Raw genomic sequence first — 54017 nt, 5'->3', positions numbered from 1 at the left:
CGCAGAGGCGGCCTCGCGGTATGGGGCGCGGCATCTGGGGATTGGCACCGACCTTTGTCAGGACCAGCCCGACAGCGTCGTCGAGTGGATGCGCGTCGGCCGGTGGAGCAAAGAGATAGATTATGGCGAAGGCTCTGCCGATAATGCCGGGTTCCCGCCGATGCCTGATTGGTTCAAAGATAATCGCGATTTCGGCAATATCCGCGACGGTCTGCACCGCGTGGGCTTCTCAGAGCCGGAGGCAGACGGTATCATGGGGGGGAACTGGCTTCGCTTCTATGAGGAAAGTTTTGGCCCCGCATGAGAGATTTGCCCGATATCCCACAGCTTGATCTGCGCCCGCCCGCGCAGGTGATGCGCTTGGCGCGGATGGGGGCGAGCTTTCCCACGCGGCTCTCCTTTCTGCGCACGCTTTTGCGCCGTCTGGGGGCGGAAGGCGCGCGGGTAACGCGACCGGTTTGGCAGATATCCGACGATGGCTTCGGCCATGCGGTCTATTCGGTCTCGCTGGGCGGGCATGTCTATTCGCTGGTTGCGGTGTCCACCGATCTGCCCGCCGATCAACGCTCGGACCGGGTGATTGCCGAGGCTTGGGATACCGCTTACGTGCTTTATGACGGCGTGCCGGACGCGGCGGAGATTGCCCGTATTGTCGCCAATGCGCCCCTGCAAGAGGCCGGGCGCTTCACCGAACGCGATCTGGTGTTGAGCCGCGCCAATAAATCTGTGCGGCTTTTTAATCATGTGGTCGAACGGCTGCGCGGTGGGCGACAGCCCGACCCGGATATGATCCGTAAGATCGGCTATCTGATGCGCACGACGGCTGTTTATGGCAATGGCAAATTCGGCATTGCAGACCGCGCCTTGATCGAGGATCGTCCAGGTCTTTCTGGCCCTTTCATGGCTGAAATGCTGACCGTCTGGCTGATCCGCGGCTTCACCCATGACCTGGCCGAACATGTGGGCGGTGCAAAGATTGATCGCGACCTCAAGCGTCATCTTGGGATCGGCAATGCGACCGGTCTTGGCATGGCCCCGTTCCTGGTCAGCCACCCGGTTTTGCTGAACAACTGGATGCTGGTGCGCGAGACGGCGCTTGCCCGCGTCCGCGCTGTGGAGGCGTTGGACGAGGCGCAGATCATGGCGCTTTATACGCTGCTTGAACGTGTCGCGTCCCATCTGGCGGAATGGCAAGTGCCGGACCCTGAGCATCAGGCGCGAATCGAGGTCATGCGCGGCGAATGGTTAACAGTTGCGGGCCATCTGACGCCGGAGCTGTTAACCTCGGCACGCCCGATAGACGCGGTGATCCGTTGGTCAGAGGCGCTGTCGATTGACACGCAAGAGCTTCTGGTCGCAATGGTGCTTGAGCCGTTCGGCGATCTGATTGATGGCTTGACCGAGTGTATGACCGACCCGTTTGGCACTCAGCTTGATCCGTTGATGTCTGCCGCTGACTTGCGTGCGCTGCTCGATGCAGAAGCCGCGTGGATGCTGGACTATGACTTTGACGCGCTTTCTGAGACCGCCCAATTCTGGTATGTCTCGGAAGAGAAACTTGAGCCGCGTCTGGGTGATCGTCACAGCGAAGACGGGGCCGATCTTGAAAGCCCGTTGGATATTGCGCGACAGGTGCAGGCGATGGCACACGACCTTGCAGACGCCGATGGTAATGTGGGCCAGTTCTTGCGTGCGCATCCCGAACATCGCTGCGCGTTGCGCCGGGTCCAAACGCTCAAGACTCACCCATATGCCGAGATTCGCGAGAACCTGATTTCAAAGACAACACATCCGATTGATATGCTCCGCTGCAAACTTGCTTTCTTTGGGGCCACGAAATTCGATCCGAAATCAACGCTTTGGACGCGAATTGCCCTTGTGCAGGGCGCCCCGCTTGCGGATGAGTTGGATGCTCCGGATGATTGGTGGCTGGCGAGTTTGCCCTCATGATCCCGTCTGTGGCCGAGCTTCAGGCAAGTCTTCTCAAAGCAGGGCGCGGGCTGGGGTTGCCCTTGGGCGTTGCCGAGGACATCGCCGCCGCGGCACCTTTCATTCTTGCATCCGACGAGCTGAACGAGACATTGGCCCAGCTGCTCCGCGAGATGGAAAGCGGGCATGTCACAGCGGTGATTGAAGCCATCGATACCGCGCTTTGCGAGGGGCAATCCGAGATTGCCGACAGTCGCGCCGCCCGCGCGCTTGTCGCCTCAGCGGGGTTTCGTGTGCAGCGGATTGTAATCCTCAAAGGGGCGCAGGTCGTGGCGAAAGACGCCGCACAAATCGCTAAGCCAATCCCGCGTCGCAAAATGGTGGATGGTGCGCTTTGGGGTCAGCTCCAAACATTCGCCGCGCGCACTTACGTCCCCGCAACCGAGGCCTCTCGCGAGAAGGGTGCAGGCGCTGGCCTGACCGACAACGATTAACCTTTGTAAAGACCTTCGTAGATCGGTCCCAGCGTATTGGTCTCGAAAAGCGACGACACGCTGGTGCCGTTCCAGATGTTTAGGATCGCTTGCGCGAACATCGGCGCGGTCGGCACGATGCGGATGTTCTTGCAGCCTTTGACTGCCTCGGTCGGCTGAATCGAATCCGTGATCACCAGAGATTTCATGACCGATTTGCTCACCCGCTCGACGGCCGGGCCGGACATCACACCGTGCGTGATATAGCTGTGCACTTCGGTGGCCCCGGCACCGACCAGAACTTCGGCCGCTTTGCATAGCGTGCCAGCCGTGTCGCACATGTCGTCCACGATGATGCAGCGCTTGCCGGTCACGTCGCCGATCACAGTCATCTCCGCCACTTCGCCTGCTTTCTCGCGACGTTTATCAACAATGGCCAGCGGCGCGCCGATGCGTTGCGCCAATTCGCGCGCGCGCGCCACACCGCCCACATCGGGCGAGATCACCATGACATCCTCCATCGACCCGAAGGCCGATTTGATATCCAGCGCAAAGATCGGCGCGGCATAGAGGTTATCCACCGGAATATCGAAAAAGCCCTGGATTTGCGCGGCGTGCAGATCCATCGTCAGCACGCGTTCAATGCCTGCCTCGACAATCATGTTGGCCACCAGCTTGGCCGAAATCGGCGTGCGGGCCTTGGTGCGGCGGTCCTGACGGGCATAGCCGAAATAGGGGATCACGGCCGTGATCCGCGCGGCAGATGAGCGCTTAAGCGCATCCGACATAATCAACAATTCCATAAGGTTATCGTTTGCCGGGTTCGACGTTGGCTGGATAATGAACATATCCTCGCCGCGCACATTCTCGAACACTTCGACAAAGATTTCCTGATCGTTGAACCGCTCGACCCGCGCCTCGACCAGCTCGACATTCACACCCCGATGCATCGACATTCGGCGGGCCACAGCCTCTGACAGGGGACGGTTGGCGTTGCCGGAAATCAGTTTCGGCTCAACGATACTAGGCATATGGAAGGGTCCCCCGGGGCTTTCGGTCTGTGACAGAATCGTGACGTTGACACCCCCTACCATGGGTCTAGGCTGCCGCAAAGATTTGCCACGCGCGGGAGGCACAAATGGCCCATATCGACTACTATTTCGCAACAATTTCGCCCTACACCTACCTCGCAGGCACCCGGTTGGAGGAGGTTGCGGCCAAACATGGCGCGACGATCACCTATAAGCCGCTCGATATCATGGGGCTTTTCGCGCGAACGGGCGGAACACCTCCAAAAGATCGCCACCCCAATCGTCAGGAATGGCGTCTGCAAGAGATGACGCGGCAGGCCAAGAAACTGGGCCTCGCGCTGAACATCAAGCCCGCCCATTGGCCCACGAACATGGCCCCCTCGGCCTATGCGATTATTGCCGCGCAAGACGCCGGTGGCGGTGATCTTGGCCAACTGGTGCATGGTCTGACGTCGGCGTGCTGGGCGGGTGAAAAAGACATCGCGCAGGACGATGTCATCAAAGATTGCCTGAGTGCGGCGGGCTTTGATCCGTCTCTTGCCGATAGCGGTTTGCTACAAGGTGCTGAAACCTACGCCCGCAATCTGGAAGACGCGGTCGCCGCCGGTGCCTTTGGTGCGCCGTTCTATATCACCGACGCCGATCAGAGGTTCTGGGGGCAAGACCGGATTGACGATCTGGACGCGCATCTGGCTGGCAAGCTCTAGATTTGCCGGTTCATAGCCGTGCGGGGCTGTCGGTCTATTCAAAGACCTTTGGTGCGGATCCCGATACGCTTTTCATCCACTGCTCGCTTGCGCATCAAGGAGCGTGGGCTCCGCTGATTGCTGTAAGTGGTTTGCAGGGCATTGCCTTCGACATGCCAGGCCATGGCCGCAGCGCTGATTGGGACGGGCAGAGCGATTATCAAAGTCAAACGGCTGAAATAGCGCGCAGTTTCTGCGACACACCGCTCCATGTGGTTGCGCATTCCTTCGGGGCAACGGTTGCGTTGCGGCTGGCGCTTGATCATCCCGACCGCGTCCGGTCGTTGACCTTGATTGAGCCCGTCTTTTTCGCGGCTGCCCGTGGCACGCCGGCATACGAGGCCCATCACGCGGCGTTCGCCCCTTTCATCAAAGCGATAGAGGCAGGCGACCCGGAAAACGCAGCACGCCTTTTCACCGATATCTGGGGAACGGGTGCGCCATGGGAGAGCCTTCCAGACGCGCAACGCCGCTATATCACCGACCGCATTCACCTGATCCCTGCAGGCGCCCCTGCGATCGAAGATGACAACGCAGGCCAATTGGCACCTGGCCGCCTTGAAGCTCTTGATATCCCGACGCTTTTGATCGCGGCGGATCAATCCGCGCCAGTGACGGCTACGATCAACGATGCGCTATCCCGGCGCCTGCCCAACGCCCAAAGCGTTCTGGTTAATGGCACTGGCCATATGGGCCCCATCAGTCACCCCCGGCTTTATGCACCGCTCATCAAAGCCTTCCGCGAAACGCTCTGATCTTCACCTTTGCGCAACGTCCATATTCCAGACGGTTTAGCCCTTTGGCTCGTCGATGATATGGTCTTCCCAGTCCTCTTCGGGCACCTCGAATTCCGGCACGGTCCAGCCCTGAACCGAAACACCGGCGTCATGCACACTTTGCGGATCGCCTGAAATCAGCGGGTGCCAATCGTAAAGCGCTTTGCCCTCGTGCAGCAGCCTGTAGGCGCAGGTTTCAGGCATCCAATAGGCGATGTTGGGCAGGGTCTTGGGGGAAAGCTGCACGCATTCCGGCACGAATTGCAGGCGGATGTCATATTGGGCGCAGCGGCAGGTTTGATCATCCAGCAGACGGCAGGCAACGCGGGTCAGAGCGACCTCTTGCGTGTCCTCGTCTTCCAGTTTGTTCAGGCAACACTTGCCGCAGCCATCGCATAGCGCTTCCCACTCCTTTGGGGTCAGGTTTTTCAGCGGGACCCGCTCCCAGAAACGCGCGCGCAGGCCGTCGCGCTGAATGGGGTCTTTGAAGCTCATGCAAGGATCGCGCGGGCGCGGTCGCAATCAGCCCCCATTTGCGTCACAAGCGCATCAACACCGTCGAATTTCATCTCTGGGCGCAAGAAGTCGACCAGAGCGACCGACAAATGTTCGCCATAGAGATCGCCTTTGAAATCAAAGAGAAACGTCTCGCAATTGGGCACGTTCTCGCCAAACATGGGCCGCACGCCGATAGAGCTGGCACCGTCATAGCTGCCCTGATGTGGGCCGCTTAAAACATCGACGCGCACGGCGTAGACGCCGAATTTCGGCGGGTGCAGGCCTGTGATCGACATGTTCGCGGTGGGATAGCCCAGATGCCTGCCGCGTTGGTCGCCGCGGATCACTTCGCCTTCGATGCGGTGGTAGTGGCCCAGCATCTTGGCGGCATCTTCGGGGCGTCCATCCGACAGCGCATCGCGGATATTGGTGGACGAGATATGCCCGTGATCGCCCCGAACCAGATCGGCAATGGTCACGCCAAAGCCCATCTCGGCCCCGAAGCTCTCCAGCATCGCAGAGGTCCCGGTGCGGCCTTTGCCGAAACAGAAATCGCGGCCCACCACGACATGCTTCAGCCCAAGCGCATCGGCTATGATGTCTTGCGCGAACGCACGCGCGGTTAGGCTGGAAAGGCGCGCGTTGAAACTGATCTCGTAAAGCCGCTGGACCCCCAGCTTTTCGAGGCGGTTGGCCTTCGCTTCGGCGTTCATCAGACGGAAGGGTGGGGCATCCTTGGCAAAAAACTCGCGGGGATGCGGCTCGAACGTCATCACGCCAAGTGGGGCGTTGATCGCTGTTCCGGCTTTGCGGGCAATGTCGATTACGGCCTGATGGCCCAGATGCACCCCGTCAAAATTGCCAATCGCGGCGCTGGCGCCGCGATCCTGAGGGTCTACAAACTGGATGTCCCGGATAATCCGCATAAAGTTGGGTTAGCCTCGCCAACCGCGCGGTGCAAGCGCTCAGTCGAACTTGCGCGAGGGGGCCAGAACCGTGGCTTCGCCTTTCAGCACAACCGTGTCGCCGACGGCGCAATGGGTCTCAAGCTGGACGCGGCGGCGAGAGTGGTCGATGTCGATCACCTTGACCTCGGCATAGACCATGTCGCCGGGGCGCACGGGCGCCATGAATTTCAAAGACTGGCCCAGATAGACCGTGCCGTGACCGGGCAGCTGTTCACCGATTACCGCAGAAATCAGGCCAGCGGTCAGCATCCCGTGGGCGATGCGACCCTCGAAGATGGTGTCCATCGCATAGGCGTCGTCCAGATGCACCGGATTGCGGTCGGTCGAGACCTCGGCAAAGAGTTCAATGTCGCGGTCTGTCACTTCCTTGCGGAGATAGCGGACCATGCCGATCTCAAGATCTTCGATGCAAATCGTGCCGCGGGGCTGGTTATCCAACATGCCTGTCTCCTGCATTCGCTAGGTAACAAATATAATCGTTACCCTAAGATTTGGTAACTTTATTACTTTGCAAATGCAGAAAATCAAGCAAATAGAGGGTCAGCGAAGGTGACCTATCGTGAAGGTTGGATTGGACATTTCCTTTTGAAGGTAAGCGGTTAGCGCATCTTCTTCAGGGTCATGCGACGTTTTGGTTTCTACGGCGGCCAGACCACCAGAAATGAAGAGAGAATCGATATCCTCTCCCATGGCGCCCTTGATGTCGGTCAGAATCCCGTCGCCGATGGCCAGAATACTGGCATCCGGCACATCTTTACCCATCGCGACCAGACGGCGGCGGGCCAGATCGTAGATCGGCGGATGGGGTTTGCCGAAATAGAGGCTCTCTCCGCCCATATCGGTGTAGAGCTTGGCCAAAGCGCCAGCGCACCATTCGCGTTTGTCGCCGCGATCCACGACGATATCGGGGTTCGCGCAGAGCAGTTTCAGGCCCTTTTGCGTGGCATAAAGAAAGTCGGGTCGGTTTACATCCGGATCGGCATAGGGGTCTTCGGGACCAAGGCAAACGATGCCATCGGCTTGATCGAGCGGGGTTTTGATGATCTCGACCGGGTCTTCAACAACCGAAATTTCGTCGAAAAACGGTGCGTCATGTTCCTGCCCCATGACATAGACCTTTTGGCCGACAACACCGCGGAACATTGCGGCGCGCGCACTGTCGCCTGAGGTGGCGACGACGTCCCAAGCGTCGCGGGCGACGCCGATCTCGCCCAGCTGCGCCTCAACGGCGAGGCGCGGGCGGGGGGAGTTCGTGACCAGCACGACTGTACCGCCTTGGGCGCGGTAGGCCTGCAGCGCTTTGACTGCAGAAGGGAAGGGTTTGAGCCCGTCATGCACGCAGCCCCACAGATCGACGAAAAGCGCGTCGTAGCGGGCAGAGATATCGGACAGGGACTGGATGATCTGGGTCATGGGCGCCTCATAGTTCGAGCTTAACGCTTCATGCGCGGCTTTGATCCAAATGAAAAGAGCGCCCCGCCGGGACGCTCTTTATTCTTTTGATTTATTTGGTGCTCAAAGCTTGAGGTTCGGGATGATCTGCTTCTTGCGGGACATGACCCCGGGCAGCACGACCGTGTCGCCAGAGACGGATGCATCAAAGGATTTCTCGGCGACGGATTTGGTCAGATCGTTCGGGACCAGCATCGTGGCTTCCTCGTTCAGGATATCCACGACGAAGAGCAGAACCTGATCGACGCCGTCCTCAGACGCGACGGTGCTCATCGTGTCCATGATGGAGGCTTTGCGGTCCAGAATGATCGCGGGCTTTGTGGTTTCCAGCACGGAAACACGGAATTTGGTGCCGTCCACGGCATATTCCTTGCTGTCCATGCGCAGCAATTCTGCGTCCGAGAAGGCAGAGACGTCGGATTTCGCAGCGAAAAGCTCGTCTGCGTATTCATGCGGGTCGAGATCGAGGTCTTTGGCCAGACCCCAGGCAAGCGCCTCATCCGCTTGGGTCGTGGTGGGAGAACGGAAAGCCAGCGTGTCGGACAGGATGCAGGACAGCATCGCGCCTTTGATCTCGTTGGGCATCTGGGCGACGTCCTTGCCGATCAGTTCATACATGATCGTGGCCGTGCAGGCGACAGGGCGCACGGTGATGTCGATGGGGCCTTTGGTCTCCAGCCCGCCGACCAGCTTGTGGTGGTCGATGATAGCCTGCACATCGGCATTGTTGATGTTGGCGGGCAGTTCGGCGGGGTTGTTCGTATCGACGATGATTGCCGCCTGATCATCCTCGACATCGTCGATGATGCGCGGCTTGGGCAGGTTCCAACGCTCCAGCATGAAAGCGGCTTCGGTGTTGGGCTCACCCAGCAGAACCGGCTCGGCGTGCTGATCCTTGATATGGTTGAGATACCACGCCCAGATCAGGGGCGACCCGGTGCTGTCGGTGTCGGGGGCTTTGTGGCCGAAGATGAGTGTGCTCATGTCAGGATCCTGCGAATAGCGGCGAATTTGCGCGTGGTTTAAACCGCGGTGGCGGGCTTGTCACGGCCCTGTCAGAGGGGTGCGACCTTGCGCACCGCAGGATGCCTCCGGCGGGGATATTTGGAAAAAGCGAAAGCTCAGAGGGGCAGGCGCGTGAGCGTGTAGCCGTCTTGGGCGAGCAGGTTCAGCACGCCGTCCCGGCCACCCAGATGGGCGGCACCCATGGCGATCATCAGCGTGTCATGTTGGCGGGTGGCCTCTGCGATGACGGGCATCCAGTTGCGGTTGCGGCGGATCAGCAGCACGTCTTCCATCTCGGTGAACATTGCATCAATGGCGTCCGGTGAGACACCGGGCATGTCATAGGCTGCGAGCCGGGAGATGTGCCAGGCTTTCACGTGTTGCTCGGCGAAATAGGTCGCGAGCAAGGTCGCAAAAAGCGCGTCTGCGTCGCGGTTCATCGCGATCGTGGCTTGCAGCATCTCGATCTGTTCGGCCATCGGTTCCTGGCCGAAGAGGGTGAAGAGCGTGTCGTAGGGCTCAAGCGCCTGGGTGGGCACACCCGCGATCTCTGCCTGGTCCATAATCATGTGGTCGAGGCCGCGTTGCCCGCTGACCATCGCCTCCATCGCGCAAGGGGGCACGGCGAGCATCAGCGACAGATACCAGGGCTGAAACTTGGCGGCCATGAACGCGGGGATCTGGCGTGCGCGGGCCTGATTGGCAAGGGTCTGCCAGATCGGTTCGGGCAGCAGATCGGGCAGGGTGGGGCCCTCTGTTATGAACAGCAGCTCGGGGCGGCTGGCCATATCGGACTGCATCTGCGCCTCGGCGGATTTGGTGGTTTCCAGCAGGATCAGATCGGCTGCGGGGATCAGCGGCTGGATGCGGGCGAGGATGGGATCAAGGCGCGGGTCATAGATATGCATCGTGCCGATCAGATGCAGGACAGTATCGCCTTTTTCGGCGCGCCAAAGCAGACCTTTGGGGAAGGGTGTCTGTGCGACGGTCTGTTCAAGCTCGGCCTGTTGCGGCGCGGAAAGACTGTCGAGCACTGATGCCCCCTCGCAGCGCGCAAAAGCAGGCGTGCCAAAGCAGATCAGACAGCAAAGCAGCAGGATATGTCGCATCGGTTTCCTCGCATTGGTCGCCGCAAGGCTACGAAGGCCAGCCAGGCTGCGCAACGGGCCTTCGCAAAATGGATCGCATTTTCGCGATCAGATCGGTTGACAGCCAAACGCGGCTTGCTTATGTCCGCTGCGTTATCACTCGGAGTAGCTGAGTGCTAACATTGGGAGAAACTTTGAGCCAAGGAGCTGCAAAGATGGCATTGAAACCGCTTCATGACCGCGTGCTGGTACGCCGCACGGAAAGCGACGAGAAAACTGCTGGCGGACTTATCATCCCCGAAAGCGCGAAAGAGAAGCCCGCCGAGGGCGAAGTGATCGCATGTGGTGACGGCGCCCGCAAGGACAGCGGCGAGCTGATTGAGATGGCTGTCAAAGAGGGTGACAAGATCCTGTTTGGCAAGTGGTCCGGCACCGAAGTCACAGTCGACGGCGAAGAGCTGTTGATGATGAAGGAAAGCGACATTCTGGGCATCATCGCCTGATCTCGCCCTTTTCAAACGAAACAATCTGACATTCAGGAGCGCTAAACATGGCTGCTAAAGACGTCAAATTCGACACGGATGCCCGCAATAAGATGCTGAAAGGCGTCAACATTCTGGCTGACGCTGTCAAAGTCACGCTGGGCCCCAAAGGCCGCAACGTGGTTCTCGACAAATCCTTCGGTGCCCCGCGCATCACAAAAGACGGTGTATCTGTCGCCAAAGAGATCGAGCTTGAGGACAAGTTCGAGAACATGGGCGCGCAGATGGTCAAAGAAGTGGCCAGCCGCACCAATGACGAAGCCGGCGACGGCACGACCACTGCGACGGTTCTGGCGCAGTCCATCGTCAAAGAAGGCATGAAATCGGTTGCCGCTGGCATGAACCCGATGGACCTCAAGCGCGGTATTGATCTGGCGACGACCAAAGTGGTCGAGGCCATCAAAGGTGCCGCACGCGAAGTCAAGGACTCTGACGAGGTTGCACAGGTCGGCACGATTTCTGCCAATGGTGAAGTTGAAATCGGTCGTCAGATCGCAGATGCGATGCAGAAGGTCGGCAACGAGGGTGTCATCACTGTCGAGGAAAACAAAGGCCTCGAGACTGAGACCGACGTTGTCGAAGGGATGCAGTTCGACCGCGGTTACCTGTCGCCTTACTTCGTGACGAACCCCGACAAGATGATCGCAGACCTTGAGGACTGCATGATCCTGCTGCACGAGAAGAAACTGTCTTCGCTGCAGCCGATGGTTCCGCTGCTCGAGTCGGTGATCCAGTCTCAAAAGCCGCTGTTGATCATCGCAGAAGACGTCGAAGGCGAGGCTCTGGCCACGCTGGTCGTCAACAAGCTGCGCGGCGGTCTGAAAATCGCGGCTGTCAAAGCACCGGGCTTCGGCGATCGCCGCAAAGCCATGCTGCAGGATATCGCGATCCTGACCGGTGGTCAGGTCATCTCGGAAGATCTGGGCATGAAGCTTGAGTCCGTCACGATGGACATGCTGGGCAACGCCAAGAAAGTCTCGATCACCAAGGACGAAACCACGATCGTGGACGGCTCCGGTGAGAAGGCCGAGATCGAAGCCCGCGTTGGCCAGATCCGTCAGCAGATCGAGGAAACAACCTCGGACTACGACCGCGAGAAGCTGCAAGAGCGTGTGGCCAAACTGGCTGGCGGTGTTGCTGTCATCCGCGTTGGCGGCATGACCGAAGTGGAAGTCAAAGAGCGTAAAGACCGCGTTGACGATGCGCTGAACGCAACCCGTGCTGCTGTGCAGGAAGGTGTTGTTGTCGGCGGCGGTGTTGCTCTGGTTCAGGGCGGCAAAGCGCTGGAAGGTCTGAGCGCCGACAATTCCGATCAGGAAGCTGGCATCGCCATCGTGCGCCGCGCGCTGGAAGCGCCGCTGCGTCAGATTGCTGAGAATGCCGGTGTCGACGGTGCCGTTGTTGCGGGCAAAATCCGCGAGAGCGACGACCTGACCTTCGGCTTCAACGCACAGACCGAAGAATATGGCGACATGTTCAAGTTCGGCGTGATCGACCCTGCAAAGGTCGTGCGCACGGCACTTGAGGATGCAGCCTCCATCGCCGGTCTGCTGATCACGACGGAAGCCATGGTTGCCGACAAGCCCGCCAAAGAAGGCGCGCCTGCTGGTGGCGGCATGCCCGACATGGGCGGCATGGGCGGCATGATGTAAGCAAGTCGATCCGTCAGGATCGACGTCGCCCGATAGGTTTTTGCCACAGGCAAAATACCGAAAGGGAAAGTCGCTTTAAATTAGTAAGGGGCCGCATTCACTGTGGCCCCTTCGCTTTTTGGCCCCCCGCCTGACATGCCTTCGGCGAGAATATTTCGACAAAGGTGAAGCAAGCCGATATGCGCAGATGATGCGCTTGTTCTTACTCGTCTGTCTGGTGATGATCGCCTTTGCGTCCAACTCGGTCCTGAACCGTCTGGCCTTGGTCGACGCAGGGATGGGACCGGCCAGCTTTGCCGCGATCCGGATGCTTTCAGGCGCGCTTGCATTGGCCGCTTTGGTGGCGATGCGAACCCGGCCTGCCAACTGGTCTTTGCGTCCCGCAGGGGCTGCGAGCCTTCTGATCTACATAATCGGCTTTTCCTTCGCTTATGTGACGCTGGATGCAGGCGTGGGCGCGCTGATCCTCTTTGGGGGCGTGCAGGTCACCATGTTCGCCGGAGCGCTGATCGCGCGGGAACAGATTTCGCCCCAGCGCTGGGCCGGAGCGGCCATCGCCTTTGCTGGGTTGATCTACCTGATGTGGCCCGGCGGAACGGCGGCCCCGGCGCTTTCGGGCGTCGCATTAATGACGCTGGGGGCACTCGGCTGGGGGCTTTATTCGCTGGTGGGGCGCGGTGCGTCGGACCCGCTGCAAGACACCGCGATGAACTTTATATATGCCACGCCCCCCGTGCTGGCCATCGCGCTGGTGTTGCAAGACACGATCAACTGGCCGGGAACCGTGCTGGCCATCGTGGCAGGCGCGCTGACCTCGGGGTTGGGTTATGCGCTGTGGTATCTGGTGCTGCCGCGTATCGCATCCACAACCGCGGCGCTGGCCCAACTGACGGTGCCAATCATCGCGCTATCCGGCGGCATCCTCTTCCTGTCAGAGGAGCTGACGCTTCGCTTTGCCCTCGCCACAGCGCTGGTTTTGGGCGGTATCGGGTTGTCCCTGATCCGCCGCTGAGCAGCGCCCAATCTTGCGTCATCCCCAATTTCGTCCACAACTTATTGCGGGTGTCACCAAAATATAGCTTTACAGGTCACCCTCTTTGCTCGCACGATATATGGTATGGAAGGCAGGCAAAGCACCCTTCCATAGAGCAGGCACCAAGCCGTTGGGCCGCTGCCAGGCCCAGCAGCTAAAGCAAAAAGCGAGGCGCGCCATGGCATTGACCGAGCAGTATCTGGAAACAGAAGACCTTCACCCCATCGACATCGTCGAGCATATCGCAGAGCACCACGATTGGGATTTCGACCGCGTGGCCGATGATCAGATCGCAATGGCCGTCGAAGGCCAGTGGCGCACCTATTCGATCACGCTGGCCTGGTCCGGCTATGACGAAACGCTGCGGCTGATCTGCACCTTCGAGATGGAGCCGCCCGAGGACAAGCTGCCTCAGCTATACGAAATCCTCAACAAAACCAATGATATGTGCTGGGCAGGTGCCTTCACCTACTGGAATGAACAAAAGCTGATGGTCTATCGCTACGGCCTCGTTCTGACCGGTGGGCAAGACGCCTCGGCCGAGCAGATCGACACGCTGATCAACGCCGCCGTGCTTTCGGCAGAGCGATTCTACCCGGCGTTCCAGCTGGTCAGCTGGGCTGATCAAACGCCTGAGCAGGCATTGCAGGTTGCCATTGCCGAGGCTTACGGACGAGCCTAAGTTTCCTCCCGACGCCAGTGCGTCCCTTTCAAGCGATTGATGGGGCGCATTGGTGCGTGTGACCGCAGGAGGACCATCCATGACACTCGATGATTTGGCCACCCGGGGGCTGGTGCTTCTGGGCTGTGGAAAGATGGGCTCTGCCATGTTGGAGGGCTGGCTGAAAGGCGGTCTGCCGCCCGCGTCGGTTTGGGTCACGGACCCGCAACCATCCGAGTGGGTGCGTGCACAAGGCGTTCATATCAATGAAGATTTACCTTCCGACCCGGCGATCGTGCTGGTCGCGGTGAAGCCGCAGATGATGGGGGATGCGCTGCCGTCGATCCAGGCCTTGGGCAATGGCACGACGTTGTTCGTGTCGGTCGCCGCAGGCACAACGATTGCTCATTTTGAAAGCGTCTTGGGTGCGCAAACCCCTATCGTGCGCGCAATGCCCAATACACCCGCAGCGGTGGGCAAAGGCATCACTGCGCTGATCGGCAACGCCCATGCGAGCGACGCGCAATTGGCGCTGGCCGAAGAGTTGTTGCAAGCCGTGGGGCAAACCGTCCGGCTGGAGAGCGAGGCGCAGATGGATGCGGTGACCGGCGTCTCCGGCTCTGGCCCGGCCTATGTTTTTCACCTGATTGAAACGCTCGCGAAGGCGGGCGAAGCGCAAGGGTTGGCCCCCGAGTTGGCCATGACGCTGGCCAAAGCCACAGTGGCGGGGGCCGGGGCCTTGGCCGAAACAGCTGTCGAAGATCCCACGCAGTTGCGCGTCAACGTCACCAGCCCCAATGGCACCACGCAAGCAGCGTTGGAGGTTTTGATGAACGAAACCAATGGCTTCCCGCCCTTGTTGAAAGAGGCAGTCGCCGCGGCAACGCACCGCTCGAAGGAGCTCTCCAATGGCTGAGATCAGTTTCGATGATTTCCTGAAAGTTGATATTCGCGTTGGCCAGATCACCCGCGCCGAACCTTATCCCGAAGCACGCAAACCGGCGATCAAACTTTGGGTCGATCTGGGGCCGGACATGGGCGAGAAGAAAAGCTCGGCCCAGATCACGGCACACTACACGCCAGACGAACTGCTGGGCAAACGCGTGCTTGCGGTGGTGAATTTTCCACCTCGCCAGATCGGCAAATTCATGAGCGAAGTTCTGGTCTTAGGTGTGCCCGACGCCGACGGTGAAGTGGTCTTGCTGACCCCTGATAAAGACGTGCCTATCGGCGGAAGGATGTATTGATGACCCGTGTTCTGATCACAAGAAAGCTGCCCGATACAGTGCAGGATGCTGCGCGCGAAACCATGGAGGTGACGGTGCGCGATGACACGTTGCCGATGTCGCCCGATGAGGTGACCAACGCCTTGCAGAACTACGATGCCGTGCTGCCGACGCTAGGCGATGCGTTTTCGGCTGCGGCGTTTGATCTGGTGCCGGAGCCACGCTGCAAGCTGCTCGCCAATTTCGGGGTCGGCTATAACCATATCGACGCAGAGGCCGCGCGCGCGGCGGGTGTTGCGGTGACAAACACACCCGGCGCGGTCACGGATGCGACAGCCGATATCGCCATGACGTTGATGCTGATGGTCACTCGACGCGCCAGTGAGGGTGAGCGGATGGTGCGGGCCGGAAAATGGGAGGGCTGGCACCCGACGCAGATGCTGGGGCTGCACATGACGGGTAAAACCGTGGGCATCGTCGGTATGGGCCGGATCGGACAGGCTATCGCCAAGCGCTGCCATTACGGCTTTGATATGAAAGTGGTTTTCTTTAACCGCTCCCCTAAAAAAGTGGGTGAGCATGCAACGCAGCTTGCAGATCTGCGCGCTGTGATGGAGGCGTCGGATGTCGTCGTTGTGGCCGTGCCGGGCGGTGCGGAAACGCGTCACATGATCGACAGTGCGGCCTTGTCCGCGATGAAGCCAACCGCCTTTCTGGTCAATATCGCACGCGGGGATGTGGTGGATGAAGCGGCTTTGATCGCATCATTGCAAACGGGCGTCATCGCAGGGGCGGGTCTGGATGTTTACGAGAACGAACCAGACGTGCCGGACGCGCTGAAAGCGTTGGAAAATACGGTCTTATTGCCGCATCTTGGCACCGCTGCTTTGGAAGTTCGTGAGGCGATGGGGCTGATGGCGGTGGACAATTTGCGTGCATTTTTCGCAGGAGAATCCCTGCCGAATGCCGTCTAGAAATCGCCCATGGCCTCGCGCCAATGGCGTCTACACAGGCTGACATAACGCTCGTTTCCGCCGATCTGAACTTGCGCACCGTCGGTCAAAACGCGGCCCTGATCGTCCTGCCGGACGACCATCGTGGCTTTCTTTCCGCAATGGCAAATCGTGCGGACTTCGCGCATCTCATCTGCCAGTGCCAGCAGCGCAGCAGAGCCTGGAAAGAGCTTGCCTTGGAAGTCGACGCGCAGGCCGTAGCACATTACGGGCACGCCCAGATCATCGACTGCGCGGGCCAGTTGCCAGACCTGATCGGCGCTTAGAAACTGGGATTCGTCGATGAAGACACAGGCGCAAGGCCCACCCACAAGTCGTTGATCTATCTTGGAAAAAAGATCGTCAGACGGGCCAAACGTATCGGCTTCAATCCCGATCCCGATGCGCGATGCAATCCGCCCGTCGCCTGCGCGATTGTCAAACTGCGCTGTCAGCAAATAGGTCTGCATCCCGCGCTCGATATAGTTGTGGGAGGCTTGGAGCAGAACGGTGGATTTACCCGCATTCATGGTGGAGTAGTTGAAGTAAAGTTTGGCCATGACCTTGAGTAGCCAAGCGTCTGGATGGCTGCAAGGCGGGTTCGGCGGTGGGCTCCTCTAACACTGTAAGACGCTGGATCAACGAGCGGTTACCCACTGGGGAATTGATCCGGCTGCACCATCAAACAAGAGGAGCCCACCGCTGTTCCGGCTTACACCGGTCCTTGGATCCCACGTCCTAGGTGCGGTGGACCCAAACCAAGCCGATGCTGGGGACATCGGAACTGGTAATCGCCCCATTTGGAGACGCTTTATAAATGACAAACCCTTACCAACCTATTAATGGGAAAGGCAGCAAGAGTTTCCCCATAACGAAAGGTTATTCAGGAACTGGGATGGGTATTGGTAATTATCTGAAAAAGCACACCGAGGCTTTGGTTAAAGATGTCGGCATCGAACCGGCTTGCACGCTGACGGGCAAGTCGAAGGCGACGCTGGGTCGGTATTATTCCGACAATCCAGAGCATGCCGACAGGTTCATGCCGATCGACGCGGTCGCCGCCTTGGAAGAAGCGGCACGGTTTCCCCATGTGACCAGCGCGCTTGCGGATCTTAAAGGGATCACGTTGAGCTATGACCAAGATCGCAAGAATTCGGACGGGGGTGGCGTGAACTCGGACGTGGTGGCCTTGTCACAACGGTTTGCGATGTTGATGGCCGAATATAACCAATCCATCGAGGATGGTGTGATCACGGTGAACGAGGCAAAGCGGCTGTTGCGCGAAACCTCTGCCTTGCAGCATGTCTTGCTTGAGATGAAGCTACACCTTGAAGAAGAAGCGGGTTAGGGCTGTTTAGCAGCCAAACCTTAATTTTCGGTTAGCCAACCCTCTGTAAAATCACTGATCCTACGGAATAACCTGCCCCAAACGAGCAGATCAGCCCGGTATCGCCGTCCTCCATGTCGTTGGAATATTTGGCAAAAGCGATGATCGAGCCCGCCGATGAGGTGTTGGCATAGTCCTGCAGGATATTGGGCTGTTCATGTGGCTCGGGCGTGCGGCCAAGGACTTTCTTTCCGATGAAATCGTTCATCGTCTTGTTGGCCTGATGCAGCCAAAGCCTTTTAAGATCAGAGGCCTGGACATTTTCATCGACCATGTGATCGGCGATATGTTTGCTGACCATGGGCAGCACTTCCTTGAAGACCTTGCGCCCGTTTTGCATGAATTGCATATCGCGGCGATCCTCCATCTGCGCGTGAGAGCGGCGCAGGAAACCGTTATTGTTGCGGATGTTATTGGAGAACGCGGTGGCGCAACGGGTTGATTTAATGGCGAAATACGGGCCCGCGGCCTGATCAGCCCGCTCAAGCAGGACGGCTGTTGCGACATCGCCGAAGATAAAATGGCAGTCGCGATCCCGCCATTCCAGATGGGCGGAACAAATCTCGGGATTGACGACCAAAGCGCTGTTGATGCTGCCGGATTTGATCATGTCGGCGGCGGCCTGAATGCCGAAGGTGGCAGACGAACAGGCGACGTTCATATCAAAGCCAAACCCCTGAATTCCAAGGAGTTCCTGGATCTCGATCGCGATGGCGGGGTAGGCGCGTTCGTGGTTGGAAGCCGCACACAGAACGGTATCCACGTCAGCTGCGGTTTTTCCCGCCATATCAAGGGCTTGCTGGCAGGCTTTGACGCCCATCTCGGCCATGAGCGAAGGCGCATCGTCAGGCCGCGGCGTAAAGAGCGGGTGCATCGTGCCAGGGTCAAGAATGCCGTCCTTGTCGATCACATGGCGCTGTTCGATACCGGAGGCTGACGTGATGAAGTCGGAAGAGGAATGGGCCTTGGCCTCAACCTCTCCAGCCTCGATTTGTACAGCGTTTTCAGTGTTGTACCGGTCAACATAGGCGTTGAAGGCAACGACAAGCTCGTCATTTGTGATGATGTTCTCAGGGGTGAAAACGCCGCTTCCGGTGATCGCTGGCTGGTGCATGTCGGCCTCGTGCATAGGGTTGCAAGAGAGGACCGTATGGGGGCCAAAAGGTCAAGCGGGACGCGGCGTATGGTTTCGGTATGGTTCGGGTATGGCTTGCGTATGGCATCTGTACGTACGCAGCGGCAGGCTGATCTTAACCTTTTCTTACGAATCTTCGGGCAAACTTGCAGGAGACTGACCATGGCCCGTGACCCCAAGGAGATGACCAAGGCTGAGCGCGTGAAAGCAAGCCTGATGAGTGATGCATTTGCGATGATCGAACGCGACGTGCTGGCAGCCGTTGTGCTTGAGAACGGATTGCCGGATGCATGGCATGAGGTTGCGACGCAGCCCTGTCATGAGAAATCCAAGGTGACGATCCGGCTGGACAGCGACGTCGTGAAATTTTTCAGAGCGATGGGGCCGGGCTACCAGACGAAAATGAACCGGCTGCTGCGCGCGTGGATGGATGGGCGGCTGGCTAAAGTGATTAAAGGGCCGGATGCCACCGATATCGTGTTGCGCCCGGATATCGTGGCGCAGGAGGCACGCCGCGGCATTCCGTGGGGCCAGATGGCGGATCAGGTTGAGCGGATGCGGCTTGAGGCAGAGCAGGCAGCGTATCAAGAGCTGACGGATGAAGATGTTGCCGAGGATGAAGCCTATGCTCCGGAGCTGCGCGCGGCGGCGAAGAGGCGGATCAAGGCGCGTAAGAAGGCTGCGGGCCTCTGAATGCGCTTGCCTTTGCGGGCATGGGTGCCGGCGGCGCCGGCATCTTGGGAAAGATCGAGGAGCCGCCATGCCGAGGGTCAAGCATTGGTGCGGCGATACGATATTGACGGCTGTGCAGCCCGCTAGGGAGGGACGCAAAAAGGAAGCGAGCGGAGCCGCCTTTTAGCGTCTTCGTGTATGTCTGCAGGCAGGGTGTTCGGTTGGCGCTGGCACGGAACCGTGTGCTTAAGAACTATGCTTCCTGCAATGCCACGACCCCGACCTCGCCTTCGACCCGCGCTTTCATTGCGAGTGCGGCGGCGTGGCTGGCAGCAGCCGTCGTGAAATAAGGGATCTTGTCCATCAAGGCGACGTTGCGGATGTCGCGGCTGTCGGCGATGGCCATGGCACCCTCGGTCGTGTTCATCACGAGGCTGACTTTACCGTCTTTGAGCTGGTCAACGACGTTGGGTTTGCCCTCATAGACCTTCTTGACCACTTCAACCTCAAGCCCTTGATCGGTAAGCCATTTCGCGGTGCCGGAGGTGGCGATAAGGGTGTGGCCGAGCGCTGTGAGCGTTTGGGCGGCTTCCAGCATGTCGGGCGTCTTGTCGTCATCGCGGATGGACAGGAAGACTTTGCCTTTGCCGTCCTTGGGCAAATCGGTGCCCGCGCCCATTTGCGCCTTGAGGAAGGCGCGGTGGAAGTTGGCGTCTGAGCCCATAACTTCGCCGGTGGAGCGCATTTCGGGGCCCAAAATCGTATCGACACCGGGGAAGCGGGCGAAGGGGAGGACGGCTTCTTTGACGGCGTAGGTGTCGATCTCGGGGTCGACGAGGTCGAAGTTGCTGAGTGGCTCGCCTGCCATGACGCGGGCAGCGATGGTGGCGATCGGGCTGTTCACGGCTTTGGCCACGAAGGGGACCGTGCGGGAGGCGCGGGGGTTAACCTCGATTAAGAAGATTTCACCATCTTTGACGGCGTATTGGACGTTCATCAGGCCGACTACATTTAGGGCCAGGGCTAGGGCCTCGGTCTGGCGACGCAGTTCGGTGATGATGTCGGCGGGCAGCGAATAGGGCGGCAGGGAGCAGGCGCTGTCACCGGAGTGGACGCCCGCCTCTTCGATGTGCTGCATGATGCCTGCGACATGGACCTGAGTGCCGTCTGAGATCGCATCGACGTCGATTTCAACAGCGCCGGAGAGGTAGCTGTCGAGCAGGACGGGGCTGTCGCCGGAGACGACAACGGCCTCGTTGATATAGCGTTCCAGCTGGGCGTCGTCGCGGACGATTTCCATGGCGCGGCCGCCAAGTACGTAGGAGGGGCGGATGACCAGCGGGTAGCCCACTTCGGTGGCGATCTTCATGGCTTCCATGCCGGAGGAGGCGATGCCGTTTTTCGGCTGTTTCAGGTCAAGGCGTTCGACAAGCGCTTGGAAACGCTCACGATCTTCGGCCAGATCAATCGCGTCGGGCGTGGTGCCAAGGATCGGTATGCCTTCGGCTTCGAGCGCGTTGGCGAGCTTCAGGGGCGTCTGACCGCCGAACTGGACGATGACGCCGTGGAGCGTGCCATTTTCCTGCTCGACCCGCAGGATTTCCATGACGTGCTCGAAGGTGAGCGGCTCGAAATAGAGGCGGTCTGAGGTGTCGTAATCGGTGGAAACCGTCTCGGGGTTGCAGTTGACCATGATGGTTTCATAGCCCGCGTCAGTGAGTGCGTAGCAGGCGTGGCAGCAGCAGTAATCGAACTCGATCCCTTGGCCAATGCGGTTGGGGCCACCGCCGAGGATAACGACTTTTTTGCGGTCGCTGGGGCGGGCTTCGCATTCCACGTCGCCCATCACCGGGGTCTCGTAGGTGGAGTACATATAGGGGGTCTGCGCTTCGAATTCGGCGGCGCAGGTGTCGATGCGTTTGAAGACGGCGGTGACACCAAGGTTAACGCGGGCGCGGCGGACATTGTCTTCGTCGCGGCCTGTGAGCGTGGCGAGGCGGGCGTCGGTGAAGCCCATCATTTTGAGCGCGCGCAGGTCGCTGGCGTTGGTGGGCAGGCCGTTTTTGCGGATGGTGGCTTCGGTGTCGATAATCTCGCGGATGCGGGCGAGGAACCACGGGTCGAACATGGTGACGGCGTGGATTTCGTCGTCGGTCAGGCCATGGCGCATGGCTTGGGCGATGGTCCGCAGGCGGTCGGGGGTCTGCTGGCTGATCGCTTTGATGACGGCGGCTTTGGCGGTGGGGTCGAGTTCTTTGCCCCGCGTCCCGGCCGCCGAGCCGGGGCCTTTGGCGTCGAGGTCCCGGGTCGTGCCCGGGACGGGGAGATCGGGGATGGCGATTTCGTCAAAACCGGTGAGGTCGGTTTCCATCGAGGCGAGCGCTTTTTGCAAGCTCTCGTGGATTGTGCGGCCGATGGACATGGCCTCGCCCACGGATTTCATCGCGGTGGTCAGGTATGGCTGCGAGCCCGGGAATTTCTCGAACGCGAAGCGGGGGATTTTGGTGACGACGTAGTCGATTGTGGGCTCAAATGAGGCAGGCGTGACGCCGGTGATGTCGTTGTCCAGCTCGTCGAGCGTGTAGCCCACGGCCAGCTTCGCCGCGATTTTCGCGATGGGGAAACCGGTGGCCTTGGAGGCCAGCGCGGAGGAGCGGGAGACGCGCGGGTTCATCTCGATCACAACCATGCGCCCGTCGGCGGGATTGATCGCCCATTGCACGTTGGAGCCGCCGGTTTCGACGCCAATCTCGCGCAGCACGGCAATCGAGCCGTTGCGCATGATCTGGTATTCCTTGTCGGTCAGCGTCAGGGCGGGGGCGACGGTGATGCTGTCGCCGGTGTGCACGCCCATTGGGTCCACGTTTTCGATGGCGCAGACGATGATGGCGTTGTCGGCGCGGTCGCGGACGACCTCCATCTCGAACTCTTTCCAGCCGAGCAGGGATTCATCAATCAGGATCTGATTGACGGGGGAGGCATCGAGGCCGGTTTTGCAGAAATGCTCGTATTCGTCGCGGTTATAGGCGACGCCGCCGCCGGTGCCGCCTAGGGTGAAGGCGGGGCGAATGATGGCGGGCAGGCCGATATCTTCGAGGGCGGCCATGCATTCGTCCATCGTGTTGGCGATGGTGGCGCGGGGGTTCTCGAGGCCGAGGCGATCCATCGCTTCGCGGAAGAGCTTGCGGTCCTCGGCCATTTCAATGGCGTCGCGTTTGGCGCCGATCATTTCGACCCCGAATTTGTCGAGCACGCCCATTTCCTCAAGCGCGAGGGAGGTGTTCAAGCCGGTCTGGCCGCCCATCGTGGGCAGGAGCGCGTCGGGGCGCTCTTTCTCGATGATTTTGGCGACAATTTCGGGGGTGATGGGTTCGATATACGTGGCATCCGCCAGCCCGGGATCGGTCATGATCGTGGCGGGGTTGGAGTTGACGAGGATGACGCGGTAGCCTTCTTCGCGAAGCGCCTTGCAGGCTTGCGCGCCGGAATAGTCAAACTCGCAGGCTTGGCCGATCACGATGGGGCCGGCTCCGATAATCATAATGGATTTGATGTCGGTGCGTTTTGGCATGGTGGCCCCCAAATTTCCCGGCGCACTGGCAGGTGCGCGCAAATTGTCGTGGGTTATAGGGATTGCGCCGCCACACGCAAGGGCATGCGACCGCTAAAGATGTGAAAAGTCAGGTCTGGGGTGGGCCACGTCGAATGGCCAGCGCAAAGGCCGCCGCCATGATCAGCATTAAGATGAGTAGGACCACGCGGTAAGGTTCCAAAAGGCCGTCTTGGTCTTGAACAAACCCCGCAACGACTGAGAGTTGAGGGAGTGTGACTGTCGCTGTGCATATTGCGCCCCATTTTGGGCCCAAGCGGCTGATCAGGCAGGGTAGAAACGCAAAGCTGGCGAGGTAGTGATAATTCCAAGCCAAGGGACTGCTGACGCTGAGCAATATCAAAACGAGCGGCCAGACAAGCGGATCATCTGGATTGCGGCGCATAACCATGGCACAGGCCGCGAATGCGCATAGCGCCAAGCCAGTGCTTAGAGCGGCCATTGCAGGTGGTTTTGGCGCGGCAAGAGCGACCTTTAAGGGATATTCTCCAACGACAGCCAGATATGAAGGGATCGTGGTATGGGAGAAGAAAAGGTTACCGATCATACCGTCGAACGTGATGTTGAGCCACAAGATCAGATAGGTCTGACGTATATCTCCTAGAAGGGACAGGAAGGTTTCATGAAGCGGCCAACCCATTGTCACAACCGAGATGGCAGCAAGGAGGCTTCCGACGAAGGCAAAAGCGATGACGGCGCGCCATTGGCCTTGGAAAAGCCAAAGCACGGCATAGAGCAGCGGTAGCCCTTTTATCGAGGCTGCGAGCGCCATTAAGGCTCCGCCAACGAAAGCACGCCTAGCGATTGTCCGCTCTATCGCAATAAGCACGAGGAGGGAGAGCAGGATTTGGGGTTGATTGTTACCTATCGCCTGTCGCCCGGCAGAGGTGAAGGCGAAGATGGCGAGAACAATTGCAAGATGGAGCCAGAGAGGGATCGTGCGATCGCCTATGCGCCATGCGAGCCACGCGATCCCAACGAGTGCCAGAGTGTTCACCACCAAGAAAACCGAAACTGCGGTCTGCAAATTGGTCGTTTTTGGCAGCACTTGTGCGATCCACGCCCAGAGAGGGGGGTAGATGAATGGGTAAATTGCGCCATCGGCGCCCTCTTCAAGCAACTGTGCGTTCCAGCTTTCCGGGCTTTGCAGAGCGAAAAGACCGTTGGTTTGAGGGTAGATTTGGTCAAATTGCCCGCTGGCGACAGATCGACCGGCCATCCAGATGGCGTTGAAGTCCAGCGAAGGAACAGACAGGCCGCCACTTAGCACGTAAGCCGCGAAAATGGCGCAGATAATCAGCGCTCTGCTGGTGTCAGAGGACATGGTCATGCTCGATCTTGTTTTGGTAAGCCTAGGACGTCCTTGAAGCCGCTCCAAGGACTATACGCGCTCCGCGGAAAAAGCGTGGCGCGCCGTGTCCTCCCAGCCATGTGTCAACTTGTCATTACTTGATCTGTGTCAACTTTAATTGACAAAAAATATGTCACGCTCTCGCAAAAGGCTGCAGGGAGTCGACCTATGCGTATTCTGTTTGTTCATCCGAATTATCGCTCTGGCGGGGCGGAGATTGCGGGGAGTTGGCCTCCGGCTTGGGTGGCGTATCTGTCTGGCTCGCTGCGGGATGCAGGATTTGACGACATCCAATTCATTGATGCCATGACGAACGACATCTCGGACGAGGATTTGTCCGACATGATTGCCGAGGCCGCGCCGGATGTGGTGGGTGTGACCGCGATCACGCCGTCGATCTACAAGGCCGAGCGTATTCTGGAGATCGCCCAAGAGCGCGTGCCGAACGCAGTGCGTGTGATGGGCGGGGTGCATCCCACCTTCATGTATAAACAAGTGCTGTCGGAAGCCCCGTGGGTCGATGTGATCGTGCGCGGTGAGGGCGAAGAGATCGTCACCGAACTGATGCTGGCCATTGAGGACGGGCGCTGGCCTGCGGATCGGCGCAAGATCAAGGGCTTGGCGTTTGCCGAGGGTGACGAGATTGTTGCGACGCAGGCGGCCTCGACTGTGAAGGACTTGGACAGCATTAACCCCGATTGGTCCATTCTGGAGTGGGACAAATACATCTATATTCCGTTGAACACCAAAGTCGCGATCCCGAATATGGCGCGGGGCTGTCCGTTTACGTGTTCGTTCTGTTCGCAGTGGAAGTTCTGGCGCGATTACCGGGTGCGCAATCCTGTGAAGGTCGTCGATGAGATCGAAAAGCTGGTGAATGAGGAAGGTGTGGGCTTTTTCATCCTCGCCGACGAGGAACCCACGATTAACAAGAAGAAATTCGTGCAGTTTTGCGAGGAACTGATCGCGCGGGGCCTGCCGGACAAGGTGAAATGGGGCATCAACACGCGGGTGACGGATATCTACCGCGACCGCGATATGCTGAAGTTTTATCGCAAGGCGGGGCTGGTGCATGTGAGCCTTGGCACCGAGGCCGCAGCGCAGATGAAGCTGGATCAATTCAACAAGGAAACCAAGGTCGAAGAGAATAAGGAGGCGATCCGCCTGCTGCGCGAGGCCGATATTCTGGTGGAAGCGCAATTTATCGTGGGGCTGGACAACGAGACCCCCGAGACGCTGAACGAGACCTACAAGATGGCGTGGGATTGGCAGCCCGATCTGGCCAACTGGGCGATGTATACGCCGTGGCCGTTCACGCCTCTGTTCCAGGAACTCAGCGACAAGGTCGAGGTGTTCGACTTCAGCAAATACAACTTCGTGACGCCGATCATGAAGCCCAAAGCGATGGAGCGGGGTGAGTTGCTGGACGGTGTGATGAACAATTACCGGCGCTTTTATATGAAAAAGGCGCTGTTTCACTATCCGTGGAGGGGAACCGGCTTCAGGCGGCGCTATCTTTTGGGCTGCCTGAAGGCGTTTGCCAAAGCGGGCTTTGCGCGGACCTTCTATGATCTGGGCAAGGCGGGTTATTGGGGGCCTCAGTCCAAGGACAAGGTGGATTTCCACTTTGACGAGACGCGCACGATTGCCGAGGCGCAGATGGATGATTGGGACGCCTCTGCCGACAAGGCACGCCGCGCAGCAGAGCGGCGCGAGGTCATTCGCAAGCAAGGCAAAGAGCGCGCGTTGGAGCGTAACGCCGCCTTCAAGATGCCCAACGGCGCCGAGGTCAAAGCCTGTGGCGGCGGAACGGAGCAGTTGGAGGACGTCTGACATGGCCGATACGGCACAGCGTGCAGGGGGGATCGGGCTGATTGGCCCGAATGCAATTCTGCAGCTGGTTCCGGTCATTGAATTGGCGGGCGGTCGCGAGTTGCGCGATCAGATTTTTGCCGCAGCGGGTGTTTTTGAGATGCCTTCAGGCGATCACATGATCTCGGAAGCGCCAGCGGCGCGGGTGCATCAGGCGTTGCGCGCGCAGGTGCCGGATTTGGCGGCGGCTTTGGCGTGGGAAGCAGGCAAGCGCACGGCGGATTACATTCTGGCAAACCGTATTCCGTCCTTTGTGCAGACGCTGTTGAAAGCCCTTCCTTGGCGCGTGTCAGCACCGCTTTTGGCGCGTGCCATCGCCAAGAATGCCTGGACCTTTGCGGGATCGGGACAGTTCCGCGTGGTGACGCCTTACCGCTTTGAATTGGCCGATAACCCCATCGTCGCTGGCGAGCACTCGGACACGCCGCTTTGCCACTGGCATGCCGCGGTGTTCGAGCGGTTGTTTCAGGTGTTGGTGCATCCACATATGATCTGCCGCGAGACGCATTGCACGGCGCAAGGGGCCGAGGCGTGCGTGTTCGAGCTTTGTGTCGGTTAGGCGATCTGACGAGCCTGCGAGACCGGATCTTCGCTATATAGATAGTCGCGCGTCATGGGGACCGCGTCGATCTTTTTGGCCAGTTGAAATTGGTAAACGGCTTGTTGGCTCTCGCGAAATGACATCTCGCAGGCGGTCAGATAGTAGCGCCACATCCGGATAAAGGTCTGGTCATACATCTTAACAAGCTCATCTGCATTTGCCTCAAATCGCTCGCGCCAGGCTTTCAGCGTTTCGGCGTAATGCAGGCGCCAGATCTCGATATCGCTCTGCCAGAGACTGGAGGCTTCGAGCGGGCCAGCGATCTCGGATAAGGCCGGGACATGACCCCCTGGGAAGATGTATTTCATCATCCAGGGAGATTGGGTTTTGGGCGGTTGGCTGTAGCCGATGGTGTGGATCAGCGCGATGCCGTCATCGCTGAGCAGGCGGTCGATCTGGCCGAAGTACTCGGCATAGTGGGACGGGCCCACATGTTCAAACATGCCGACAGAGACGATACGATCATAAGGCCCATCAAGCGTGCGGTAGTCGCGCAATTCAAATTGGACACGATCTGCGAGACCTGCTTCCTGCGCGCGCTTTTGGGCTGTTCTGAGCTGGTTCTGCGACAGCGTCACGCCGGTCACCCGGGCACCATATTCCTGCGCGAGTGTCAGGGCCATGCCGCCCCATCCACAGCCGATATCAAGGACATGCACATCAGGCGTAAGGCGTAACTTATTGGCAATATGATGCTTTTTAGCCAGCTGCGCGTCCTCCAAAGACATGTCCGGGCGGGCGAAGTAGGCGCAGCTATACTGCATGTCTTCGTCGAGAAAGAGCCGGTAGAGGTCATCGGAGAGGTCGTAGTGATGCGCAACATTCTCGCGCGCTTTCATCGGCGTGTTGCGCAAGAGCCAGCGGCGGCAGGCGTGGCGGGTCCGTTCAAAGGCACGCACCCAGACAGGGAAGGCGCCATGGGGTTTGTTGCGCACAAGCAAGGTCAGAAAGTCGTAAAGGCGGTCATCTTTGATTGTGATCCGACCGTCCATATAGCCCTCGCCCAGAGACAGTTCAGGGCTTCTGCAGAGGGCCTTTACGATGCCGTCGTCACAGAACGTAATGTCGGCCGAAAGACCGGGCTTTCCGGCGTAGGTCGTGACCGTCCCATCGGGCCAGGTCACGGTGAGTTTTCCCTCGCGGATCATCCGCGAAAGCATGCGATCAATGATGGTCGTCCACATAGGGCCACCCTCCCATATTGCGCCTGTTCGAACCTGCCTTTCGTTAAGAACAGTTAACAGCCTACCTAAAACGCGGTGGTTTTCAATTCCCGTAGGCTGGATGTTGCCTTGACTTCCAGCGCGCGGACAGGTGTATCGGCGCAAACCGTTTTGATGCCCAAAGGGACCGCCATGCACGCCTATCGCAGCCATACTTGCGCCGATCTGAACAAATCCAATGTGGGCGACAACGTGCGCCTGTCGGGCTGGGTGCACCGGGTGCGCGATCATGGGGGGCTGTTGTTCATCGACCTGCGCGATCATTTCGGCATGACCCAAGTGCTGGCCGATCCTGATAGCCCGGTCTTTGCCGAGATCGAAAAGGTGCGCAGCGAATGGTGTATCCGCATCGACGGCACGGTGAAGGCGCGTGACGAGAGCTTGGTGAACGACAAGATCCCCACCGGCGAGATCGAGGTTTTCATCCGCGATATGGAAGTGCTGGGGGCCGCTGATGAGCTGCCACTGATGGTCTTTGGCGATCAGGAATACCCCGAGGAAACGCGCCTGCGCTATCGCTATCTGGACCTGCGCCGTGAGAAACTGCAGCGCAATATGACGATGCGGTCAGACGTTGTGGCCTCGATCCGCAAGCGGATGTGGGACAAGCAATTCCGCGAGTATCAGACGCCGATCATCACGGCCTCGTCGCCCGAAGGTGCGCGGGACTTTCTGGTGCCGTCGCGCCTGCATCCGGGCAAGTTTTATGCGCTTCCGCAGGCACCGCAGCAGTTCAAGCAGTTGCTGATGGTGTCGGGTTTTGACAAATATTTCCAGATTGCCCCGTGTTTCCGCGATGAAGACCCGCGTGCGGATCGCTCGCCCACGGATTTCTATCAGCTCGATATGGAGATGTCGTTTGTCACCCAGCAGGACGTGTTCGACACGATCCAGCCGGTGCTGCAGGGCGTGTTTGAAGAGTTCGGTGGCGGGCGCAAGGTCGATGCCGAGTGGCCGCAGATTTCCTATCGGGATGCAGCCCTTTGGTATGGCACCGATAAGCCGGACCTGCGCAACCCGATCAAAATGCAGGTCGTGAGCGAGCATTTTGCGGGTTCTGGATTCGCAATTTTCGCGAAACTGCTGGAGCAGGACGGGACGGAAATTCGCGCGATCCCTGCGCCGGGTGGTGGCTCGCGCAAGTTCTGTGATCGGATGAATGCCTTTGCGCAGAAGGAAGGGCTGCCCGGGATGGGGTATATCTTCTGGCGCGATCAGGGTGAGGGCATGGAAGCCGCCGGGCCGTTGGCGAAAAACATCGGGCCAGAGCGGACCGAAGCGATCCGTCAGCAACTGGGTCTGGATGTCGGCGATGCGGCGTTCTTCCTGGGCGGCAAGCCATCCGCGTTTGAAACGGTTGCCGGCAAGGCGCGCGTCGAGATTGGCAACGAACTAGGGTTAACAGAGCAGGATCGTTTTGCTTTTGCGTGGATCGTGGATTTCCCGATCTATGAGAAGGACGATGAGACGGGCCGCATTGATTTTGAGCATAACCCGTTTTCCATGCCGCAAGGCGGGATGGAGGCGCTGGAAGGCGATCCGCTGAAAGTGCTTGGATATCAATATGATCTGGCATGCAATGGCTACGAGTTGGTATCGGGTGCGATCCGGAACCACCGTCCTGAGATCATGTTCAAAGCGTTTGAGATTGCGGGCTATGACGAGGCGGAAGTGCGCAAACGCTTCGGCGGTATGGTTAACGCGTTCCAATATGGCGCGCCGCCCCATGGTGGCTGTGCGGCGGGGATCGACCGCATCGTGATGCTGCTGGCCGATGAGGCGAACATCCGTGAGGTGATCCTCTTCCCGATGAACCAGCGTGCGGAAGATCTGATGATGAATGCCCCCAATGAGCCGACGAATGAGCAACTGCGCGAGTTGTCGTTACGTGTGATCGAGCCGGACAGCTAAGGCGCGCCGCAGATAGGTCTTTTTGGAAAGGCGGGGGTGAAATCTCCCGCCTTTTTTCTTATGTTTTAAGGGCAACTCCGCGAGGATGGCGATGGCGGTATTCGATCCATATCTGGCGGTTCGGCGCTTTGGCACCGGGCTGGCTGCTGACACCGCCGTGCCGGGCAACGCAGGCGCGCTTTTGACCGATTTGCAGCAGGCGGACGCGCTGGCTGCGCAGTTCGATATGCCGCGCTACACCGACTATCTGGATATCGAAGCGCAGGTGCGAGAGCTGCGGCGGGCGAAGCGTGAGACCGAAGAAGCGGCGGAAATCGCGCGCATCGACGAGGCGACCAAAACGCAGAAAAGCGCTGCGAGTGCGCTGCAAAGCAAGTCCGCAAAGGCACGGATCGCGCGCGCTGTTGGCGCGCCGATTGGGTTCCGGGATCGGCTGGAATGGTTTTGGGCGGATCACTTCACGGTGCGCGGGATTGGCGGTATCGCAGGCTCGGCCGTCAGCTCGTTTTCCAATGAAGCGATCCGGCCCAATCTGACCGCGCGTTTTGCGGATATGCTGCGCGCTGTTGTGGTGCAGCCGCTGATGTTGCGGTCGCTGGATCAGGACCGCTCTGCCGGGCCGCGCAGCCGGTTTGCCAAGCGTCGCGGTATGGGGCTGAACGAGAATTACGCCCGCGAGTTGATCGAGTTGCATACGCTGGGCGCGGGAGCGTCCTATACGCAAAAAGATGTGGTTGAACTGGCCCGTCTGCTGGCAGGGCTTGGGGTGCGGCATGGGGCGTTTCAATGGCAAGACGGTCGTGCTGAGCCCGGTGAAAAACATGTGCTAGGCAAGGTGTATGGCGGAAATGGGCAGGGTTTGGAGAATGTTTTCGCGGTTGTTGAAGACCTCGCGCGGCATCCCGATACAGCCCGCCATCTGGCGCGCAAGATGGCCGTGCATTTCGTCTCGGACGCGCCTGATCCGGGATTGGTGACGCATATGGCGGCGCGCTACCGTGCCGCGGATGGTGATTTGACCGCGCTTTATGCCGCGATGCTGGAGCATCCGGGCGCGTGGGAGCCGGTTGGCAATGTGAAATGGCCGTTAGAATATGTGATCTCAGGGATCAAGGCGCTGGGCGTCACGCCTGAGCAGATCATCGCACGGTCTCGGCGCGATATTCAGCGCGGGTTGATCGCGCCGACACGGCTGATGGGGCAGACTTATCAGCGCCCTGTTGGCCCTGATGGCTGGGCCGAAGACGATGCGGCCTGGATCACGCCGCAGGGCATCGCCGGACGCATTCAGTGGGCCATGGACGCACCGCACAAGATGCTGGATCGACTGCCCGACCCGCGCGCGTTTCTGGAGGTGGCTTTGGGGCCCAACCCGCCAGAGCCTGTACGTTTTGCGGCATTCAATGCAGAAAATGCGCGCGAGGGGGTCGGGCTGATCCTTGCGTCATCCGCGTTTCAAAGGCGGTGAAGGTATGATGGACAGACGTTTGTTTTTAAACGGAGTTCTGGGGTGCTCGCTGGCCGCCAGTCCGCTGGTGACACCGGTCACGCTGGCCTCGGCGCCGTGGGACACGCGGCTGGTGGTGATCTTGCTGCGCGGGGCGATGGACGGGTTGGACGCGGTGCAGCCCTATGGTGATCCCGACCTTGCAGGCCTGCGCCGGACGTTGATGACCGGCCCGGAGCATGGCGCACTTGATCTGGATGGGTTTTATGCGCTGCATCCGGGGTTTTCCGCGCTCAAACCGATGTGGGATGCGGGGGAGTTGGCGTTTGCCCATGCGGTCAGCACGCCTTACCGCGATGCGCGCAGCCATTTTGACGGGCAGGATTTGCTGGAGGCGGGCACGGGCATGGATGTGCCGCGCGCCGCGCGGACGACAGGGTGGTTGAACCGGTTCTTGCAGGACATGCCGGGGGTTCAGTTGAAAACAGCCTATGCGATCGGGGTTGATGACCTGACGATCTTGCGTGGCGGGCAAGAGGTGTCGCGTTGGTCGCCCGATGCGCGGTTGCGGCTGTCGACCCAGGCGCAGCGCTTGTTGGAGGTCGTTTACCATGACGATCCGCTGTTCCGCGACGCGGCGCTAGAGGCCATTACGATCACACAAGCCTTGCGAGATGCGCCAGAGATCGAGGCCGATGAGCCTGCGATGATGGCGGGTATGGCGCCGGCGGCTCGGGGCAATCCGGCGGCCCGTATGGCAGAATTTGCGGCAGAGCGGTTGCGCGAAGACACGCGGATCGCCGCGTTTTCGGTAAATGGCTGGGACACGCATGCGCGGCAGGCGGGGGCGATGCAACGCCGTCTGGGCGGGCTTGCCGACACGATCAGCATCCTGCGCGAGGATCTGGGCGCCGAGATTTGGGGCAAAACGGCTGTTCTGGCGATGACCGAATTTGGCCGCACGGCGCGCGAGAATGGCAGCAAAGGCACGGATCACGGCACGGCTGGCGCGATGATCATGGCCGGTGGTTCCATTCGTGGGGGGAAGGTCTACGGGACGTGGCCCGGCCTCAGCGATGCGGCGCTTTATGAGGGGCGTGATCTGATGCCGACCCGCGATGTGCGCGCCTATGCGGGGTGGGTTATGCGGGGGCTTTTCGGGCTGCAATCCAGCCGGATCGAGACCGCAATCTTCCCCGGGCTCGATCTGGAAGCGGACCCGGGCGTCATCTTGTAGCGCTTACGAGGTGATCTCTTTGACCAGTTCGCTGGGATCAATCGCGTCGATGTTTTCGGTCGTGCTTGAGGCGACCTCGCCGGTGCTGGTCCCGATGCTGATCGCAACGGCCACACCCAGGAACACAAGCCCCGCGCTGAGCACCATCCAGTCCACACTGGCGTTTCCGGCATCATCGGACGCGAATTTCTTTAAAAGCCGTTCCATACTCATTCTCCTCAAATCACTCCGCTTGGGCTTCTGCCGTGGCGGTCTTGAGGGCAATCTCGCGCTCAATTAAGGCGGATTTGCGGAAAATGCGGCGCTATTCAAAGACCGTTTCAGGGTGCAGGCGGGGCGAAGACGCTCTGGACAGCGCCTGCCGAGGCGTGCAGGGATCGCGCTATGAGCAACGCGACAGATACACGGCCCGTCGGAGCGATCTTGCCCAATTGGCGCGTGCCCGGCTTGCCGGGACCTGCGCAGATCAAAGGGCGCTATGTGCGGCTTGAGCAACTGGATCCTGCGGGACATGGCCCTGCGTTGTTTCGTGCTTTGGGCCGGGAAGAGGAGGTCTGGACCTATCTGCCGATGCCGCCTTTTCCCGACCAAAGCAGCCTTATTGCCCATCTCGAAGAGGTGACGGCAGACCCTGCCAAGCACGTGTTTTACGCGATCACGCCTGAGGGCGCGTCAGAGCCGCAGGGCTTCTTTTCCTATTATACGATCCAACCGCAGGGCGGCGCGATCGAATTGGGATATGTGGCGCTTGGGCCTGCCTTGCAGCGCACGCGCGCTGCAACAGAAGCCACGTTCCTGATGATGGATTGGGCGTTTGACGCAGGCTACCGGCGTTTTGAATGGAAATGCGATGCGCTGAATGCGCCTTCCCGTCGGGCCGCGACGCGCTTTGGCTTCACCTTCGAAGGGGTGTTCCGTCAGGCCACCGTGGTCAAAGGGCGCAACCGCGACACCGCGTGGTATTCGGTCATAGACAGCGAATGGCCAGCTCTGCACGCGGCCTTCACCCGCTGGCTCGCGCCCGACAATTTCGACGCTGCCGGTCAGCAAAGGCACGCACTTACCACGCGCTAGACAATTTCTTCGGTCAGCATGCGGTCCTGCACCAGTCCGCCAAGTTCAGCCATATTCGCGCCAACGGCCTGACCCAGCGCGCGTTTTGCGATCAGGCGGTCTGCGGCTTCTTTCAAAGCCCCATCCCCCGCGCTTGACGCGACCCCGGCCACGAACTGGCCGATGTAATCTGCCATCCCTGGATCAAGATCAGCTGAGAGAAGATCAGCCACATGGGCCATATCATCGCGATAGGAGATCGGGTCCGGTGTCACGCATTCGTCTGACAGAATGCGCGGTCCGACAGGACGCCGCTCGGCCGGAAGAAAGCTGAGGATGGTTTCCTGAAAATTGGCAAGGCTGGCAATGGGTTTCGGCAAAAAGCCGTCAGCGCCAGCGGCCATCGCGCGGGCTTCGGCGCCGTCATCACCGCTGGTGCCCAGCACCACGTCAACGCGAGGGGTTGCTTGGTTCAACTCGTCAATCAGATCAGCGCCCGAGCCATCGGGAAGCCCCAGATCAATGATCACGACGCTGGGCCGATAGACCTGCAAATGCCGCCGGGCCGAGCGCAGGCAATCGGCGCGCCGGATGCGCGCGCCAGAGCGCAGGCATAAAAGCCGCATCGCCTCGCAGGCGAAACGGCTGTCTTCCACGACAAGCACGGTGAGGCCCAGCAAGGGCCGCGCGGCGGTGGGGGGGCGGGAAAGCACGAAGCTGTCGATGTCGTCCATCAGATCCTCCTTGGGGCTGAGTCGCCTCTACTAAACGCGCTTATGCCTAACAGGGCGTTAACAGCGGCACCGCGTCCCCTTGTGCACAGCCCACCTGCGCCGCATAACCCGCCTCAACGCAGCTATAAGGAGCCTTGCCATGATTGGTCGCCTCAACCACGTCGCCATTGCCGTCCCCGATCTGGAGGCCGCCGCGAACCAGTATCGCGGCACGCTGGGCGCCAATGTCGGCGCGCCTCAGGACGAGCCTGATCACGGTGTCACGGTGATTTTCATCGAACTGCCCAACACCAAGATCGAATTGCTCTATCCGTTGGGTGAAAACAGCCCCATTGCCGGGTATCTTGAAAAGAACCCCGCAGGCGGCATCCACCACATCTGCTACGAGGTCGATGATATTCTTGTGGCCCGTGATAAGCTGAAAGCCGATGGCGCGCGTGTTCTCGGCTCTGGCGAGCCGAAGATCGGCGCCCATGGCAAACCGGTGCTGTTTCTGCATCCGAAAGACTTTAACGGCTGCCTTGTTGAGCTAGAACAAGTGTAACACGGATCGTCCGCTTTCGCTTTTTTGAAATATCCCCGCCGGAGGCTCCGGCGGTCAGCCATCTCACCCGAAAGGGGCCAATATGTCGATCACATCCGCCATCGTTCTGTTTGCCGTTATCTGGTTCATGGTGCTTTTTATCGTGCTGCCCTTGCGGCTGAAAACCCAAGGCGATGTGGGTGAAATCGTGCCCGGCACCCATGCAGGCGCGCCTGCGGATGCGCAGTTGGGCAAGCGGGTCAAAGTGACCACGATGATCGCGTTCCCGCTATGGGTCATCATCGCAGGCACGATCCTGTCGGGTGTGATTACAGTGCGCGATCTGGACTGGTTCGAGCGGATGTCGACGCCGGAAGTGAGTGGAACAAGTGAGTGAATGCGGCGGCCCCTAACACCGGCACCAGCACATTCACAATCGGGATCGAGAGCGGGATCGCCATAAGCCCGCCGGTCAGCCAGATACGGCCCAGATTGGCTTTGCGCATACGGTCTGCATCGGCTTTTGGCAGGCGACGGATGGCGACCATCTGAAAATATTCCCGGCCCAGCAAAAAGCCATTGAGGCCCCAGAAAATCAGCGGCGCAAAGGGTGTGAGGAAGAGATAAAACAGCAGTGCAATCAGGTTTGCGCCCACGATTACGCCCAAAAAGCGCAGCGTGTCCCCGATAATCTCGCCGATAGGCATTTTGCGTGCGGGCCCCAGGCCAGGATAATGTGTGTCTTCGACCGCTTGGGCCACGTCATCCAGGAAAATACCTGTCATGGCCGAGGCGACAGGCACCATCAGGAAAGCTGACATCAGGATCACGACGGGGACGGCTGTCCAGCTCAGCACATTGTCGATCCATGTGATCGTGCCGATCCAAGGCAAGGTGAAACTGTCGGGCACGATCCAACCGACGACCCACAAGAACACCGCCGAGATCGCGAAAAGCGTGACGATGGCCAGGCCGATGCCTTTGAGCAGGACGTTTCGGAACCGCGGGTCGCCCAACTGGCTCAGAGCTTTTAAGATTGAGGACATTATTCAGACACCCATTCTGTGATTTGGTCGAGATCAGGACGCGGACGGTCGGGCGGTGTATGCGGTGCGGTGCCGATGTGGATGATGCCGGCGATTTTCTCGGATGGGGTCAGGTTGAAGGCATCGCGGGCAAATTCCGGGTAATGCGAGGACCAGCCTGACAGCCAATTGGCCCCCCATCCGGCCGCAAGTGCCGCGTTGAGCAGCGCAAGGCAGACAGCCCCCGCCGAATAGACCTGCTCGATCTCGGGGATCTTGTCGGAAATCTTGGGAGAGGAGATCACGGCAACGGCCAAATGGCTTGATCCGTAATGCAGCATATTGCCAGCGATCTTGTCCTCTGGGATGCCGTGCTTTGCGCCCAAAGGGGGGATTAGGGCTGCGACGCGCTCGAGTGCGGCGCGTTCCAGAACGATAAAGCGCCAAGGCTCCAGCTTGCCGTGATCGGGGGTGCGTGCGGCGATGGTCAGAAGCTCTTTCAGTTCGGCGCGCGTTGGCACGGGCGTGCTCAGCGTTTTGCCGGGACGCGACCGGCGCGACTTGAGAAACTCGATGGCGGCGTCGTTTCGTTCGGGCGGGGATACGGACATGCGGTCTCGCTTTATGTTACGGCTATTTACATTTGGAAACGACGCGCGCCGCTTCAAGGGGTTGCTTCACATAAACGTGCGCGGCGATGGTTTCGCAAGGGGCAGGCGCGGCGTAGAGTGATCTTATGAAACGTCTTTTCCGTGGCCTGTTGCTGATCGCGCTGATGGTCCCGCTTTTTGCCTGCGCGGCACATCTGAGTTTTTCGGGGCGAGGGGTGGTCCCCGAAAAGTCCGACAACGCGTTGCGGGTCGCGACGCTGAATGTGCATTACATCGTCTTGTCGCGGGCTGACGGTGCGTGGTCTGTGGCTGATTGGGAGCGGCGCAAAGGGCCAATGGCTGCAGCCGTTTCCGCGATCGGGGCCGATGTGCTGGCTTTGCAGGAATCAGAGAGTTTTGGGGGCGGTTCCATGGCCACGCAAAACCTGACTTTGGATCACCTGCTGGCACAGAACCCGGCATTGCAGGCCGCAGCGGTCGGTGATCCGGTCAGGTTTCCGATCACACAACCGATCCTGTACCGGGCGGATCGGTTGGCGGTGGAAGATCAGGGCTGGTTCTTCTTCTCGGAAACGCCCGATCAAATCTATTCGCGCACATTCAACGGATCATGGCCCGCTTTCGCCTCATGGGCGCAGTTTCGCGATTTGCAGAGCGGAGCGATCTTCCGCGTTGTGAATGTGCATTTCGAGTATCGCAGCCGCTCCAACCGGCGCTTGTCGGCTGCTTTGGTGCGCGACCGGATCGCCCCTTGGATCAATGCGGGTGAAGAGGTGTTCGTGCTGGGCGATCTGAACGCCTTGCGCGGCTCAGCCACGCTTGGTCTGATCGAAGAGGCTGGTGTGCAATTCGTGCCGGTGCGCGGGGCGACCTATCACTTTAATCGCGGGATTAATCTGTTCGGGGCGATTGATCATCTGGGTCATACGGGCGGCATCACGCTGCAAGGCGATCCGGTCGTGCTGCGGCAACAGTTCGAAGGCGAATGGCCCACGGATCATTACCCGGTATTTGGAGATTTCACGCTGCGCTAAAGCGCCTCTGTCATCGCAGTGACCTGATCGGCCACGAAACGATCAAAGGCCGCGTCTGGCTGGCGAAGCATATAGGCATCGCCCCACGGGTCGGGCGCGTCGATAGTGCTGCCGGACATCTCTTGCAGAACGGCATGGCCGCAAAACGGCACATAAACCTCTGAATAGCCGCCTTCATGGGCCATCATCAGGCGGCCCTCGCAAATGTCATCGGCCAAGGCCATGACTTGGCGGGTCATGGTGCGGAAGGTCTCGACCGTGGCCATCATCCGGCCCAGCGGGTCCACGGGGGCGGCATCAAAGCCGCAGGCGATGACGATGATATCGGGCGCATGGGCGCGGATAGTGGGCAGGACGAGCCGCTCCATCACGTCGAGATAGGCCACATGCCCCGCGCCGGGAGGGAGCGGAATGTTGAGATTGGTCCCGTCGCCTTTCCCCGCACCGCGGTCGGCAAAGGCGCCCGTTTCGATCGGGTAATTGCGGTCCTGATGGATCGAGATGGTCAGGATGTCGGGGCGGTCATAGAAGATCTCTTCGGTGCCGTTGCCGTGATGCACGTCCCAATCAAGGACGGCGACTTTCAGATCAGGGCGCGTGGCTTTTGCGGCCTCGATGGCGATGGCGAGATTGGCCATCAGGCAGAAGCCCATGGGAAAGTCGGGGCGGCAATGGTGTCCGGGCGGACGCGAGAGCGCGTAGGCGTTTTTGTGGGTGCCGTTCAGCACGTTTTCCAGCGCAGTGACGGCAAGGCCTGCGGATTGCGCGGCCAGTTCATAGCCGCCTTGGGCGAAGGGGGTGCGCTGACCCAGCTCACCGCCGCCCGCATCAGACATTACTTTGAATTCAGTGAGATAGCTTTGCGGATGGACCCGGAGCAGGTCTTCGGTAGGGGCTTCCGGTGCGCTGTGAACGCTCAGATCGTTGATGAGCCCGGTGACGTCGAGCAGGTTCTTCAGCCTGCGCTTGGTTTCGGGATTTTCGGGGAGCGCGCCTGCGGCCAACGGCTGGACATGGCCACCGATGGGCAGGGTGAAGGCGTAGTTGCCACCCGCGTGCCAGAAGCACCGCTCGCTCCAGTAGAAACCTGTGGTCATGATGGGCTCCGTTTGATGTTGGATGGACCGTGGGGGACCGGGAAAGTCAGGTCAAACAATTGGTCCGGGGCGGGGTCGCATGTGCCTAACGCACAATCTCTTCCAGCGGGTCGTATTGCGGTTTGAAATCGGTAAACGCCAGATCAAACAGCCGGTCGGGCTTGAAGCGGATCGTCTCCATATCGTCTGCGGTAAACCAGCCGCGTTCGGTCACGATATCCTCGGGGTCGCGCCAGCTGGGATCGAACCTGGGGTCATTGACCGTGCAGCGAAAGAACACCTCCACCTGATGAAAGCCGTTGGCGGGGTCGTGAAATTCGTTCACCAGACACATCGTGCCAACCGTCACATGCAATCCGGTCTCCTCGTGGATTTCGCGTGCAGCCGTTTCGGGTAGGGACGTGCCCGGATCCTGCCCGCCGCCGGGCGCGCACCACAGATCACTTTGACCGTCCGGATAAGCGTTTACCAATAGGAGACGATTTTCGTGCAGCACGATGCCACGAGCTGCAATTCGGGGAGATTTGAGTCGTATCATCGCGCCACTTTGACTTGCGACGTAGGGTCGAACAAGGGCTTGGGGCTTTGCGCAGCGCCGTAATGCACTTATTTATAAAATATGAAATGGATCGCTGTCTTTTTCTTCGCGCTGATGCCGCTGCCCGCCTTGGCGGACTGCGTCGTGTTGCTGCATGGGTTGGCCCGGTCAGACGCGTCTTTCATCGTGATGAATAACGCGTTGCGCGAGGCTGGCTACCGCACGGTGGTGCCCGATTACCCTTCAACTGAGAAAGAGATCGAAACCCTCACGGTAGAGACGTTGCCGCGCGCGGTTTCACAATGCGAGGGCGACAGGGTGCATTTCGTCACCCATTCGATGGGCGGCATCCTTGTGCGGTATTGGTTGCGGGACAACCAGCCCGAGAACATGGGGCGCGTCGTCATGTTGGCCCCGCCCAACCAAGGCTCGCAACTGGTTGACGAGTTCGCAGATATTCCTGCCTTCGAATGGCTGAACGGACCTGCAGGTCTGGCCTTGGGAACGGGTGAGGACAGTGTGCCGAACCAGTTGGGCCGGGCGCGCTATGAGCTGGGTGTGATCGCGGGCGATGTGTCCTTGAACCCGGTCTATTCCGCGATGATTGACGGGCCGGATGATGGGAAAGTGTCGGTCAGTTCGACCAGGGTTGAGGGGATGGACGACCATATCGTATTGCCGGTGACGCATACATTTTTGATGAACAACCCAATGGTGATCGCGCAAACCAAGACGTTCCTTGAGCGCGGCGCGTTTGACCATGACATGACGCTGGTGGAGAGCTTTCAAAAAGTGTTCAACGGCCCTCAAGAGCCCGCCACCGAGTAACGCGCGTCAGCTGACCCTGTTCACATGACCCATTTTGCGGCCTGGCTTCGTCTCGGCCTTGCCATAAAGGTGTAGTGCGGCGTTTCCGGCACTCAGCAGGTCGGGCAAACGGTCCATATCCTCGCCGATCAGGTTTTCCATCACCACATCCGCATAGCGCTGCCCGTCGCCCAAGGGCAGACCGGTGATGGCACGGATATGCTGCTCAAATTGGTCGATGACGCAGCCGTTTTGCGTCCAATGGCCGGAGTTGTGCACCCGCGGCGCGATTTCGTTCACGATCAGGCCTTGGGGCGTGACGAACAGCTCAAGCCCCATGACCCCCACATAATCCAGCGCATTGAGGATTTGCGCGGCCATCAGCACAGCGTCGGTGCGTTGCGACGCGCTGAGCCGCGCTGGCACGGTTGTGGTGCGCAGGATGCCGTCTTTGTGGATGTTCTCACCGGGGTCGAAGCAGGACACCTGACCATCGGCGTTGCGCGCGGCGATGACCGAGACCTCATGCGAGAAGTCGATAAAGCCTTCCAGCACGCAAGGGGCGTCGTTCATCTGCGCGTAAGCCGCGCCCGTGTCGCCGTCTTTCAGGCGCAGCTGGCCCTTGCCGTCATAGCCAAAGCGGCGCGTCTTGAGGATTGAGGGCGTGCCAAGCTCAGCGAGGGCGGCGTCCAGATCGGCGGCGCTTTCGACATTGGCATAGGGTGCTGTTTTCAGGCCAAGTCCGGTCAGGAAATCCTTTTCGGTGATCCTGTCTTGGGATGTGGCCAAAGCACGGCGGTTGGGTTGTATAGGCGCCAGCGCTTCGAGCGTGTCGAGCGCGGATGTGGGAATGTTTTCAAACTCGTAGGTGATGACATCAACCGCTTTGCCGAAGGCGGTGAGGGCTGCTGTATCCTCGTAAGAGGCGGTCGTGAGTGCGTGCACCACATCGGCTGCGGGGGCTGTGTCAGGTTCGAAAATGTGGGTTCTGTAGCCCAGACGTGCTGCAGCGACCGACAGCATCCGGCCCAACTGACCCCCGCCCAGAATGCCAATTGTCGCGCCAAGGGGCAGGCTAGTCATCGGCGGGCTCATCGGGGATAGAGGCCGAAAGGGCATCACGCCAAGCGTCAAGGCGCTGGGCAAGGGCAGGATCGGAGGTGGCTAGAATGCCGGCGGCCATGAGGCCTGCATTGGCCGCCCCGGCGGTGCCGATGGCCATGGTGGCCACGGGGAAACCCTTGGGCATCTGAACAATGGAATACAGGCTATCCACACCGGACAGCGCCTTGGTCTGCACAGGGACACCGACAACGGGGATACGGGTTTTCGAGGCCATCATTCCGGGCAAATGCGCGGCCCCGCCTGCGCCTGCAATAATCACTTTCAGACCGCGTTCGGCGGCGGTTTTGCCGTAACTCCACAATCTGTCGGGGGTGCGATGTGCCGAGACGATTTTGCTCTCATAGGTCACGCCAAGCTCATCCAGAATGTCGGCGGCGGCTTTCATGGTTGGCCAGTCAGACTGGCTGCCCATGATGATGCCAACGGTGGTCTCTGCCATGAAGCGATCCTTCAAAATGAGCGCATCCTGTAGCCGCCCATAGGGATTTAGGCAATGATATCCGGCGTCAACTGGTCCTCAATCATCGCGATGCGGTCCTTAAGCGACAGTTTTTGCTTTTTCAGGCGTTTGAGCGTCAGCATATCCGCCGTGCCCTTCTCTTGAAGCGCGTGGATCGCGTCATCGAGATCACGGTGCTCGCGGCGCAAAACCTCTAGTTTTACGCGCATCACATCTTCTGGCTGCATCTCGGGCGAGGCGTTCATGGTGATCCATCTTCTGAAAGAAGCCCTAACATAAGGGATTTGCTGCGTTTCGCAAAGGTCTTGGTCTTGCAGATTGTCTCTCTCACGCCCATATTTCGTATGTTGGTCGCCAAAAAGGGGCCATGCCCACACTGTCGCTACCGAATAGGACGTGTTGATGACAAAACTGACTTTAAGTACGCACCCCTTCCTTTTGGGGTTCGATGAGCTGGAACGGCTGGTGGAACGCACTGCCAAATCTGGCAATGATGGCTACCCGCCCTATAATATTGAACAGACATCCGAGACGTCTTTTCGCATCACGCTGGCTGTGGCCGGTTTTGCGGAAGAGGATTTGTCGATCACTTTGGAAGACCGCCAACTGGTCGTTCGCGGTCGGCAAAGCGACGACACCCAAGGCCGCGTGTTCTTGCATCGCGGCATCGCGGCGCGTCAATTTCAGCGCGCCTTTGTCCTGGCCGAAGGCGTCGAGATTGCCGAGGCGAGCATGGAAAACGGGCTCTTGCATGTGGATCTGAACCGATCCGTGCCGGAAAGCGTGGTCCACCAGATCAAGATTAAAAAGGGGTAAGAGCCATGAACAGCAAATATGAGTTCCCCAAAGGCGAGACAAATATCGTCTATGTCAAAGCCGTTGCCCTCGAAGACCTGCCAGATGACGTGCAGGAAGAGGTGGGAGAAGAAGCCCAGCTTTACGCAGTGCACAAAGATGATGGTGAGCAGTTGGCGCTGGTCGCCGGCCGAGAACTGGCCTTCAGCTTGGCCCGCCAGAACGATCTTGTTCCAGTGACGGTGCATTAGGCACCCGTCGGATTTGGATATTTAGAAAAAGCGAAAACGGCGCGGACAATTTGAGTTAAACTGTCCGCGCCTGTTTCATCTTTGTCTAAATACTCTTGCCGAAGGCTGGCGCTTAACCGGCCACAAGACCCATCTGTTCGAGTTTCAGCAGAACCTGATGGGCGCAATTATCCACATCGACATTCTCTGTCTCGACGCTGAGTTCCGGATTTTCCGGCACATCGTAAGGGTCCGAGATGCCAGTGAATTCCTTGATCTTGCCTTCGCGCGCAAGTTTGTAGAGGCCTTTGCGGTCGCGGCGCTCGCATTCCTCGATCGAAGTGGCGACATGCACTTCGATGAACGCGCCGAACTGCTCGATATCCTCGCGGACAGCGCGGCGGGTCGTGGCATAGGGTGCGATGGGGGCGCAGATCGCGATGCCGCCGTTCTTGGTGATTTCCGAGGCGACATAACCGATGCGGCGGATGTTCAGGTCGCGGTGTTCCTTGCTGAACCCAAGCTCGGAACTGAGGTTCTTACGCACGATATCGCCGTCGAGCAGCGTCACCGGACGCCCGCCCATCTCCATCAGCTTGACCATCAGCGCATTGGCGATGGTGGATTTGCCAGAGCCGGAAAAGCCGGTGAAAAACACGGTGAAGCCTTGTTGAGCACGTGGGGGGCGGGTGCGGCGCAACTCGGATACCACCGCGGGGAAGGAGAACCATTCCGGGATCTCAAGCCCTTCGGATAGACGACGGCGTAGTTCGGTGCCGGAGATGTTCAGCACTGTCACGCCCTCTTCGATCTCGTCGGCGGGTTCGTATTGGGCGCGGTCCTGCACATAAACCATGTGCTTAAAGTCGACCATTTCGATGCCCATTTCCTCTTGATGTTCTTTGAAGAGGTCTTGCGCATCGTAGGGGCCGTAAAAATCTTCTCCTGCGGAGTTTTTGCCGGGGCCAGCGTGATCGCGGCCTACGATAAAATGCGTGCAGCCGTGGTTTTTGCGGATCAGGCCGTGCCAGACGGCTTCGCGCGGGCCAGCCATGCGCATGGCGAGGTTGAGCAGGCTCATAGACGTGGTCGCTTGTGGATACTGATCCAGCACGGCCTCGTAGCAGCGCACGCGGGTGAAGTGGTCGATATCGCCGGGCTTCGTCATGCCGACAACCGGGTGGATCAGCAGGTTGGCCTGCGCCTCTTTCGCGGCGCGGAAAGTCAGTTCCTGATGCGCGCGGTGCAGCGGGTTGCGGGTCTGGAAGGCCACGACGCGGCGCCAGCCCAGCTTGCGGAAATAGGCGCGCAGCTCGTTGGGCGTGTCGCGGCGGGCGCGGAAATCGTAATGCACGGGCTGTTGGATGCCGGTGATCGGGCCACCCAGATAGACCTTGCCCGCGGTGTTGTGCAGGTAGTTTACCGCTGGATGGGCGCTGTCATCCGCACCGAACACTTTTTCGGCCTCGTGAGATTTGTTGGGCACCCAATTGTCGGTGATCGTCATTGTCGCAAGGATGACGCCTTCCTGATCGCGTAGCGCGATGTCCTGACCGTCTTCCAGCGATGCGGCGAAATCTTCGGAGACATCCAGCGTGATCGGCATCGGCCAGAGCGTACCATCGGCCAGACGCATCGTGTCGACGACGCTGTTATAGTCCTCTTCGCCCAGGAACCCTTTAAGCGGGTTGAAGCCACCATTCATCAGCAATTCAAGGTCGCAGATTTGGCGCGGGGTCAGGTCCCAGCTGACCAGATCGGCGGCCTCGACCTTCATTTTCTGGGCGCTCTCGTAAGAGACATACAGCTCGGGGATCGGGGTCAGGTTGGGCACCATCATGGTAAAGGCTCTTCTTTTAAAACTTGAATGCGCGGGGTCAGACCCGCCTCGCGCGCGGTCCTAGACCTTGATTATGGCTAAAGTCTAGCGGACGGCACAGATTCTATAGAAAAAGAGGCTCAAATGACGCAAAAACGCCGCCCCGAAGGAGCGGCGTTTCGAAAATCCGGAAAAGGCAGGCAGATTAGCCTTTCTTCATCATCGCATCCTTTTTCGTCATGGCGTCGTCTTTCATCATCTCGCCTTCCTTCATCATCTTGTCCTCTTTCATCATGGAGGCATCTTTATCCATTTCAGAGTGGGTCTCGCAGGCAGCAAGACCGCCGACAAGAGCGAGCAGAGCGGTGGTTTTTAGCAGTGTATTCATAGGACTGTCCCTGTTAGTGGCCGGACCAATTTCCGGTTCGGCCACTCAGGCATAGTGCTATGTCATGTGACAATTCACAGACCCGCGATTCACGCAGTGGTGTTCACACGTGATCGCTATTCGGCGGCTTGGGAAGGCGCTTCGGCTTCCATCTCTGCAATGAACCGTTCGGCCTCCAATGCGGCCATGCAGCCCATGCCTGCACTTGTCACGGCCTGACGGTATTCATGGTCTGTCAGATCGCCAGCGGCAAACACGCCGGGGATCGACGTGGCCGTGCTGTCGGCTTTGGTGACCACATAACCGCCCATATGCGTCTCAAGTTGGTCTTTGACCAGTTCAGAGGCCGGCGCGTGCCCGATGGCGACGAAGAAACCTTTGCACGGCACCTCGGTGATCTCGCCGGTTTTGACATGCTTGAGGCGCACGGCTTCTACGCCCAAAGGCGCTTCGGAGCCGGTGACCTCTTCGACGGTGTGGTCCCAGATTACTTCGATCTTGGGGTTCTTCATGAGACGGTCGATCAAGATCTTCTCGGCCCGCAGGCTGTCGCGGCGATGCACCAGCGTCACCTTGGAGGCGAAGTTGGTCAGGAACAGAGCTTCTTCGACCGCGGTATTGCCGCCGCCGATCACAACGACTTCGGCGCCGCGATAGAAGAACCCGTCGCAGGTCGCGCAGGCCGAGACGCCGAAGCCTTTGAATTTCTCCTCAGAGGGCAGTCCAAGCCACTTGGCTTGCGCGCCTGTCGCAAGGATCATCGCGTCGGCGGTGTAGGTCGTGCCGCTATCAGCTACGGCCACAAAGGGGCGGACATTCAAATCAACCGAGTTGATGTGGTCGCTGATAATCTCGGTCCCCATTTCGCGGGCGTGATTTTCCATGCGCACCATCAGGTCAGGTCCCATGACAGAGGCGTCGCCGGGCCAGTTTTCCACGTCCGTGGTGATGGTCAGCTGACCGCCCGGCTGGATGCCTTGGATCAGCACAGGGTTCAGCATCGCGCGGCTGGCGTAGACGGCGGCCGTGTAGCCCGCCGGGCCTGAGCCGATGATCAGAACTTTGACATGCCGTGTGTCGCCCATAGTGGAACCCTCTGGAATCTGTGTGCCCGTCGGATATAGACCCTCGGGCAGGCCGTTGAAAGAGGCATCCCACTGCCTGCATATCGGGCATTCGCAAAAAGAATAGAATAATTATCTTGCGCGGTCTTGAAAGATTGTTGCGCAGGTCAGAGCTTCTGGGTAAGGTTCAGCGGGAACACGAGGGAATTATGGCCGGATCAAAACTAGACCCGATCGACCGCCAGATTTTGGCGGAACTACAGGCAGATGGGCGCATGACCAATGTGGAATTGGCCAAGCGCGTTGGCATTTCGGCACCGCCGTGCTTGCGCCGGGTGCGCACGCTGGAAGAGGCAGGCTATATTCGGGGCTATCATGCGGAGGTTGATCCGCGCGAACTGGGCTTTGAAGTGCAGGTTTTCGCCATGGTCGGGCTGCAAAGTCAGGCCGAAAGCGATCTGAGCGCTTTTGAAGAACGCTGCCGCAATTGGCCGCTGGTGCGCGAGTGCCATATGCTGAACGGCGAGGTCGATTTCATCCTGAAATGCGTGGCACCTGATCTGAGCACGTTCCAGACCTTCCTGACGTCGGATCTGCTGACGGCGCCGAATGTGGCCAGCGTGAAAACCTCGCTTGTCATTCGCGGCGCCAAGGATGAACCCGGTGTGCCATTCGAGGTGATGGAAGAACGGTTGAGCCGGTCTGCGTAATCCCCGATGGTGGGGGAAACCCTAACGGAGATGGCGCATGGCTCGAACAATCCTGATTACTGGTGGTGCACGCGGGCTTGGCGGGGCGTTGGTTCAAGAGTTTGCGACCGATCATGACGTGGCATTGGTATGGAACAGTTCGCCCCCCACTGACATGCCAGATGGCGTCTTGGCGATCCAAGGCGATTTGACCGAACCGGGGTGTTGCGCGGATGTGATCGCGCAAGTGATGGATCGGTTTGGGCGTCTCGACGTGATCGTGAACAATGCGGGTATCGTCGAGATGAGCCCGAAGGATGTCTTTGATGGCCCTGCGCAACGGGCGATTCTGGATGTGAACTTGCTGGCACCGGGCGATCTTCTGGCAGCAGCGCTGCCGCACCTGAAAGAAGGAGCGTCGGTCGTGAATATCTCGTCCGTGAATGCGGTTTTGCCTCCGGCGGGGGCGTCGATTTACGGGGCCAGTAAAGCCGCGCTGAACCTCTGGACCAAGGCCATGGCGAAAGAACTTGGCCCTCAGGGTATTCGGGTAAATGCCGTCGCGCCCGGTGCGTTTGAGGTGGCGGATAAACCGCGCCCGGATGAGTTGATCAAGGCCTTTGTCGGCATGACCGCGCTGGGCCGGCTTGGGACGGCGGAAGACATAACCCCTGTCGTGCGCTTTCTGGCAAGCGACGCAGCGCGGTTTGTCACTGGAGAGGTGATCACCGCGTCGGGCGGCTACCGGCTTTAGGCGGCGTTGACGCTGGCGATGTCGTCCTCGGACAAACGTGGGTGCGCCATCGGGCCGAAATCCTCAAGACTGCGTGTTCCGGGATACATCGACAGATAGAGCGACAGCATATCCTGGCTGAGCTGGCTTTTGATGTGCAGGCCGGGGTGGTGGGTTTCAACCTCAACCCCGTTGACCAGCATCGTGTCATGGATCGGCACCAGCACCTGAAAGAGTTTCACCGGGCTGACAGGACGAATTTCAAGAATCGCATCGCCATCCACAAGGCCTGCAGCAGGCGTCAGGCAGGCGGACGTGCCGTACATGTCGCGGAACGCGGGCATCTGGTGGAGCAAGCGCGCGGCAGGTCCCAGTACCAGATCGGGCATCGGGCGGTTCAGCCCAAGGCTGTCAGCAGCGATGCGGGTCAGCGGGCGTTGGGCGGGATGCGCATCCGAGGGGGCAGGGCGCACCGTCATCGCACCCACCCATTGCACGATCTGTGGGCCAACCTGCGACGTCAGGATCATGTCACCGGGCAGGATGTCCTCGATTGCACGCGGACCGTCCGGCGTTGCCAGAAGCGCGCCTCGCGCGATGGCGGCAAAGCTGTCTTCAAAGGGCAGCGATGCGGGGGCCAGACGACCCATATCGACAAGAGATCCAGAGGCGTCCAAGGCGGTCATCTCATATTTACGCAGCAGAGGCCGGCTGCGTTGAGATGAACCGTTTGGTCGAACATATCCACCAGAGGCCAAGGTGGAAGAGGGTGTCACCGCGAGGCCAGCGGCGACAGAGGAGGGGCGGTTCATGCGTTCTACCTTATGGCTTTCACGCTGTCGGCCCCACCGACAACAGCGAACATCCGTTGCTTGAACCCAATTGGCCGCATTCCTGCCTTATTGTCAAAAATTTCTTTCTATTGCAGTAGGTTGGAGCACTAATCCAAATCTGCCGGGCCTTTTTGTTTCCGTTTCGCAGACGGAACTGCCACAATTTCAGCCATATTCACAGCAAGCGTATCGAATCGTCCGGCGCGGGTAAGGAGTGCACCATGACAGAGCATAAAGCCTCGTGTTTATGTGGCGCGGTGCAGGTGCATGTGACGGGCGATCTGCCTGAAGCTGTCGCCTGTCACTGCACGATTTGCCGCAAACATACCGGGCATTTCGAGGCATCCGTAGACCTGCCGCGCGACAGGGTGACGATTGATGGGGCCGAGCATATCACCTGGTTTCAAAGCTCCGCCAAAGTGCGCCGCGGATTTTGCGGAACGTGCGGGTCGTCGCTGTTCTTCGACCCGCCTCATCTGGATTGGATCGGCGTCTCCCTGGGCGCGTTTGATGGCCCGACGGGGACGAAACTGGTCAAGCATATCTTCGTCGCGGACAAGGGCGACTATTATGACATCGCGGATGGGCTGCCGCAGGACATGGCTCCGCCGGAGAGCTAGGGCACAGGCAGGACATTATGAGCAAGACCATCCTCATCAGCGGCGGCTCGCGCGGGATCGGGCGCGCAACCGCTGTGCTGGCCTCCGAGGCGGGCTGGCAGGTGGCCTTCACCTACAGTACAGACGCGGCGGCGGCCAAGAAAACGGTGGCAGAGATCGAGGCCGCAGGCGCGAAAGCCTTGGCTGTTCAGGGCGATGCAACGGCAGAGGCCGATGTGTTGCGCGCGTTTGACGCCACGCTGGAGACGTTTGGCAGGCTTGACGCGGTCGTGGTCAATGCCGGCATCGTGGGGCCTGCTTTACCGCTGGCCGAGATGCCCCTCGACCGGCTGCAAAAGATGTTTGATACCAATATTCTGGGTGCGTTTCTGTTTGCCCGCGAGGCAGCCCGGCGCTTGCCGGATGCCGCGGATGGGGGCGCGATTGTATTTGTGTCCTCGGCTGCGGCGCGGCTCGGCTCTCCGTTCGAGTATGTGGATTATGCGGCAAGCAAAGGCGCGATCGACACGCTGACGCTTGGGCTCTCCAAGGAACTGGCGGGCCAAAATATCCGCGTGAATGGTGTGCGCCCGGGGCTGATTGAGACAGAGATTCACGCAAGTGGCGGTCAGCCCGACCGCGCACAACGGCTAGGGCAAAATGTGCCGATGCGGCGTCCCGGCTCAGCACAAGAGGTCGCGCGGTCGATCCTGTGGCTTTGCAGCGATGACGCCTCGTATTGCACGGGTGCGCTTCTGGATGTGGCAGGCGGGCGCTGAGCGGGCCCACGCAAAAAAAAGCCGCCATCCCGGTTGGGATTGGCGGCGAGATGTCAGGCGCGCAGGGAGGTGCCACGCCTTGGGGAAAATTGTCTTTAGGCGGTGACGCGCTTCGCGGTCTGCGTTGCTTTACGCTTGGCGATGAAGGCCATGCGGGTCGTGCCGCGTTCCCACGGCATTTTGGTTTTTACCTTGGCCGCGTCCTGAATCGTTTTCGTGATCCATTTCTTTTCGGTCTTCATCTTCTGATGCCTTTCCGGTCTGCCACTGTCTTAGTGTCTTGAGATTGCGGCTTGGTTAATCGCTGTGTTGAAGCCGGTATGACGGGGCAATCGGGCGAGGTTTTGGCGAAAAGCGAAAAACTTTAGATAATTTTGTGGTGTATTGTGGCGGATGCCGAAACAATGAGATCCTTGGAAACAAAGGGTTTGCAGCAAAATCCTGCGCGCGCCTTGTGCCAGATCCGCCCCAGTGCTGCCTTATTCGCGTGTCGCTACAGCCGGATGGTCGAGATGAGCCGCCCGTAATCGGCTTCTTTGGCATGGGTGCTGCGGCGATAGGAAAAGAAACGTTCCGGATCGGAATAGGTGCAATGGCGCGTCCATTCTGCCGTGCCGACGCCCGCCTCGCGCAGACGATGCAGTCCGAAGGCTGGCAGATCAAACTGCATTCGGTCGCCGTCGCCGCCTGCAAAGAAGCGGGCATATTCGGGGTCGTGGTCCAGAAACATCTCGAAGAATTCCGGGCCGACCTCGTAGGCGCGCTGACTGATCGACGGGCCTATGACGGCGGTGATGTCCGCGCGGGCGGCCCCTTGGGCTTCCATCGCATCAACCGTGGCTTCCAGCACCCCGTCGAGCGCGCCTTTCCAGCCCGCATGGGCCGCGCCGATCACGCCTGCATTCGGGTCGGCAAAGAGCACAGGCTGACAGTCAGCGGTCAGAATACCCAGCGCGACGCCGGGTGTCTTGCTGACCATCGCGTCAGCGGGTGGGGTCTGTCCGTTGATCGGCCCTTCAACGGCGACGACATCGGGCGAATGCACCTGATAGACCGACACAAGTTGATCGGGGGTCACCTCCATCGCTTGGGCCACGCGGGTGCGGTTGATCTTGACGATGTCGTGCTGATCGGAGGAACCGTAGCCGCAGTTGAGCCCGGCAAAGACGCCCGATGACGCGCCGCCTTTGCGGGTGAAAAACCCGTGGGTCACATCGCCAAGGCTGTCAGAGGTCAGAATTTCGAGCGTCATGGTTCCAGTCCGGCGGGGGGTGGCTGCCCGGTCGGATACAGCCCCAGCACTTTGAACAAGGTTCCCATTTCTGACGGATGGGTCAAGCGGCGATGTGCGCCGATATGGCTGTCCAGCGCTGCGCCGCTCAGGTTTTGTGCAAGCGCTTGGGCGCGGGCAGTGATGCCGAGCCGCTCCAGCCAGACGCCTTGCGGGGTGAGGCGGGTGTGGGCGCAGGGGGCGGCCTGCGCCAGCGCCTCGAAATCCACATGGGCGGTGAGGTCTGCATGGCCGGGGTTGGCCAGCGGATCCGTAGGCGCGTGATCCGCCATTGCCTGAAGCGTATCGCCGAGCGAGCGCCAGTCACCATAGTCGATGATCAGGGCCGCGCCCCCATGCTGGGTAATGCGTGTGCCGATTTCGGACAGAAGCGTCGCGGCGGCGGGGCTAACCTCTACCAGATCGCCGTCTTTCGTGTCTTCAAGGCGGTGGGCCAGCGCGTCTTGCGGGGTGGGGTCGGTGAGCCCGAAACTCAGCGTATCATCCTGCACCCCGACGCGCTTCTCGCGCCAGCCTGCGCCGTCGCGTTGGAATTGGCGAATGGGCAGGGCGTCGAAGAATTCGTTCGCGATCAGGTAGAGCGGTTGGTCGGGCAGGTCTGCGAGAGTGTCGATATGGCGAGCCTGCGGGACGGTGTCCAATTGCTGAATACGCAAGGTGGGGGAGGCCTCAAGCAGCACAATCTCGGCAGCGTCATGAAAACCGGGCACCGCTTTGGTTGCGCGCAACGCATCGGCCATCAACGTGCCGCGCCCCGGTCCAAGCTCGGCCAGCGTAAAGCGATCCGGCGCGCCTTGATCCAGCCAGCTCTGCGCGAGGGCGAGGCCCACCAACTCGCCAAACATCTGGGAAATCTCAGGCGCGGTGATGAAGTCGCCATCCGCGCCGAAAGCCTGCCGCGTGGTGTAATAACCGTGGGTGGGGTGGAGCAGGCAGGTCGTCATGAACTCCGCGACGCTCATCGGGCCATTCGCGCGAATCTGGGCAATCAGTTCGGCCTTCAACGCCGTCATGTGTCTGCCTTACGGCCCCGCGCCCAGAGCATCAGCACCACGCCTACGGCAATCATCGGGATCGACAGAAGCTGGCCCATGGACAGGCCGAACTCGCCCAAGCGCACGACATAACCGAAGGGGTTTTCCATCGTGATGTATTGCGCGTCGGCTTGGCGGAAAAGCTCAACGAAAAAGCGCGCGGCGCCATAGCCCGCGAAGAAAAGCCCGGTCAGAAGGCCCGGCTTTTTCAGCGCACCGCGCCGATAGGCCAGATAGAGCAAGACCCCGCCCAAAAGCGCGCCTTCCAGCAGCGCCTCATAGAGCTGGGAGGGGTGGCGGGCGCACAGCCCCACGACATCGGGGCAATCTTGGGCCGCGGCGCCGGGAAAGATCACGCCCCAAGGCAGATCGGTGGGGCGGCCCCACAGCTCGGCATTGATGAAATTGGCGATCCGACCCAGAAAGATCGCGGGCGGCGTGGCGATGGCCAGCGCATCGGCGAGGTTCCAAAGCGGAATTTTGTGCTTCCAACAAAACCACGCGATCACCGCGACGACGCCCAGAAAACCGCCATGGAAGGCCATGCCGCCTTGCCAGATCATCGGGATCTCAAGCGGGTTCTGAAGGTAATAGCCCGGCTGGTAGAACAGCACGAACCCCAGCCGTCCGCCGATGATGACGCCCAAAATGACCCAGGTGAGCAGATCGTCGATTTGTTCGCGGGTCATTAGCGGTGTGTCCCGACCCCAGATTGCCGGGCGCGCGCAGGCGTGGATGACGATGCGCCAACCGATCAGGATGCCCACGATGTAGGCCAGCGCATACCAGCGCAGGGCAAACTCGAAACCACCGATGGAGATCGAGAATATTTCAGGCGAAAGGTTCGGGAAGGGGATCGCTGCCAACATGGGCGCGATGTGTTCAGCCCCCTGCGGCGAAGTCAACCTTGAGAATGCAGCCCAACAGGCCCATATAGATCACAACTTGAAACAAAGGTGGCGACATGCAGACCCGCAATAAAATCATGGACGATATCTCGCAGTTGATGACTAACGCCATGGGCGTGGCGCAAGGCGCGAAGGACGAGGCGGAAACCGCGATGAAATCGCTGGTGGACCGTTGGCTGGCGGATCGCGACTTCGTCACCCGCGAAGAGTTCGACGCAGTGCGCGCCATGGCGCAGAAAGCGCGCGAAGAGAACGCCTCGCTCATGGCGCGGATCGAAGCTCTGGAAGCGAAAAAGAAGTAAGATCACTGGTTATGTTGGTAGAAAGGCGCTCGGTAGGGCGCCTTTTGCCGTTTTAATGCGCTTGGTTTGGTGGGCGTGTGGGGTTGCGGGACTTTTCTGCCGTTTGCCTTATCGAGACGGATGACTGCTCTAGAGCTTCTGTCCCGGAAGCTTCAGAGATTGGAGAACCCAGCTTGCGAGTTGCTCTTTGTCGAGAGCCTCATCCTCGTGGATGTCCAGATACCTAGTACCTTCTACCTTGGATGCTTTCGGCGGTACGGGATCGAGCGACGACCCGGTCACAAAGGTGATCTGGACGTAGTTTTTGTAGCAATACATCGCCAGAAACCAGCCGTCCTCTTTGCCATAAAACGGCGTGTTCCAACGAACCTGTTTGCGCACCTCGGGGAAGACTTTTTCGACGGTCGCGTCGATCTCTTTGCCGAGCGTGCCTTTCCAGCCGAGCATGGCCGAGATGTACGCTTGCACGGCTTCGTCGCCGTCGCCCTTCGGAATATAGGGGTTCGTGCTGGAGGAATGCGTGGGTTTCTTCTTGTCTGTCATTAGATGAGTTTACCACAAGATTTGTTGAAAGCCGACCTTCGCTGTCTCGCCGCATTTGGTGGATATGGGCTGATTTTGTTGAGAAACTCTTTGTTGATCGAGGGCTAATTGGCTGATTCACTTCCGTCATTGAGCGGGAGGGCTTGCGATGATGGGACCTAGGCAGGAAGCGCAGGCGGCGTTGTTTTACAAGTTTTCGCTGGAGGATCATGTCCCGCAAGATCATCTGCTGCGGTCGATTGATCGTCATCTCGATCTGAGCAGCATCCGGGGACATCTGGCAGATTTCTACAGCCACACTGGCCGTCCGTCGGTTGATCCGGAACTGATGATCCGCATGCTCATCGTGGGTTATTGTTTTGGCATCCGCTCTGAGCGTCGGCTTTGCGAGGAAGTTCACTTGAACCTGGCGTATCGCTGGTTCTGTCGCCTAGATCTGACCGACCGTATCCCGGATCATTCTAGCTTCTCCAAAAACCGTCATG

Annotated in this window: 62 protein-coding genes (1 of these 62 running past the window's edge); 32 read left to right on the top strand and 30 right to left on the bottom strand. The window is 59.5% G+C overall.

The genetic code is table 11. The annotated features are described in order from the left end of the window. The 3 genes in view from KUW67_RS17450 to KUW67_RS17440 are tightly spaced (each overlapping or abutting the next) and all read left to right on the top strand, a layout consistent with a single transcriptional unit that may run on beyond the window. Window positions 1-304, top strand: the end of a protein-coding gene (locus KUW67_RS17450; protein ID WP_224826618.1) for a membrane dipeptidase. Its footprint begins 677 nt before the window's first position; only the last 304 of its 981 coding nucleotides appear in the window; its start codon lies beyond the left edge, outside the window; it ends in the stop codon at window positions 302-304. After that, window positions 301-1950 carry a hypothetical protein gene (locus tag KUW67_RS17445; RefSeq protein WP_224826617.1) on the top strand — a complete coding sequence of 550 codons (1650 nt, stop codon included), beginning with the start codon at window positions 301-303 and terminating at the stop codon, window positions 1948-1950. Before KUW67_RS17450 ends, KUW67_RS17445 begins: the two co-directional genes overlap by 4 nt. Beyond that, window positions 1926-2423, top strand: a complete 498-nt coding sequence (locus KUW67_RS17440) for a DUF3726 domain-containing protein (RefSeq protein ID WP_224826616.1) — start codon at window positions 1926-1928, stop codon at window positions 2421-2423. The genes KUW67_RS17445 and KUW67_RS17440 overlap by 25 nt, the downstream gene beginning before the upstream one ends. Here the strand turns inward: KUW67_RS17440 and KUW67_RS17435 are convergent. Then, window positions 2420-3433: a ribose-phosphate pyrophosphokinase gene (locus KUW67_RS17435; RefSeq protein WP_224826615.1), complete on the bottom strand. Its 1014-nt coding sequence runs from the start codon at window positions 3431-3433 to the stop codon at window positions 2420-2422. The genes KUW67_RS17440 and KUW67_RS17435 overlap by 4 nt on opposite strands. Before the next feature lie 107 nt (window positions 3434-3540). Here KUW67_RS17435 and KUW67_RS17430 point away from each other — a divergent pair, with 107 nt between their 5' ends. Further along, window positions 3541-4140, top strand: coding sequence for a 2-hydroxychromene-2-carboxylate isomerase (locus KUW67_RS17430; RefSeq protein ID WP_224826614.1), 600 nt, complete (start codon window positions 3541-3543; stop codon window positions 4138-4140). Window positions 4141-4142: 2 nt separating this feature from the next. Continuing rightward, on the top strand, window positions 4143-4934 hold the full coding sequence (locus KUW67_RS17425; protein ID WP_224826613.1) for an alpha/beta fold hydrolase: 792 nt from the start codon (window positions 4143-4145) through the stop codon (window positions 4932-4934). Window positions 4935-4970: 36 nt separating this feature from the next. On the opposite strand, the gene KUW67_RS17420 is transcribed toward KUW67_RS17425, so the two are convergent. The 6 genes from KUW67_RS17420 to KUW67_RS17395 form a co-directional block, all read right to left on the bottom strand. Then, complete coding sequence (locus KUW67_RS17420) at window positions 4971-5450, bottom strand: YcgN family cysteine cluster protein (RefSeq protein WP_224826612.1); 480 nt, start codon at window positions 5448-5450, stop codon at window positions 4971-4973. After that, complete coding sequence (locus KUW67_RS17415; protein WP_224826611.1) at window positions 5447-6379, bottom strand: bifunctional riboflavin kinase/FAD synthetase; 933 nt, start codon at window positions 6377-6379, stop codon at window positions 5447-5449. Before KUW67_RS17415 ends, KUW67_RS17420 begins: the two co-directional genes overlap by 4 nt. A 39-nt stretch (window positions 6380-6418) precedes the next feature. Then, window positions 6419-6862, bottom strand: coding sequence for a MaoC family dehydratase (locus KUW67_RS17410; RefSeq protein WP_224826610.1), 444 nt, complete (start codon window positions 6860-6862; stop codon window positions 6419-6421). A 99-nt stretch (window positions 6863-6961) separates the two neighbouring features. Beyond that, window positions 6962-7834: a TIGR01459 family HAD-type hydrolase gene (locus tag KUW67_RS17405; RefSeq protein ID WP_224826609.1), complete on the bottom strand. Its 873-nt coding sequence runs from the start codon at window positions 7832-7834 to the stop codon at window positions 6962-6964. A gap of 102 nt (window positions 7835-7936) precedes the next feature. Further along, window positions 7937-8857 carry a manganese-dependent inorganic pyrophosphatase gene (locus KUW67_RS17400; protein ID WP_224826608.1) on the bottom strand — a complete coding sequence of 307 codons (921 nt, stop codon included), beginning with the start codon at window positions 8855-8857 and terminating at the stop codon, window positions 7937-7939. A 137-nt stretch (window positions 8858-8994) separates the two neighbouring features. Then, the gene (locus tag KUW67_RS17395; RefSeq protein ID WP_224826607.1) at window positions 8995-9987 is read right to left on the bottom strand and encodes a TraB/GumN family protein; all 993 of its coding nucleotides are present in this window, start codon (window positions 9985-9987) and stop codon (window positions 8995-8997) included. A 194-nt stretch (window positions 9988-10181) separates the two neighbouring features. Here KUW67_RS17395 and KUW67_RS17390 point away from each other — a divergent pair, with 194 nt between their 5' ends. The 7 genes from KUW67_RS17390 to KUW67_RS17360 all read left to right on the top strand — a co-directional run bounded on the left by KUW67_RS17390 (window position 10182) and on the right by KUW67_RS17360 (window position 16054). Beyond that, window positions 10182-10469 (top strand): co-chaperone GroES, encoded by a 288-nt coding sequence (locus tag KUW67_RS17390; protein WP_224826606.1) that lies wholly within the window; start codon window positions 10182-10184, stop codon window positions 10467-10469. 47 nt (window positions 10470-10516) lie between these two features. After that, window positions 10517-12160, top strand: a complete 1644-nt coding sequence (groL, locus tag KUW67_RS17385; RefSeq protein WP_224826605.1) for a chaperonin GroEL — start codon at window positions 10517-10519, stop codon at window positions 12158-12160. A gap of 190 nt (window positions 12161-12350) precedes the next feature. Further along, window positions 12351-13172 carry a DMT family transporter gene (locus KUW67_RS17380; protein WP_224826604.1) on the top strand — a complete coding sequence of 274 codons (822 nt, stop codon included), beginning with the start codon at window positions 12351-12353 and terminating at the stop codon, window positions 13170-13172. A 199-nt stretch (window positions 13173-13371) separates the two neighbouring features. Further along, a complete protein-coding gene (locus KUW67_RS17375) occupies window positions 13372-13875 on the top strand; it encodes a YbjN domain-containing protein (RefSeq protein WP_224826603.1) in 504 nt (167 codons plus the stop codon). A 79-nt stretch (window positions 13876-13954) separates the two neighbouring features. Continuing rightward, complete coding sequence (gene proC / locus KUW67_RS17370) at window positions 13955-14770, top strand: pyrroline-5-carboxylate reductase (protein WP_224826602.1); 816 nt, start codon at window positions 13955-13957, stop codon at window positions 14768-14770. After that, window positions 14763-15101, top strand: a complete 339-nt coding sequence (locus tag KUW67_RS17365; protein ID WP_224826601.1) for a tRNA-binding protein — start codon at window positions 14763-14765, stop codon at window positions 15099-15101. The genes proC and KUW67_RS17365 overlap by 8 nt, the downstream gene beginning before the upstream one ends. Next, on the top strand, window positions 15101-16054 hold the full coding sequence (locus KUW67_RS17360; RefSeq protein ID WP_224826600.1) for a D-glycerate dehydrogenase: 954 nt from the start codon (window positions 15101-15103) through the stop codon (window positions 16052-16054). Before KUW67_RS17365 ends, KUW67_RS17360 begins: the two co-directional genes overlap by 1 nt. Here the strand turns inward: KUW67_RS17360 and KUW67_RS17355 are convergent. Further along, on the bottom strand, window positions 16051-16632 hold the full coding sequence (locus KUW67_RS17355) for a thymidine kinase (RefSeq protein WP_224826599.1): 582 nt from the start codon (window positions 16630-16632) through the stop codon (window positions 16051-16053). The two genes, KUW67_RS17360 and KUW67_RS17355, sit on opposite strands and share 4 nt — an antisense overlap. Before the next feature lie 335 nt (window positions 16633-16967). Here KUW67_RS17355 and KUW67_RS17350 point away from each other — a divergent pair, with 335 nt between their 5' ends. After that, window positions 16968-17420, top strand: coding sequence for a hypothetical protein (locus KUW67_RS17350; RefSeq protein ID WP_224826598.1), 453 nt, complete (start codon window positions 16968-16970; stop codon window positions 17418-17420). Between the two features lie 31 nt (window positions 17421-17451). Here KUW67_RS17350 and KUW67_RS17345 read toward each other — a convergent pair whose 3' ends face one another. After that, entirely contained in the window at window positions 17452-18573 is a 1122-nt protein-coding gene (locus KUW67_RS17345) for a beta-ketoacyl-ACP synthase III (protein ID WP_224826597.1), read from the bottom strand. Between the two features lie 183 nt (window positions 18574-18756). On the opposite strand from KUW67_RS17345, the gene KUW67_RS17340 reads away from it, so the two are divergent. Further along, a complete protein-coding gene (locus tag KUW67_RS17340) occupies window positions 18757-19287 on the top strand; it encodes a BrnA antitoxin family protein (protein WP_224826596.1) in 531 nt (176 codons plus the stop codon). 232 nt (window positions 19288-19519) lie between these two features. Here KUW67_RS17340 and carB read toward each other — a convergent pair whose 3' ends face one another. Beyond that, a complete protein-coding gene (gene carB, locus KUW67_RS17335) occupies window positions 19520-22837 on the bottom strand; it encodes a carbamoyl-phosphate synthase large subunit (protein WP_224826595.1) in 3318 nt (1105 codons plus the stop codon). A 109-nt stretch (window positions 22838-22946) separates the two neighbouring features. Continuing rightward, window positions 22947-24206, bottom strand: coding sequence for a glycosyltransferase family 87 protein (locus KUW67_RS17330; protein ID WP_224826594.1), 1260 nt, complete (start codon window positions 24204-24206; stop codon window positions 22947-22949). Window positions 24207-24395: 189 nt separating this feature from the next. On the opposite strand from KUW67_RS17330, the gene bchE reads away from it, so the two are divergent. Beyond that, the gene (gene bchE / locus KUW67_RS17325; RefSeq protein WP_224826593.1) at window positions 24396-26060 is read left to right on the top strand and encodes a magnesium-protoporphyrin IX monomethyl ester anaerobic oxidative cyclase; all 1665 of its coding nucleotides are present in this window, start codon (window positions 24396-24398) and stop codon (window positions 26058-26060) included. 1 nt (window position 26061) lies between these two features. Next, complete coding sequence (gene bchJ, locus KUW67_RS17320; protein ID WP_224826592.1) at window positions 26062-26658, top strand: bacteriochlorophyll 4-vinyl reductase; 597 nt, start codon at window positions 26062-26064, stop codon at window positions 26656-26658. Here bchJ and KUW67_RS17315 read toward each other — a convergent pair. After that, window positions 26655-27884: a cyclopropane-fatty-acyl-phospholipid synthase family protein gene (locus KUW67_RS17315; RefSeq protein WP_224826591.1), complete on the bottom strand. Its 1230-nt coding sequence runs from the start codon at window positions 27882-27884 to the stop codon at window positions 26655-26657. The genes bchJ and KUW67_RS17315 overlap by 4 nt on opposite strands. Window positions 27885-28055: 171 nt before the next feature. Here KUW67_RS17315 and aspS point away from each other — a divergent pair, with 171 nt between their 5' ends. The 3 genes from aspS to KUW67_RS17300 all read left to right on the top strand — a co-directional run bounded on the left by aspS (window position 28056) and on the right by KUW67_RS17300 (window position 32518). Beyond that, on the top strand, window positions 28056-29834 hold the full coding sequence (gene aspS / locus KUW67_RS17310; protein ID WP_224826620.1) for an aspartate--tRNA ligase: 1779 nt from the start codon (window positions 28056-28058) through the stop codon (window positions 29832-29834). Between the two features lie 91 nt (window positions 29835-29925). Further along, window positions 29926-31302, top strand: a complete 1377-nt coding sequence (locus tag KUW67_RS17305; RefSeq protein ID WP_224826590.1) for a DUF1800 family protein — start codon at window positions 29926-29928, stop codon at window positions 31300-31302. Window positions 31303-31309: 7 nt separating this feature from the next. Continuing rightward, window positions 31310-32518 (top strand): DUF1501 domain-containing protein, encoded by a 1209-nt coding sequence (locus KUW67_RS17300; RefSeq protein ID WP_224826619.1) that lies wholly within the window; start codon window positions 31310-31312, stop codon window positions 32516-32518. Window positions 32519-32521: 3 nt separating this feature from the next. On the opposite strand, the gene KUW67_RS17295 is transcribed toward KUW67_RS17300, so the two are convergent. Beyond that, entirely contained in the window at window positions 32522-32725 is a 204-nt protein-coding gene (locus KUW67_RS17295; protein WP_224826589.1) for a hypothetical protein, read from the bottom strand. Between the two features lie 177 nt (window positions 32726-32902). Here KUW67_RS17295 and KUW67_RS17290 point away from each other — a divergent pair, with 177 nt between their 5' ends. Continuing rightward, window positions 32903-33592, top strand: coding sequence for a GNAT family N-acetyltransferase (locus KUW67_RS17290; protein WP_224826588.1), 690 nt, complete (start codon window positions 32903-32905; stop codon window positions 33590-33592). Here the strand turns inward: KUW67_RS17290 and KUW67_RS17285 are convergent. Next, the gene (locus KUW67_RS17285) at window positions 33589-34305 is read right to left on the bottom strand and encodes a response regulator (protein ID WP_224826587.1); all 717 of its coding nucleotides are present in this window, start codon (window positions 34303-34305) and stop codon (window positions 33589-33591) included. The genes KUW67_RS17290 and KUW67_RS17285 overlap by 4 nt on opposite strands. 139 nt (window positions 34306-34444) lie before the next feature. On the opposite strand from KUW67_RS17285, the gene mce reads away from it, so the two are divergent. Both mce and KUW67_RS17275 read left to right on the top strand, forming a co-directional pair. Further along, window positions 34445-34849: a methylmalonyl-CoA epimerase gene (gene mce, locus KUW67_RS17280; protein ID WP_224826586.1), complete on the top strand. Its 405-nt coding sequence runs from the start codon at window positions 34445-34447 to the stop codon at window positions 34847-34849. 82 nt (window positions 34850-34931) lie between these two features. After that, window positions 34932-35225 carry a DUF1467 family protein gene (locus KUW67_RS17275; protein ID WP_224826585.1) on the top strand — a complete coding sequence of 98 codons (294 nt, stop codon included), beginning with the start codon at window positions 34932-34934 and terminating at the stop codon, window positions 35223-35225. On the opposite strand, the gene KUW67_RS17270 is transcribed toward KUW67_RS17275, so the two are convergent. Continuing rightward, a complete protein-coding gene (locus KUW67_RS17270; RefSeq protein WP_224826584.1) occupies window positions 35158-35874 on the bottom strand; it encodes an EI24 domain-containing protein in 717 nt (238 codons plus the stop codon). The two genes, KUW67_RS17275 and KUW67_RS17270, sit on opposite strands and share 68 nt — an antisense overlap. Beyond that, window positions 35874-36464, bottom strand: coding sequence for a nitroreductase family protein (locus KUW67_RS17265; RefSeq protein ID WP_224826583.1), 591 nt, complete (start codon window positions 36462-36464; stop codon window positions 35874-35876). Before KUW67_RS17265 ends, KUW67_RS17270 begins: the two co-directional genes overlap by 1 nt. Window positions 36465-36589: 125 nt before the next feature. Between KUW67_RS17265 and KUW67_RS17260 the strand changes: the two genes are divergently transcribed. Next, window positions 36590-37498, top strand: coding sequence for an endonuclease/exonuclease/phosphatase family protein (locus KUW67_RS17260; RefSeq protein ID WP_224826582.1), 909 nt, complete (start codon window positions 36590-36592; stop codon window positions 37496-37498). On the opposite strand, the gene KUW67_RS17255 is transcribed toward KUW67_RS17260, so the two are convergent. Both KUW67_RS17255 and KUW67_RS17250 read right to left on the bottom strand, forming a co-directional pair. Next, entirely contained in the window at window positions 37495-38595 is a 1101-nt protein-coding gene (locus KUW67_RS17255) for a class II histone deacetylase (RefSeq protein ID WP_224826581.1), read from the bottom strand. The two genes, KUW67_RS17260 and KUW67_RS17255, sit on opposite strands and share 4 nt — an antisense overlap. Before the next feature lie 85 nt (window positions 38596-38680). Continuing rightward, window positions 38681-39133: an NUDIX hydrolase gene (locus KUW67_RS17250; protein WP_224826580.1), complete on the bottom strand. Its 453-nt coding sequence runs from the start codon at window positions 39131-39133 to the stop codon at window positions 38681-38683. Window positions 39134-39214: 81 nt separating this feature from the next. On the opposite strand from KUW67_RS17250, the gene KUW67_RS17245 reads away from it, so the two are divergent. Next, window positions 39215-39961, top strand: coding sequence for a triacylglycerol lipase (locus tag KUW67_RS17245; RefSeq protein ID WP_224826579.1), 747 nt, complete (start codon window positions 39215-39217; stop codon window positions 39959-39961). A 6-nt stretch (window positions 39962-39967) separates the two neighbouring features. On the opposite strand, the gene KUW67_RS17240 is transcribed toward KUW67_RS17245, so the two are convergent. Genes KUW67_RS17240 through KUW67_RS17230 form a run of 3 tightly spaced genes read right to left on the bottom strand, consistent with a single transcriptional unit; the run spans window position 39968 to window position 41770 of the window. After that, window positions 39968-41023 carry a 5-(carboxyamino)imidazole ribonucleotide synthase gene (locus KUW67_RS17240; protein ID WP_224826578.1) on the bottom strand — a complete coding sequence of 352 codons (1056 nt, stop codon included), beginning with the start codon at window positions 41021-41023 and terminating at the stop codon, window positions 39968-39970. Continuing rightward, complete coding sequence (gene purE, locus KUW67_RS17235; RefSeq protein ID WP_224826577.1) at window positions 41016-41504, bottom strand: 5-(carboxyamino)imidazole ribonucleotide mutase; 489 nt, start codon at window positions 41502-41504, stop codon at window positions 41016-41018. The genes KUW67_RS17240 and purE overlap by 8 nt, the downstream gene beginning before the upstream one ends. A 47-nt stretch (window positions 41505-41551) precedes the next feature. After that, entirely contained in the window at window positions 41552-41770 is a 219-nt protein-coding gene (locus KUW67_RS17230) for a YdcH family protein (protein WP_224826576.1), read from the bottom strand. A gap of 157 nt (window positions 41771-41927) precedes the next feature. On the opposite strand from KUW67_RS17230, the gene KUW67_RS17225 reads away from it, so the two are divergent. Beyond that, a complete protein-coding gene (locus KUW67_RS17225) occupies window positions 41928-42341 on the top strand; it encodes an Hsp20 family protein (RefSeq protein WP_224826575.1) in 414 nt (137 codons plus the stop codon). A 5-nt stretch (window positions 42342-42346) separates the two neighbouring features. Then, complete coding sequence (locus KUW67_RS17220; RefSeq protein ID WP_224826574.1) at window positions 42347-42571, top strand: DUF1150 family protein; 225 nt, start codon at window positions 42347-42349, stop codon at window positions 42569-42571. 112 nt (window positions 42572-42683) lie between these two features. Here KUW67_RS17220 and KUW67_RS17215 read toward each other — a convergent pair whose 3' ends face one another. The 3 genes from KUW67_RS17215 to trxB all read right to left on the bottom strand — a co-directional run bounded on the left by KUW67_RS17215 (window position 42684) and on the right by trxB (window position 45842). Further along, the gene (locus tag KUW67_RS17215) at window positions 42684-44390 is read right to left on the bottom strand and encodes a bifunctional sulfate adenylyltransferase/adenylylsulfate kinase (RefSeq protein ID WP_224826573.1); all 1707 of its coding nucleotides are present in this window, start codon (window positions 44388-44390) and stop codon (window positions 42684-42686) included. A gap of 184 nt (window positions 44391-44574) precedes the next feature. Beyond that, entirely contained in the window at window positions 44575-44757 is a 183-nt protein-coding gene (locus tag KUW67_RS17210) for a hypothetical protein (RefSeq protein WP_224826572.1), read from the bottom strand. A gap of 116 nt (window positions 44758-44873) precedes the next feature. Beyond that, on the bottom strand, window positions 44874-45842 hold the full coding sequence (trxB, locus tag KUW67_RS17205) for a thioredoxin-disulfide reductase (RefSeq protein WP_224826571.1): 969 nt from the start codon (window positions 45840-45842) through the stop codon (window positions 44874-44876). Between the two features lie 188 nt (window positions 45843-46030). Here trxB and KUW67_RS17200 point away from each other — a divergent pair, with 188 nt between their 5' ends. After that, window positions 46031-46531 (top strand): Lrp/AsnC family transcriptional regulator, encoded by a 501-nt coding sequence (locus KUW67_RS17200; RefSeq protein WP_224826570.1) that lies wholly within the window; start codon window positions 46031-46033, stop codon window positions 46529-46531. A 37-nt stretch (window positions 46532-46568) separates the two neighbouring features. Then, window positions 46569-47264 carry an SDR family NAD(P)-dependent oxidoreductase gene (locus tag KUW67_RS17195; RefSeq protein WP_224826569.1) on the top strand — a complete coding sequence of 232 codons (696 nt, stop codon included), beginning with the start codon at window positions 46569-46571 and terminating at the stop codon, window positions 47262-47264. Here the strand turns inward: KUW67_RS17195 and KUW67_RS17190 are convergent. Further along, window positions 47261-48055: a Hint domain-containing protein gene (locus tag KUW67_RS17190; RefSeq protein WP_224826568.1), complete on the bottom strand. Its 795-nt coding sequence runs from the start codon at window positions 48053-48055 to the stop codon at window positions 47261-47263. The genes KUW67_RS17195 and KUW67_RS17190 overlap by 4 nt on opposite strands. A gap of 242 nt (window positions 48056-48297) precedes the next feature. On the opposite strand from KUW67_RS17190, the gene KUW67_RS17185 reads away from it, so the two are divergent. Continuing rightward, the gene (locus tag KUW67_RS17185) at window positions 48298-48696 is read left to right on the top strand and encodes a GFA family protein (RefSeq protein WP_224826567.1); all 399 of its coding nucleotides are present in this window, start codon (window positions 48298-48300) and stop codon (window positions 48694-48696) included. Window positions 48697-48713: 17 nt separating this feature from the next. Then, window positions 48714-49454, top strand: coding sequence for an SDR family oxidoreductase (locus tag KUW67_RS17180; protein ID WP_224826566.1), 741 nt, complete (start codon window positions 48714-48716; stop codon window positions 49452-49454). 95 nt (window positions 49455-49549) lie between these two features. On the opposite strand, the gene KUW67_RS17175 is transcribed toward KUW67_RS17180, so the two are convergent. The 4 genes from KUW67_RS17175 to lgt all read right to left on the bottom strand — a co-directional run bounded on the left by KUW67_RS17175 (window position 49550) and on the right by lgt (window position 52648). Beyond that, entirely contained in the window at window positions 49550-49696 is a 147-nt protein-coding gene (locus tag KUW67_RS17175) for a hypothetical protein (RefSeq protein ID WP_224826565.1), read from the bottom strand. A 251-nt stretch (window positions 49697-49947) separates the two neighbouring features. Next, complete coding sequence (gene pgeF / locus KUW67_RS17170) at window positions 49948-50706, bottom strand: peptidoglycan editing factor PgeF (protein ID WP_224826564.1); 759 nt, start codon at window positions 50704-50706, stop codon at window positions 49948-49950. Next, window positions 50703-51758 carry a class I SAM-dependent methyltransferase gene (locus tag KUW67_RS17165; protein ID WP_224826563.1) on the bottom strand — a complete coding sequence of 352 codons (1056 nt, stop codon included), beginning with the start codon at window positions 51756-51758 and terminating at the stop codon, window positions 50703-50705. The genes pgeF and KUW67_RS17165 overlap by 4 nt, the downstream gene beginning before the upstream one ends. Next, entirely contained in the window at window positions 51755-52648 is an 894-nt protein-coding gene (gene lgt, locus KUW67_RS17160) for a prolipoprotein diacylglyceryl transferase (RefSeq protein ID WP_224826562.1), read from the bottom strand. Before lgt ends, KUW67_RS17165 begins: the two co-directional genes overlap by 4 nt. Window positions 52649-52743: 95 nt before the next feature. On the opposite strand from lgt, the gene KUW67_RS17155 reads away from it, so the two are divergent. Beyond that, the gene (locus KUW67_RS17155; RefSeq protein ID WP_224826561.1) at window positions 52744-52989 is read left to right on the top strand and encodes an accessory factor UbiK family protein; all 246 of its coding nucleotides are present in this window, start codon (window positions 52744-52746) and stop codon (window positions 52987-52989) included. Window positions 52990-53118: 129 nt separating this feature from the next. Here the strand turns inward: KUW67_RS17155 and KUW67_RS17150 are convergent, their stop codons facing one another. Next, window positions 53119-53532 carry a DUF1801 domain-containing protein gene (locus KUW67_RS17150; RefSeq protein WP_224826560.1) on the bottom strand — a complete coding sequence of 138 codons (414 nt, stop codon included), beginning with the start codon at window positions 53530-53532 and terminating at the stop codon, window positions 53119-53121. A gap of 148 nt (window positions 53533-53680) precedes the next feature. Between KUW67_RS17150 and KUW67_RS17145 the strand changes: the two genes are divergently transcribed. Next, the coding region (locus KUW67_RS17145) for a transposase (RefSeq protein WP_224826559.1) at window positions 53681-54017 on the top strand (337 nt) is incomplete at its 3' end.

Origin of the sequence: Cognatishimia sp. MH4019 (assembly GCF_020177595.1) — a bacterium.
Taxonomy (GTDB): Bacteria; Pseudomonadota; Alphaproteobacteria; order Rhodobacterales; family Rhodobacteraceae; genus JAHTBL01.
Note: the sequence above shows the minus strand (reverse complement) of the source record. Positions and strands in the feature narration are given on the sequence as shown.

Bases quoted from the DNA above. Each gene is read 5' to 3' on its own strand.
- KUW67_RS17420 (WP_224826612.1), bottom strand. From the start codon at position 5,450: ATGAGCTTCAAAGACCCCATTCAGCGCGACGGCCTGCGCGCGCGTTTC.
- trxB (WP_224826571.1), bottom strand. From the start codon at position 45,842: ATGGGCGACACACGGCATGTCAAAGTTCTGATCATCGGCTCAGGCCCG.
- KUW67_RS17250 (WP_224826580.1), bottom strand. From the start codon at position 39,133: ATGATACGACTCAAATCTCCCCGAATTGCAGCTCGTGGCATCGTGCTG.
- KUW67_RS17150 (WP_224826560.1), bottom strand. From the start codon at position 53,532: ATGACAGACAAGAAGAAACCCACGCATTCCTCCAGCACGAACCCCTAT.
- pgeF (WP_224826564.1), bottom strand. From the start codon at position 50,706: ATGACGCTCGAAATTCTGACCTCTGACAGCCTTGGCGATGTGACCCAC.
- KUW67_RS17350 (WP_224826598.1), top strand. From the start codon at position 16,968: ATGGGTATTGGTAATTATCTGAAAAAGCACACCGAGGCTTTGGTTAAA.
- KUW67_RS17415 (WP_224826611.1), bottom strand. From the start codon at position 6,379: ATGCGGATTATCCGGGACATCCAGTTTGTAGACCCTCAGGATCGCGGC.
- KUW67_RS17300 (WP_224826619.1), top strand. From the start codon at position 31,310: ATGGACAGACGTTTGTTTTTAAACGGAGTTCTGGGGTGCTCGCTGGCC.
- KUW67_RS17285 (WP_224826587.1), bottom strand. From the start codon at position 34,305: ATGGACGACATCGACAGCTTCGTGCTTTCCCGCCCCCCCACCGCCGCG.
- KUW67_RS17360 (WP_224826600.1), top strand. From the start codon at position 15,101: ATGACCCGTGTTCTGATCACAAGAAAGCTGCCCGATACAGTGCAGGAT.
- KUW67_RS17270 (WP_224826584.1), bottom strand. From the start codon at position 35,874: ATGTCCTCAATCTTAAAAGCTCTGAGCCAGTTGGGCGACCCGCGGTTC.
- KUW67_RS17400 (WP_224826608.1), bottom strand. From the start codon at position 8,857: ATGAGCACACTCATCTTCGGCCACAAAGCCCCCGACACCGACAGCACC.
- KUW67_RS17395 (WP_224826607.1), bottom strand. From the start codon at position 9,987: ATGCGACATATCCTGCTGCTTTGCTGTCTGATCTGCTTTGGCACGCCT.
- bchJ (WP_224826592.1), top strand. From the start codon at position 26,062: ATGGCCGATACGGCACAGCGTGCAGGGGGGATCGGGCTGATTGGCCCG.
- carB (WP_224826595.1), bottom strand. From the start codon at position 22,837: ATGCCAAAACGCACCGACATCAAATCCATTATGATTATCGGAGCCGGC.
- KUW67_RS17305 (WP_224826590.1), top strand. From the start codon at position 29,926: ATGGCGGTATTCGATCCATATCTGGCGGTTCGGCGCTTTGGCACCGGG.
- purE (WP_224826577.1), bottom strand. From the start codon at position 41,504: ATGGCAGAGACCACCGTTGGCATCATCATGGGCAGCCAGTCTGACTGG.
- KUW67_RS17375 (WP_224826603.1), top strand. From the start codon at position 13,372: ATGGCATTGACCGAGCAGTATCTGGAAACAGAAGACCTTCACCCCATC.
- bchE (WP_224826593.1), top strand. From the start codon at position 24,396: ATGCGTATTCTGTTTGTTCATCCGAATTATCGCTCTGGCGGGGCGGAG.
- KUW67_RS17215 (WP_224826573.1), bottom strand. From the start codon at position 44,390: ATGATGGTGCCCAACCTGACCCCGATCCCCGAGCTGTATGTCTCTTAC.
- proC (WP_224826602.1), top strand. From the start codon at position 13,955: ATGACACTCGATGATTTGGCCACCCGGGGGCTGGTGCTTCTGGGCTGT.
- KUW67_RS17265 (WP_224826583.1), bottom strand. From the start codon at position 36,464: ATGTCCGTATCCCCGCCCGAACGAAACGACGCCGCCATCGAGTTTCTC.
- KUW67_RS17230 (WP_224826576.1), bottom strand. From the start codon at position 41,770: ATGAACGCCTCGCCCGAGATGCAGCCAGAAGATGTGATGCGCGTAAAA.
- mce (WP_224826586.1), top strand. From the start codon at position 34,445: ATGATTGGTCGCCTCAACCACGTCGCCATTGCCGTCCCCGATCTGGAG.
- KUW67_RS17240 (WP_224826578.1), bottom strand. From the start codon at position 41,023: ATGACTAGCCTGCCCCTTGGCGCGACAATTGGCATTCTGGGCGGGGGT.
- KUW67_RS17390 (WP_224826606.1), top strand. From the start codon at position 10,182: ATGGCATTGAAACCGCTTCATGACCGCGTGCTGGTACGCCGCACGGAA.
- KUW67_RS17275 (WP_224826585.1), top strand. From the start codon at position 34,932: ATGTCGATCACATCCGCCATCGTTCTGTTTGCCGTTATCTGGTTCATG.
- KUW67_RS17185 (WP_224826567.1), top strand. From the start codon at position 48,298: ATGACAGAGCATAAAGCCTCGTGTTTATGTGGCGCGGTGCAGGTGCAT.
- KUW67_RS17295 (WP_224826589.1), bottom strand. From the start codon at position 32,725: ATGGAACGGCTTTTAAAGAAATTCGCGTCCGATGATGCCGGAAACGCC.
- groL (WP_224826605.1), top strand. From the start codon at position 10,517: ATGGCTGCTAAAGACGTCAAATTCGACACGGATGCCCGCAATAAGATG.
- KUW67_RS17290 (WP_224826588.1), top strand. From the start codon at position 32,903: ATGAGCAACGCGACAGATACACGGCCCGTCGGAGCGATCTTGCCCAAT.
- KUW67_RS17430 (WP_224826614.1), top strand. From the start codon at position 3,541: ATGGCCCATATCGACTACTATTTCGCAACAATTTCGCCCTACACCTAC.
- KUW67_RS17175 (WP_224826565.1), bottom strand. From the start codon at position 49,696: ATGAAGACCGAAAAGAAATGGATCACGAAAACGATTCAGGACGCGGCC.
- KUW67_RS17260 (WP_224826582.1), top strand. From the start codon at position 36,590: ATGAAACGTCTTTTCCGTGGCCTGTTGCTGATCGCGCTGATGGTCCCG.
- KUW67_RS17315 (WP_224826591.1), bottom strand. From the start codon at position 27,884: ATGTGGACGACCATCATTGATCGCATGCTTTCGCGGATGATCCGCGAG.
- KUW67_RS17255 (WP_224826581.1), bottom strand. From the start codon at position 38,595: ATGACCACAGGTTTCTACTGGAGCGAGCGGTGCTTCTGGCACGCGGGT.
- KUW67_RS17445 (WP_224826617.1), top strand. From the start codon at position 301: ATGAGAGATTTGCCCGATATCCCACAGCTTGATCTGCGCCCGCCCGCG.
- KUW67_RS17225 (WP_224826575.1), top strand. From the start codon at position 41,928: ATGACAAAACTGACTTTAAGTACGCACCCCTTCCTTTTGGGGTTCGAT.
- KUW67_RS17220 (WP_224826574.1), top strand. From the start codon at position 42,347: ATGAACAGCAAATATGAGTTCCCCAAAGGCGAGACAAATATCGTCTAT.
- KUW67_RS17405 (WP_224826609.1), bottom strand. From the start codon at position 7,834: ATGACCCAGATCATCCAGTCCCTGTCCGATATCTCTGCCCGCTACGAC.
- KUW67_RS17410 (WP_224826610.1), bottom strand. From the start codon at position 6,862: ATGTTGGATAACCAGCCCCGCGGCACGATTTGCATCGAAGATCTTGAG.
- KUW67_RS17365 (WP_224826601.1), top strand. From the start codon at position 14,763: ATGGCTGAGATCAGTTTCGATGATTTCCTGAAAGTTGATATTCGCGTT.
- KUW67_RS17345 (WP_224826597.1), bottom strand. From the start codon at position 18,573: ATGCACCAGCCAGCGATCACCGGAAGCGGCGTTTTCACCCCTGAGAAC.
- KUW67_RS17210 (WP_224826572.1), bottom strand. From the start codon at position 44,757: ATGAATACACTGCTAAAAACCACCGCTCTGCTCGCTCTTGTCGGCGGT.
- KUW67_RS17165 (WP_224826563.1), bottom strand. From the start codon at position 51,758: ATGACGGCGTTGAAGGCCGAACTGATTGCCCAGATTCGCGCGAATGGC.
- KUW67_RS17155 (WP_224826561.1), top strand. From the start codon at position 52,744: ATGCAGACCCGCAATAAAATCATGGACGATATCTCGCAGTTGATGACT.
- KUW67_RS17195 (WP_224826569.1), top strand. From the start codon at position 46,569: ATGGCTCGAACAATCCTGATTACTGGTGGTGCACGCGGGCTTGGCGGG.
- KUW67_RS17245 (WP_224826579.1), top strand. From the start codon at position 39,215: ATGAAATGGATCGCTGTCTTTTTCTTCGCGCTGATGCCGCTGCCCGCC.
- KUW67_RS17340 (WP_224826596.1), top strand. From the start codon at position 18,757: ATGGCCCGTGACCCCAAGGAGATGACCAAGGCTGAGCGCGTGAAAGCA.
- KUW67_RS17330 (WP_224826594.1), bottom strand. From the start codon at position 24,206: ATGACCATGTCCTCTGACACCAGCAGAGCGCTGATTATCTGCGCCATT.
- lgt (WP_224826562.1), bottom strand. From the start codon at position 52,648: ATGTTGGCAGCGATCCCCTTCCCGAACCTTTCGCCTGAAATATTCTCG.
- aspS (WP_224826620.1), top strand. From the start codon at position 28,056: ATGCACGCCTATCGCAGCCATACTTGCGCCGATCTGAACAAATCCAAT.
- KUW67_RS17435 (WP_224826615.1), bottom strand. From the start codon at position 3,433: ATGCCTAGTATCGTTGAGCCGAAACTGATTTCCGGCAACGCCAACCGT.
- KUW67_RS17180 (WP_224826566.1), top strand. From the start codon at position 48,714: ATGAGCAAGACCATCCTCATCAGCGGCGGCTCGCGCGGGATCGGGCGC.
- KUW67_RS17200 (WP_224826570.1), top strand. From the start codon at position 46,031: ATGGCCGGATCAAAACTAGACCCGATCGACCGCCAGATTTTGGCGGAA.
- KUW67_RS17190 (WP_224826568.1), bottom strand. From the start codon at position 48,055: ATGAACCGCCCCTCCTCTGTCGCCGCTGGCCTCGCGGTGACACCCTCT.
- KUW67_RS17355 (WP_224826599.1), bottom strand. From the start codon at position 16,632: ATGGCCAAACTTTACTTCAACTACTCCACCATGAATGCGGGTAAATCC.
- KUW67_RS17380 (WP_224826604.1), top strand. From the start codon at position 12,351: ATGCGCTTGTTCTTACTCGTCTGTCTGGTGATGATCGCCTTTGCGTCC.